The following is a 56008-nucleotide window of genomic DNA, read 5'->3' as shown; positions in this document are numbered from 1 at the left end:
GGCCTCACTGCCCTTGATTCCGTGGGCACCATACTTTCCGAACTCGCGTGTTCTGTCCGGCATTCCATCCACCTCCACCCTCAAACAAACTGGCTGACCCCAGAATACCCTAACTGACGTTAATCCACTGCCTTTTAACGCCCTTCAAGGGCGAAGTATCCAGAGCCATAGAGATGTTGAGGCCGCACCTCATTCCGAGTTATCTTTGCTACAGCACACACTCTTGATGTGAGTAGCGCCAAGTGTCGCGGAGTAGTTGCCCGCCACCGAGCGGACTCGCGGCACCCCGCGACAAGGGCACCATCATGATGAACATCCTTTTGAAAAATCCGTCCGCGACAGCGCTGCGTGCATCACACGCAAAGAGCAGGGCCTCCCGGTACTGCTGCTCGGTCGATTCGCATCTCCGAGTTGCCGAGAGGCCCTGCCTTCGCCCACGTACGCCCTAGCGGTGGGTCACGCCTTGTCCTGCCGCCGGGTTACCGGTTGCTGATCTCGTCCAGCGCGGACGGGTACTTCCAGCTGTCCGTGAAGTACCAGCCGGGCTTGAGGGTCTCCCAGTAGTCCGAGGCGTAGTCGAGCTTCACGTGGTACTTGACCGAGTAGCTGCAGTTGTTCGACACCTTGAGGTGGTCGGTGACCCCCGAGGTGGACAGCGAACCGTGGCGCGCGCACGAGGGAAGGCCGGACCACGCGATGCCCTTCATCGGCTCCACGCCGCCCCCCGCGTGCGGCTGGCTCTGGCTGCCGGCCGCCGTTGCGGCCGGGGCGAGTCCTTCAGCAGTCGCGGTCGGCGCGGTGAGCCCCGCGAGCATGAGCGCGGCGCCTACGCCGACGGCCACCTTGCTGCTTGTACGCATACCGTTCTCCTCCCTTGAGGTGCTGTGCTCGTATCACCAGGGTCATACCGGGACAGGAACGGTCTCCTGAGTACGGGTACTCATACGGGAACTCAGATGCCCGAGAGGTGATTTGGCTTCGTGTGAGTAGTTGAGGGCCATTGGCCAAATGGATGCCTCCGAAACACCCACCGCAACACCCCAGCGGATCGCGGACCCGACCACGGCATCGGTCACGGAGCACAGTTCGTGGCGGGAACCGGAACAGTTTCTAAAACTAGTGATCGTTGACTATAGAAGCGGGCTCGGCCATGCTGAGCCCATGACTGGCTTTCACCTGGCGCAGGTCAACATCGGCCGCCTCGTCGCCCCGCTCACCGAACCCGAACTCGCCGGCTTCGTCGACCAGCTACCCGTGATCAACGCACTCGCCGACCGCAGCCCCGGCTTCGTATGGCGCATGGTCGACGACGCCGGTGCGGACGCCACCGGCTTCCGGCCCGACGGCCACGACGACCTGCTCCTGATCAACTGCTCGGTCTGGGAATCGGTGGAGGCACTGCGGAACTTCACCTACCACAGCGATCACCTGCGCGTTCTCACCCAACGCCGCGCCTGGTTCCAGCGCATGACCAAGGCCTACCAGGCCCTGTGGTGGGTACCGGCCGGGCACCGTCCCAGCGTCACCGAAGCCATGCAACGCGTCGCCCACATACGCGAACACGGCCCCGGCCCCCACGCGTTCACCTTCCGCGACCCCCACCCCGCCCCGGCCTCGGCCCCCGCCCCCCATCCCGGCAGAGCGCTGAACCACGTACTCGCCGACGTGTCGCGGCCGACGGCCGACGGCCGGGGGTCCTAGCCGCCCAACGGGACGTCCTTGCCGGTCAGTTGGGCGCGGATACCCTCGTCGGTGACGGTGATTCCGCGCAGCCGCAGGTCTCCCGGGAGGTCCTTGGGGAGGCGGGCCGAGAATTCCATCTTCTGTGCCACCTTCGGCTCCTGCACCTTCCGCAGGCCTTCGATGAGCGACGGGTCGATGCCGGCGGGCTTGAGGAGTTCGGGGTGGTCGGTCAGGGTGTCCAGCGCGCCCCCCTTGAAGGGGGTGCCCGGCAGAAGTCGCTGGCCTGTGGTCTGTTCGACCGCGTGCTCGTCCATCGTGTCGACGGCGGACGTGGTCAGCTGGAGGCCGCCACCCTTGCCGGGGGTGTAGGTGAGCAGGCCCGGCACGACGAGCCGGGTGTCCTCGACGGAGAGGCGCAGGCCGTGTTCCCCGGTACGTTGCAGATGTGCGTGGGCCCGGATCTTGGCCTGCTTGCCGGCCACCGGCAGGTCGCCCTTGGCCTGCACCGTGTTGGTTCCGCTGCCGGGGGCCAACTTCACCTGGGACGCGCCGACTTCGCGGTTGAGGTCGGCGAAGTCGAGGAAGACGTCTCCGTTGACCTTGCTCAGGACCGCGCCCTTGACGGAGGTGGGGAGGTTGCCGACGATCCGGACGTCGTCGACGGAGGCCTTCACCTGGGCGATGGAGACGGGCCCGGCGGGCACGTGGGGCACGTTGACCTCCACGCGGTCGATATTGCCCATGGCGGCCTGGGCGAGGAACGGGAAGCTGTCGATGTGCACCTCGGGTGCGGCGTGCAGCTTCAGCGCCTCCTGCACCTTCTTGCCTGCCATGTTCTGTGCGTAGAGCACGGCCCAGCGGTCGCCGAGCGCGAGGAATGCGAGCGCCACGACAAGGCAGAGACCCAGTTTCACTGTCGTACGGACCCGGGAGCGGCGGGGCTTCGGGGTCGGCGTCGGGTCGCCGGGTCGGGTCTCGGCGTTGCCGCCCGGTTCCTCAGTTGCGGTGCGGCTGCCGGGGACGAGGGCCGCAGAGTCTTCGGAACGTCCGTTCTCCATCATCCCCATATGCGAACACACGACCCCCGCCACACCCAACTCCGTACAACTCCATGCGGGCGTCGACGAGTTCGTCGAGGTCCGTGACACCGTCACCAGCGGCTGTCGGGCTCGCCGCCGACCTGCCGCCGACCTGCCGCTGTGGGTCGCTCGTGAAGATTGCGTGGCGACCCGGCGGCTGGGTGGGAGCGTCCGTCGCTCGCGGTGCTTACCTGCGGGAGTACGGGAACACAGGAATACGGGAGTTCGGGAGTCCGGCCGACGGGCGCTCGATCGGAAGAAGCACTCGGAAGAAACGGGGACGAGAACATGCCCACCATCCATCTGAAGACGCTGAAGTGTGTCGCGCAGGAGGACTGGACCACCCACGACGACCCCCGACTCGACGTGAACGGCGAGAACATCCTGCTGCCGCGCATGCGCGACGGGGACAAGTACCCCATCGACGCGTACCACGTCTTCGACGGCGAGGTCACCGTCACGCTTCGCGAGGCCGACGCCCTCCCCGGCGACCGCGACGACCTCCTGGGTTCCCACACACTCTCCGAGGAGGGCAGCGGCATCCTCCACTTCACCAAGGACGAGGCCAACTACCAGCTCTCCTACACCCTGACCCGGAACTGACTGACATCTGCCATCTGACATCTGGCATCAGTCGTTCGTGACCGGCCCCGGCGGGACATCCGCCGGGGCCGTTCCATGCTTCGGGCGCCTGGGCAGCCGCGTAGGGGGCCATCTCGGCGACGCCACGAACCGCCGAATGTTACGCAAAACGTAACTCAATTCCCTTTTTGTCGTTCCATGGGTACATGCCCTGTTTTCGTAGCCGACTGGATACGTCTTTGCCCCGGTTCAGTGTGATCGTCCCCGCGTATCAGGTTCAGGCGTACCTCCACGCCTGCCTCGATTCGGTGCTCGGCCAGTCCTACGCCGACCTGGAACTCATCGCCGTCGACGATGCCTCGCCGGACGGCTGCGGCGAGATCCTCGACTCCTACGCGGCGCGTGACCCGCGTGTCACGGTCGTCCACCTCCCGCAGAACGTCGGCCTCGGCCGGGCCCGCAACGCGGGGCTCGCGCGGGCGGGCGGGGACTACGTCGTCTTCCTCGACAGCGACGACACCCTCACCCCCGGATCGCTCGCCGCCGTCGCCGACCGGATCAAGGAGACCGGCGAGCCGGACGTCCTGATCTACGACTACGCCCGCGCACACTGGGACGGCAGCCTGGTCCGCAACCAGTACGCGCAGCTGCTCGACGAGTCGGGCCCGCAGCCCTTCCCCCTCGCCGACCGCCCCTCGCTCATGCGCCTGTTGATGGTCGTATGGAACAAGGCGTACCGCCGCGAGTTCCTCGCCGACAGTGGCCTGACCTTCCCTCCCGGCTACTACGAGGACACCGCCTGGACGTACCCGGCGTTGATGAAGGCGGACTCCATCGCCACCCTCGACCAGGTCTGTGTCCACTACCGGCAGCGCCGCCAGGGCAACATCCTGTCCACGATCAGCACGAGACACTTCGACGTCTTCGACCAGTACGACCGGGTCTTCGCGTTTCTCGATCAGCACCCGGAACTCGGCGACCGCTGGCGGGCGGTGCTGTTCCGCCGGATGGTCGACCACTTCTGCACGATCTTCACCACCCGCGGCCGGCTCCCTCGCGGCAGCCGCGCGGAGTTCCTCCGCCGTGCCCGCCGCCACTACGCCCGCTACCGCACTCCGGGCGGTCCGGTGAAGCGTCCGACCCGGCTGCGGCACGGCCTCGTCCGCCTGGGCGCGCATCGCGTGTATCGCGTCATCACAGGGGTGCGCAAGGCCCTGGCACACGCCCTGCGCCGCCTCAGACGCTCGGCCCACGTGGCGCGCGGTGCGGCTCTGCAGCTCCACTACCGCGTCCAGTGCCGGCTGCCCGTGCAGGACGATCTCGCGGTCTTCTCGGCCTACTGGAACCGCGGCTACTCCTGCAGTCCCGCGGCGATCGAGTCCGCCGTGCGCGACCTCGTCCCCTCGATGCGTACGGCCTGGATCGCACGCCCCGCGTACACCCACACCGTGCCGACCGGAACCCGCCGTCTGACCCCCGGCACGTTCTCGTACTGGACGGCTCTGGCCCGCGCCAAGTACCTGGTCAACAACGTCAACTTCGACCGCAGGCTGCGTAAGCGCCCCGGTCAGGTCCTGCTGCAGACCCACCACGGCACACCGCTGAAGAAGATGGGCCTCGACCTCCAGGACCATCCGGCGGCGGGCGGCGGCATGGACTTCGCGACGCTCATGAAGAACGTCGACAAGTGGGACTACAGCCTCTCGGCGAACCGGCATTCCACCCTCATCTGGGAGCGTGTGTACCCGGCCGGGTACACCACCCTCGAGTACGGCAATCCGCGCAACGACGTCTTCGCGAGGGCGACCGAGACCGACCGCGCCCGCACCCGTGAACTGCTCGGCATCCCCGTCGGCGCGACCGTCTTCCTGTACGCCCCCACCCACCGGGACTACGAGCGCACCCAGACGCCCCGCCTGGACCTCGCCCGGCTGTCGCGCAGTCTGGGCCCGCGGTACGTCGTCCTGACCCGCGCCCACTATCTGGCGACCACGGACGAGAGCGCGACGGAACTCCACCCGCGCGTCATCGATGTGTCGGACCATCACGCGGTCGAGGAACTCTGCCTGGCCTCCGACGCGCTGATCACCGACTACTCGTCCCTGATGTTCGACTACGCGGCCCTGGACCGTCCGATCGTCCTGCTCACGGACGACCACGCGGCCTACGAGGCGGCCCGCGGCACGTACTTCGACATCCGCGCCTTCCCGCCGGGCCCGGTCGCCCAGTCCCAGGACGAACTCGTCGACATCCTCGCCACCGGCCACTGGAACGGCTCCCGCTCCACCCAGCTCCGCACCGACTTCCGCGCGCGCTTCTGTCCGTACGAGGACGGGGGTGCGACGGAGCGGGTGGTGCGGAGGGTGTTCCTGGAGGAGGGCGCGGGGGTGTCGGCACCCGAACTTCCGGACGAACAAAGGTTGCCGCAGTCCGCGCCACGGCACCGACCACGCACCTCCGTACACCACCACCAGCAGGAGTCGGCGGCTCCACTCTCCCCTTCCCAGGAGAGCTGACAGTCCCCCAGGAACCGCAGCCGCACCCACCGCCTCCGGAAAGAGCAGCCACAGCGAAATGCCCACAACCCGAACCACTGCCGTCGTCCTCGCCGGGGGCACCGGCCAGCGCGTCGGTCTCGCCCTGCCCAAGCAATTCGTGAAGATCGCCGGGCGGACCATCCTCGAGCACACGCTGAGTGTCTTCGAAGAGGCTCCGGACATCGACGACATCCTGCTTCTCATGGCACCGGGGTATGTCGACCGGGCCCAGGAGATCATCGACAAGGCCGGTTTCACCAAGGTCACCCGCGTACTCGAGGGCGGCAGCACTCGCAGCGCCACCACCGAGCGGGCCATCGAGTCCCTGACCCAGCGGCTGCCTGCGGGGCAGGACCAGAAGATCCTGGTGCACGACGCGGTACGCCCGTTGCTCTCGCAGCGCATCGTCAGTGACTGCGTGGCGGCTCTCGACACCCATCAGGCCGTCGACACCGCTATCCCGACCGCCGACACCATTATCGTGACGCGCACCCACGGCACCGACGGCGAGTACATCACCGACGTGCCGGAACGTGCCCGATTGCGCCGCGGCCAGACCCCGCAGGCCTTCCGCCTCTCCACTCTGCGGACCGCCTATCAACTGGCGTCGTGCGACCCGGCGTTCCAGGCGACCGACGACTGCACGGTCGTCCTGCGCTATCTGCCCGATGTGCCGGTCCATGTGGTTCCCGGCGACGAGCACAACATGAAGGTCACCGAGCCGGTCGACATCCACCTCGCCGACAAGCTCTTCCAACTCGCCTCGCACACCGTGGCCAGCCAGCGTGACGAGGCCGCGTACACCAAACTGCTCACCGGCAAGTCCCTGGTCGTCTTCGGCGGCTCGTACGGCATCGGAGCCGACATCGCTGATCTGGCGGGCCGATACGGTGCCCAGGTCTTCGCTCATGGGCGCTCCACCACCGGCACACATGTCGAGGACGTCGAGCAGGTCACTCGCGCCCTCGCCGACGCCCACGCTCAGGCCGGCCGGATCGACTACGTGGTGAACACCGCGGCTGTCCTGCGCGTCGGTCTCCTCACCGACTGCGAGGACTCCGTTATCCGTGAGGCCTTGGAGGTCAACTACCTCGCGCCGGTACAGATCGCGAAGGCCGCCCACCCGTATCTGGCCGAGACCGGAGGCCAGTTGCTGCTGTACACCTCTAGCAGCTACACCCGTGGCCGAGCCCAGTACAGCCTGTATTCCTCCTCCAAGTCCGCCATGGTGAACCTCTCCCAGGCGCTGGCCGACGAGTGGGCGAACGACGGTATTCGCGTCAACTGCGTGAATCCGGAGCGCACCAGGACTCCGATGCGGGTCCAGGCGTTCGGTGAGGAGCCCACGGGCTCTCTGCTCACGTCGGAGACCGTGGCCCGCTGTTCTCTCGACGTGCTGCTCTCCACACGCACCGGCCAGGTCATCGACGTCCGGCTCGATCCCGCCGGCTCGCCCTCCGTCGTCGACACGTCGGGGTCCCGCTAATGCTGCCAGCCGTCCTGCGAGGCCCGCGGCCGTGGGCCACAGGCGCCTTCCTGCTTTCGTACTGTGGCCTCGCGGTCGTCATGCCATTGGGATCGGTGCCAGCGTTCGCCGCTTTGGCGACGGTCTCCTACGTCGCCGACGCCCGGCTCTCCGCCAAGAACACCCGGCTCTTCCGCTCTCTGCGCAACAACCGGCTCGGGGTGACCCTGCGCTTCGCGCTGCGTCAAATGCTGTTGCTCGGCGTGCTTTACCAGGCGGGGATGTCCATCGTCGCGGCGGTGTATGTCTTCACGCTGTTCTATGTGCTGCAGGTGCCTCAGTCGTTCCTTCTCGGCAGGATCAGACGTGCCCGAAAGCTCCCGCTGGAGACCAGGAACATCGATCTGGCCGCGCTGCACATCCCTGATACTCCGTCATCGCTCGTGATGAGGCGGGCCTTCGAGAAGACCCTCCACCTGGATGTCTTCGCCGTCGCCGGCCTGTTGGTATCCGCACAGACCGGTGCCGCGTGGTGTGCACTGGTCGGTTGCGTCCTCACGCCGACGCTCCTGGTGGTGCACAACGCGACGGTGGTGAACGCCTGGCTCAGGGCGCGCCGAACCCCGTCGGACGAAACCATGATCGAGCACATCGACACCTGGCTGAAGGACTACCGGCCCACGGTCGCCCTGTACTTCTCCGGCATGAAGTCCTCGGAGTACCAGGTCAACATGTGGCTGGACACTCTCGCCGGTCTCGGTGAACGGCCTCTCCTGCTGCTTCGTGATCGGCACATCCACGCCGCACTCGCCCCGACCCCGATCCCGGTTCTCTGTGTCCCCAACGCCAACCTGGTGATGAACCTGGACTTCTCGACGGTACGGGTGGTGTTCTACGCCGCGAACGTCGGGCCCAACATCCACATGCTTCGGATGCCGACCGCGACACATGTCTTCATCGGCCACGGTGACAGCGACAAGCAGGCATCGGTGAACCCCTATGCGAAGGTCTACGACGAGGTCTGGACGGCGGGACGGGCCGGCCGGGACCGCTGGGCCCTCGCCAATGTCGGTGTACGCGACGAGAGCATTGTCGAAGTCGGGCGTCCACAGCTGGCCACCATCGAGCCGTCCCTCGGTCTGCGGCCCGCCGATCGGCCGCTCACTGTCCTCTATGCCCCTACGTGGGAGAGCTGGGAGCCCGGCGCAGGGATCACGTCCGTGACCGACTCCGGCGAACTGATCGTCCAGCGGCTGCTCGACTCCCCGCTCGACATCCGGATCCTCTACAAGCCGCACCCGTACACCGGGGCTCGTGATCCCGAGGCGAAAGAGGCGAGCTGGCGCATCACCGAGCTGCTGAAGCAGGCCAACGCATCGGCGCATACAGAGGTGGACGAAACCGGGATCGCCCCCCTTCAGCAAGAGGTGTCGACGGTCAATGCCGAAGTCCGGGATCCAGTCGGTCGGCGCCGGTCCAGTGCGGATGCCGCCGAGCGCTCCCGGGACGCTTTTCTCGACGACGACGATGCCGCGGCCATGTCCCTGCTCGCCTCCCGGCGCGACCGGCTCTACTGGGAGTCCAGGCCCGACCGCCAGCACGTCGTGATCGAACCCGACGGCCCGCACCTGTACTCCTGCTTCAATCAGTGCGACCTATTGATCTCGGACATCTCCAGCGTGGTCTCCGATTTCGTCGCCAGCGGAAAGCCTTACGCCATCGTGGACGGCGCGGAACTCGGCGAGGACCTTTTCCGCAAGGAATACACCGCCGCCGTCGGCGCGTACGTGCTCTCTCCCTCGGCCGAGGAGCTCGACGACGTACTGCGGATCGTCGTGGGAGACGCACCGGACCACCTGGCGCAGGACCGGCTGGAGCTCAAGAAGTACCTGCTCGGTCCGGACGAGCCGGGCCCCATGGACCGGTTCATTCGCGAGGTTCGTCGACTCGCCGGCTCTCATGAACCGCCCGCGACTCAAATCCCTGCCCCGCTGGAGAGTTCAGCCCAGGGGCTGGGCAGTGAGAAGCATTCTCCGAAGCCGAGGTGAGTTTTGACGCTCATCGACTTCACGCTGCGAAACCCCACCCTCAGACTCAAAGAAAAGGTGACCCGATGGAAAAGGTAGCTGTCATCGGACAGGGGTACGTAGGACTACCGCTGGCCATGGGTGCGGTGGACGCCGGGTTCGACGTAGTCGGAATCGACGTGGACACGAAACGCGTAAAGCAGCTGTCGAACGGCGAGTCGTTTGTCGAGGATATCCCCTCGGAGAGACTCGTCGAGGCCATCACCACCGGACGTTACTCGGCCAGCACCGACTGGCAGGATGCCGCCGGGTACGACATCTGCGTGATCACGGTTCCCACTCCGCTCGTCGAGGGCGCCCCCGACCTGGAGTACGTGATGGAGGCAGGGCGGTCGGCCGCGAAGCTGCTTCACCCAGGGGCCACGGTCATCCTGGAATCCACCACATACCCTGGGACCACGGACCAGGTACTGCGCCCGCTCCTGGAGAATGCGAGTGACCTGACCGCCGGGGTGGATTTCCATCTCGGCTACAGCCCGGAACGCATCGATCCAGGAAACCGCGTCTGGACGCTGGGGACCACACCGAAATTGGTATCCGGGATCGACGCCCCGTCCCTCGAGCGCGTCAAGGGCTTCTACGACAAGATCGTGGGCCAGACCGTGCCTGTGTCCTCTACGCGTACGGCCGAGCTGGCCAAGCTCCTGGAAAACACCTTCCGGCACGTCAATATCGCGCTGGTGAACGAGATCGCAATGGTCGCCCGCGATCTGGAGACGGACATCTGGGAAGCCGTCTCTGCGGCGGCGACCAAACCCTTTGGCTACATGCCCTTCACTCCGGGCCCCGGCGTGGGTGGGCACTGCCTGCCGATCGACCCTTCCTACCTTTCCTGGCAGGCCAAGAGGAAAGCCCGGCAGGAGATCCGCATGATTTCCGTGGCGAACGACGTAAACGAGCACATGCCCGACTACGTGGTACGGAGAATCACCAGTGGCCTGAACCGCAACTCGTTGGCGACTAAGGGCAGCAGGATCCTGATCCTCGGGCTCGCGTACAAGAAGAACACCGGGGACTCGCGTGAATCGCCCGCATTGGCGATCGCCACTTCGCTGGTCGGCATGGGCGCCAACGTACGCGCGGTCGATCCGTATATCGATCCCCTCAAGGCGCCAGACTCCGTGGAGTGCGTCGCCCTGACGGAATCGGAGGTGGCGCATGCCGACGCAGTGGTCATCGCCACCGATCACGACGAGTTCGACTTTGACCTGGTAGCCCGTAGCGGCAAATACATCTTCGACACAAGGCACCGCTGCTCAGGACCTCAGGTCGACCATCTCTAGACCTCCGACGCACCTCAACAGAAGGGAAATCCCTGTGCGTGATCCTGAGATCAGCATCATCATTCCGGTGCACAACGCGATGCCGTACCTCACCAAGTGTTTGGATTCGGTGCTTCAGCAGACCATTGGAATCCAGCACATCGAAGTCGTCGCCGTGGACGACGGATCCACCGACGACTCCGGCATCGAGCTCGATCGCTTCGCCGCGCAGCACCCTGAGGTCTTTCGTGTCGAGCACCAGCCGGCGTCCGGCGGACCCGCCGCGCCTCGGAACAGGGGCCTGGAGCTCGCCAAGGGACGCTTCGTCTTCTTCCTCGACGCGGACGACTTCCTCGGCCCTGAAGCCCTGCAGCGACTCTTGGACGCCGCCTCGAGGAACGGCTCCGATGTCGTACTGGGAAAAATGAAGGGCGCCGGAGGCAGGGGCGTCCCTGGTTCCATGTTCCGCGAGAACCAGGCCGACGCCGACCTGTTCACCTCCAGGGTCTATTGGACTCTCAGTGCCCTCAAGCTGTTCCGGCGGTCGCTGATCGAGAAGCACCAGCTGCGTTTCCCGGTCGAGCTGCCCAACGGATCGGATCAACCCTTCACCGGACTCGCGTACCTGCGGGCCAAGCGCATCTCGGTCGTGGCGGACTACGACTGCTACTACGCCGTGCGACGCGACGACGGGCAGCACGTCACTCGCTCCGGCGGGGCCATGCCCCGCGTCGCCTTCTTGGAGCAGATGTGCCGGCTCCTGAGTGACGAGGTCCCCGCCGGGCCGAAACGCGACAGCTTGCTGCTCCGCCACTTCCAGATCGACATGCCGCATGTACTGCGGCACCTCGTGCGAGAAAACGACCCGGAACAACAAGAGATTCTCTTCGCCCGCATCACAGATCTGGTGAGGGAGCACTACAGCGAGAACATCGCGGTACGTTTGCACCCGCTGCTCCAAATGCACTACCACATCGTTGCGCACGGAACTCTGCAACAGCTGTGCGACATCGTTGGATTTTCCCGTGAAAAGCAGCCCTATGAGGTGACACTCCAGAAGGATCGGGTACTCGCACTGTTCCCTCATGCTGACGACCCGGACCTCGCCGTTCCGCTGCGATGCGTAGACGTCACCGACCATCTCTCGCTCCATCACCGCCTGACCTCATACGAGTTCACGGGGTCGGAACTTCATCTGACGGGTGAATCCCGCTGGAAGGAGACCCATTCAACCGACGGACTGCGCGTCACCGTGGTCCTGCGTGAGCGCGGGTCCGCCGAAGTCGAGTACACAACGGAAGCCAAGTTCGTCGACGACAACCGCTTCGAAGCCACCGTGGATCTCCTCACGTGTGCTCAAGGCGCTCCGCTTCGCGACGGAATTTGGTACGTGTTCCTCCGGGCCGCACAAGGTGACGCCACGAAGACGGTTCGGTTCGGCAGCCGCCGGGCTCCCGGGATGAACACCAACCGCTGTCTCCACATGGCGTCCAACGGCTGCGGTGGCATCCGGGGCACGGCCGCGTACTTCACTCAGCCACATGGAAATCTGAGTCTCGACCTGGGGGAACAGAAATACTCCGCACCCAGGGTCGTGCATGTGGACAGCGCGAACTGGTCCGGCACCAATCTGATGCTGCGCGGCCGCATTCCCGCTCACCATGGATCCGGCGACCTCGCCCTTCGCGTCACAGAACATGGCGGCTCGGTACGTGAACTCGACCTGCCGCACCAACAGGGCGAGTTCACCACGGTTATTCCCATGGACAGGCTGGGCAGGGGAAGTTGGTCTCTGAAAGTCTGCGCCGACCGCTCGTCGAAGTCTGAGGAGTGGCTGGTTCCCGCAACGACGGTTCCCACAGGGATTCGATGGCAGAAGCTCTTCTCCCTGCCCGCCTACGCAAAGCCTCTCCCCGACCACGCCACTCTCACCTTTCGAGTGGATTCGGTCAGGCCGTGGATCGGTCTGCAGCGGAGAGTGTCTAAGGTGTCACAACAGTGGTTCCGCCGCCGCTGATTCCGTTCCCTTCCCCTGTCCTTTAGGAGAGGTAGGCCATGAAACTGAACCCCACTCTCGCAGTGTCCGAGATCCCGACGGGCTCCGCGGTGAATACGTCCAAGACCGATCCGGTCACGCCGTCGCAAGGTAGTCCCACGAACAAGACGTACAGCGGAAAATCCGCGCAGTCCGTCACCCTCCATATGTCTGGAGAGGAATCCAAACTCTTCAAGGAGTACCTGGCAGGGCGCCATCTCTATCTCGAGTTCGGGTGCGGCGGTTCCACTGTGGCGGCCGCCCAGGCCGGAATCCAGCGAATCGTGTCCGTAGAGAGCGATCTGGCCTGGATCAACATGCTCAGGGAGCACCCTTCCCTCGGCGGGAAGGACGTCACGTTCCATCACGCGGATGTCGGGGAGACCGGCGCTTGGGGGAAGCCGACGTCCGACAGGTACGCGTTCAGATGGCCCACCTACTCCCAGATCCCGTGGGCCGAACTCGGGGATGCCGTACCTGACGTTGTTCTGGTGGATGGGCGGTGGCGCGTGGCATGCGCACTGCAGACCATCGTGCGCTGTCCTCCGACAACGCTGCTCATGTTTCACGACTTCTGGAAGCGGGGCCATTACCACGGCGTCCTGAACTACACGGATCACGTAGCGACAGCAGGGACGCTGGCCGTGCTCCGGCCACGCCAGAACGTCGACTTCCGTGCGCTGGCAACGGATCTCGCCACGCACACTCTCGACTACCGCTGACCTTCGGCTTCCAAGCCGGGCACCTCGTCCGGCTTGGTCTTCCCGCACTGCCGGCGGGTGGGCGCGGGGGCGACGGGGCGCTGGTTGAGAGGTGTCACCGGCACCGGGGTGGTGTCGTCGAGGAAGACTCGGCGTACGACGCGTTCGGCGGCGTGGCCGTCGTCGAACTGGCAGAAGCGGTGGCGGAATTGGGCGCGGAGCGAGGTGGACTCGGGGCTGTTCCAGATGCCTTCGGTGAGCAGGTGCTCCAGGTCGTCCTGGGTGCGGGCGACGGGGCCCGGTGGCTCGTGCAGGAGGTCGAAGTAGGTGCCGCGGACGGCGCGGTAGGTTTCCCAGTCGTCCGCGTAGATCACGATCGGCCGGTCTAGGACGGCGTAGTCGAACATCGCGGAGGAGTAGTCGGTGATCAGGGCGTCGGCGGCGAGGTAGAGGGTTTCGACCTGGGGGTGGGCGCTGACGTCCTTGATCCGGCCCTCGCTCCACAACTGGCCGGACTGTGGGGCGGAGTCGTAGAAGTAGTGGCCTCGTACGAGGAGGACGGTGTCGGGGCCGAGGGTTTCGGCGAGGTGGGTGAGGTCGAGGCGGGGGACGAAGGTGCCCTCGTACTCGCGGTGTGTCGGCATGTAGAGGAGCGCGGTCACGCCCTCGGTGAGGCCCAATTCGCTTCGGGCCCGGTCCACTTCGGTGGCGCCCGCGCGGGCCAGTGCGTCGTTGCGCGGGTAGCCGGTTTCGAGGGTGGTGTGGGCCGAGGGGTAGGCGCGTTCCCATACGGCTGTGGAGTGGGTGTTGGAGGAGATGCCGTAGTCCCAGCGATCGCAGCGCTTGAGGAGTGTCTCGAAGTCCATGTGTGTGGAGGCCGGGTAGCGGCGCTGGTCCAGGCCCATGGTCTTGAGTGGGGTGCCGTGGTGTGTCTGGAGGTGGATCTGGCCTGCACGTTTGACCACGGAGTCGGCGAAGTTGACGTCGTTGACGAAGTACTTGGCGCGGGCCATGGCCGACCAGTAGGCGTGTGAGCCGACCATGACGTGCTCGGTGCCGGACGGGATCCTGTGCGCGCAGTCGGGGCGGGTCAGCCAGATGTGGCGGATGTGCGGGGCGAGTTGCGCCAGGCGTTCGGCGATCGCGGCCGGGTTGCCGGTGACGCCGCGGCTCCAGTAGGAGGAGAAGACGGCGAGGTTGTGGTCGAGGGGTCTGCGCAGTTCGGCCTGGTAGTGGGCGGACATGGCGGCCCGTTTGGCGACGCGGGCGGCGTTCGATGCCCGGCGGCGGGCGGCCCGGGTGCCGCGCACCGCTTCGTGCAGGGCGCGCATGGCCGGGTGGAGGTCGCGTTCGAGGAGCGCGTAGCGGTGGCCGCGTCCGCCGCCGGGGCGCCGGTAGCCGTTGGGGCGGCGGGTGCGGTAGTGGCGGGCGGCCTCGTGGAAGAACTCGGCCTTGTCCCGCTCGGGGAGGCGGTCGGGCTTGGTGTAGATGGTGAGGTAGTGGTCGACCATCTTTTCGAACAGGCGGTTCCGCCAGGGGTCGAGTTCCGGGTGGGTGTCGAGGTGGGTGAAGAGGTGGTCGTACTGGGCGAAGACGTCGAAGTGCTTGCGGCTGGTGGTGGCGAGGATGTTGCCGCCCTGGCGGCGTTGGCGGTACTCGACGCACACCCGGTCGGCGACGGCGATGCGTTCGGCCGTGATCAGCGCGGCGTAGGTCCAGGGGACGTCTTCGTAGTAGCCGGTGGTGAAGGTGAAGCCGTGTTGGGTGAGGAATGCGCGGCGGTAGGCCTTGTTCCAGACGACCTGGAGCAGGTCGAGGAGGCCGGGGCGGTCGGTGAGACGGAAGACGTCGGGGCCCTGTTCGGCGAGGAGGTGGGCGACGCTGTTGGGGCGTCGGCTGTCGTCCCAGTAGGTGCGGGTGTAGTCGAAGACGAGGAGGTCGGGGTCGGCGGTGGCGTCGAGGCGGGCGGCCATCGCGGCCAGGGCGCCGGGGGTGAGCGTGTCGTCGCCGTCGAGGAAGAGGACGTAGTCGCCGACGGCGTGTTCGAGGCCGGCGTTGCGGGCCCGGCCGAGGCCGACGTTCCGTTCGAGGTGTACGGGGCGGACGCGGGGGTCGGCCGACGCGTAGGTGTCGAGTATGGCGCCGCAGTCGTCGGGTGAGCGGTCGTCGACGGCGATCACCTCGAAGTCGCCGTACTCCTGAGCCACCACCGAGTCCAGGCATTCACGCAGGTACCCCTGCACGCGATAGACGGGGACCACGATGCTGAAACGCGGCATGGGCGGCGACTCCTGTCGGTTTGTTGTCGGGCGACTATATAGCGCCTTCAGTAACAAACAGACACATTAGGCCATATGGGCTTTTGGGAGTTGGTGCGTCGCATGGTGTGCCGCGGTGGCGGTGGTGGCCGTGGTGGGCCGTGGTGTGTGTCGGGTCAGTCGTCCAGGACGACCACACATGCCGTCAGGTGCCATGTCTCCGTCGGCTTCGCGGACAGGTCGATGTCCACCTCGCGGCCCGATGCGCCGCCGTCCAGGGGGATGCGGAGCCACGTGAATTCGCGGCCGTCGAGTTGTTCGCTGCGGGCCCGCTCGGTTCCGTCGACGGTGACGACCAGGGTTCGGTTGAAGGTGTTGGGGTCGCCGGTGAGGAGGTGGGCCGTGCAGGGGCCGGGCGGGAGTTTGAGGCGGAGTTTCGTGGGGGCGGCGGCGCGTACGTAGTCTCGGCGGAGGGGGTCGAGGAGGCCGGTGTCGGTGGCGTCGAGGGTGTCGCCGACCCAGCCGAACTCCGCGCCCTCGTGCCAACTGGTGTCAGGGGAAAGGCGGTTGTAGTCCTTGAAGAGCGGGGAGGTGTCGGGGCCCGCGTCGAGGGCGTGGACGCAGCGGGACGCGGGTGGCACGACGACGGTCTTGGCGAGGCTGCGCAGTGAGGAGTCGAGGGCTCGTACGGAGCCCGACGCGGGGCGGGCGTGCAGTGTGGCGAGGGTCGGGGTGTGCGGGGGCACGACGGGGAGCTTGGTGGTGGTGTCGCCGAGGGAGTCCACGTAGCAGGTCTGTGGTTCGGTGCGCCAGTCGTCGGGGGCGTCGAGGGTGACGGTCGTGCGCAGGCCGGAGCCGGTCGCGTTGACGATCTGGACCGGGAGTTCGGTGCGCTCGCCGCCGAGCAGGGCGGTGTCGGCGGGGGCGACGGTCGCCTGGATCCAGGAGCGGTGTGCGTCGCGGATCCGGCTGAGTTCGAACCAGTAGGCGACGAGGGTGTCCCGCCACTGTGCCGCCTTGTCGGCCTGCTGGGTGAACTGGCGGTCGACGTCACCGAAGCGCCGCAGGTCGATGCGGCGGCGCAGGGTGTTCCAGTCGGCCCGCATGTCGGTGACGCGGGCCGCGCCGTCGAAGTGGGTGTCGTAGATGTGCTGGATCACGGTGCTGCCGCCGGCGAGGCGGTGGGTGTACGGGACGTGGTGGAGGAAGAGGAGCAGTTCCTCGGGGCAGGTGTCCAGGGATTCGTAGGTGTCCCTGGTGGGCGGGGCGTAGAGGTGGGTGTATCCGTCGCCGGTGGCGGCGGTGCGGTCGTAGCCGATGCCCTGGCGGTCGGACTTGTGGAACTGTGTCGTGGTGGTCGGACTGGGGTCGAAGTGCCCGGTCACCGAGCCGTCCGGCGGGTGGGTGAGGTAGCCGGTGCCGAGGGGTGAGGTGTAGTCCTCGTACGTGTGCCAGGAGTTCAGGAGCAGTGCGGACACGGTCTCGACGACGTGCGGGTCGTTGCCGAAGGTCATCCGCGTCCATTCCTCGGCGAGGCTCTCGGCGGACAGCTCGGGGTTCCAGGCGAGTCGGCCGTAGCCGTGGGTGTTGGCGGCGGCGAGGTGGGAGCCGGTCCAGTTCCTGGAGTCGCCGAAGTTCATGACTCCGGCGAAGCCGAAGTGTGTGTAGGGGTGGGCGCGGCCGGTGACGACGTCGGCGACGGTGCCGTTCTCGCCCGCCTTGTGGGTGTCGAAGTCCAGGACTTCCTTCCACTGCGGGACCAGGTAGCACAGGTGTGTCGCGTGTCCGGTGTACTCCTGGGTCACCTGGAGCTCGATCATCGAGTTGGTGTCCGGGAGGGAGCCGAAGAGGGGGTGGGCGGGTTCGCGGACCTGGAAGTCGATGGGGCCGTTCTTGATCTGTACGACGGCGTTGTCGGCGAACTTGCCGTCGAGGGGGGTGAAGTCGGTGTAGCCCTGGCGGTCCCACTTCGCGTCGGTGTCGTGCACGAAGGCCCGCCACATGACGATGCCGCCGTACGGTTTCAGGGCCTTTGCGAGGAGGTTGGCGCCGTCGGCGTGGGTGCGGTCGTAGTCCAACGGGCCTGGTCTGCCTTCGGAGTTGGCCTTGACGAGGAAGCCGCCGAAGTCCTCGATCCTGCCGTGGATCTCCTTGGCCTTGGCCGCCCACCAGTCCTGTACCGCGTCGTCGAACGGGTCGGCGGTGTCGAGTCCGCCGAGGTCGATGGGGGCGGCGAAGTTCGCGGTGACGTAGAGGGTGACTCCGTAGCGGCGCAGCACGGAGGCGAGTGCGGCGAGTTTGGTGAGGAAGGGTTCGGCGAGGTAGTCGGCCGGTGTGTTGACGTTGTTGATGACCGCGCCGTTGATGCCGAGCGAGGCGAGGGTGCGCGCGTAGTCGGTGTAGCGGTCGTCGAGCCGCGGCAGTCGGTCCCAGTCGAAGAAGGAGCGTCCGGCGTAGCCGCGCTCGATGGAACCGTCCTTGTTGTCCCAGTGGTTGGCGATGCGCAGCGGCGCGGCGGGGCGTTCCGTGATGTCGAGGTGGTCCAGTGGGCGCTCGGTCTGCAGGAGCCGGAGCAGGTGGAACGCGCCGTAGAGGACTCCCCTGTCGGTGCGGGCGGCCACGAGTGTGCGCCGGGCGCCGTGGTGTGTGGCGGTTCGGATGACGTAGCCCTCGTCACCGAGTGGTTCCAGGTCGGCGGTGGGGACGAGTGCGCGGACCAGTGGGGAGGTCTTGGGGGTGCCCACGACGAGTGCGGCGCCGGGCCCTGGTGTCTCGCGTGGGGTCGTTCGGGCGCCGAGGAGGCCGGTGAGCCCGCGGGTCAACTCGTCGACGGCGGCGCGCTGTTGGGGGCCGCCGCCCTGCCACACCAGGGTGCCGAGCGCGGTTCGGTACCGCTGCGACAGGGCCGGGTCCTCGATCCTTCGGTAGCGCAGCCACAGGTCGTAGCCGTCCTCGGCGGGGAGCACTCCGGTGGCCTGTGACCGGAGGTCCCTGGCCGGGTGCGCCGAGGCCGGCGCGGAGAGTGCGAGCGGGCCTGCCGTGCTTCCCAGGGCGGCCGCGGCCAGGAGGCCGCGGCGCCGGATTCCTGAGCTCATGCTTCTCGCTTCCGCCGAGGAACGCACGTGTGCGTCCGGGCCAGGATCGGGGCCCGGCAACGGTCACACGCGTCTCGACAGGTGTCAACACACTCGCCCAGAAAGGAACATTGGGCAACGCCGCATGGCGCGCGCCGGGTCGCGGGTCGCTCGTCGCGCGTCGCGTCAGGCGGCCTCGCGGTCGCCCCTCGCGGCGGCGCCTCTCTTCTCTTCCTGCCTCTCTTCCTTCCGATCTCGACTATTCGGTTCGCCGCCGCGAACGAGACTCAGGTGCAGTCGTCGACGGTCTCCGGACTCCGGGCGGGGCGCTCCGCCCATTCGGTCCTCTATACGGTCCATGCCGAGCAAGAGCAGCCCCATGGCCGGCAGGAGCAAAAGAGCCACGATCAGCATCGGTGGCGTCCTTTCCTCGACTTCTCACTCTTCGCCTGCCCCGGTCAAGGACCCCTATGGCCCTGATGATGTGATGATTCCGTAACGCTAGGGATTGCCGCTGATATCGCTATCTGGGCGATTTCCGCGTCCTCATCGAGAAGCGGCCAAGCGGTCAGTGGGTCCGTCCCAGTTCCGCGTCCTCCAGGCGGGACTCCTCGCGTGCCTCCTCTATGTTCTCCAGCACGCGTTCGCGCGGGAGTTGGGCGCGCAGCGCCAGGAAGTAGACGAGCGCGGTGAGTGCGAGGTTGGCGGCGAAGCCCCAGCCGAGGCCGATCCAGCCGAGTCCGCCGTCGTAGTCGCCGATCCAGCTGATCACGGCGAGGCCGATCAGCCAGGGCAGCACCCAGGTCGCGCCCGCGCGCCAGTCCATCTTCGGGGCGCTGCCCTTGTCCAGGGCCTGGAGGACAGCGAGGAAGACGAAGCCGATGCAGATGGTGAGGAAGAGTTTGTAGTTGGTGTTCCAGCCCGCCCAGTACACGATCAGGTTCGCCGAGTAGAGGCCGAGGAAGGGGATGATGTCGCCGCCGGGAATCTTGTACGGGCGTTCGTGTTCGGGTATTTGGCGGCGCATGACGGCCAGGACGAGGGGGCCCGAGCCGAAGGACAGGACGGTGGCGGAGGTGATGAAGCCGACCAGTTCCTGCCAGCTCGGGAAGGGGAGGAAGACGATGAGGCCGAGGACGAAGGTGACCGCGAGGCTGACCAGGGGCGCGCCCTTGGGGGTGGTCTTGGCGAGGGCCTGCGGCGCGTTGCGGTTGCGGGCCATCGCATAGGAGATGCGGGCCGTGACGGTGGTGTAGATGAGGCCGGTGTCGGCGGGTGAGATCACGGCGTCGACGTAGAGGATGTAGGCGAGCCAGCCGAGGCCGATGGCGCTGGAGATGGCCGCCAGGGGGCCGAAGTCGTTGGCGAAGGCCAGATTGAGCCAGCCGTGCGAGTGCTGGAGGTCGCTCTCCGGGACCGCTCCGAGGAAGGCCACTTCGAGGAGTACGTAGATCAGGCCGGTCAGCAGCACGGAGCCGATGACGGCGAACGGGACATTGCGCCGCGGATTGTCGGTCTCGCCCGCGAGTTCCACGCCTTGGCGGAATCCGAGGAAGGAGAAGGTGATGCCCGCGGTGGAGATGGCCGTGAAGATGCCTTTGGCGCCGCCGGGCGCGAAGCCGCCGTATTCACTGGCTCCGATGTTGTGTCCGTGGAAGGCCGTGACGAGGAAGGCGACCACCACCAGGGCGATGGCCAGCAGTTTCCACCAGACGAGGACGTTGTTGACGCGGGCGAACCAGCGGATTCCGTAGTAGTTGAGGAGCACGAAGAACGCCATGCCGAACACCGCGACCACATAGCCGAGCGTGGTGAGGGTGTAGGCGCCGTTCGCCTCGTGGAAATCGGTGAAGTGCGCCCATTTCGTGGCGTATTGGAGGGCGCCCTCGACCTCGATGGGGGCCACCGTCGCGGCGGCGATCCAGGTGATCCAGCCCATCGTGTAGCTGGCGAAGGAGCCGAAGGAGAGGTGCGGGAAGCGCACCACTCCCCCGGACACGGGAAACATCGTGCCCAGTTCGGCGAAGCACAGGCCGATGAGCAGGATCATCACCGCTGCTATCGCCCACGAGAATATGGAGGCGGGTCCGGCTATCTTCGCCGCGTTCAACGCGCCGAAGAGCCAGCCGGACCCGATGATGGATCCCACACCCGCGAAGAGCAGGCTGATGCGACCCATGTCTCTGCGTAGCGCTGTTCGTTGCTCCGAGGATTTTCCGGAAGACTCGGTAAGCGTGGCCATCACCACATCCGTCCCTGATCCGCGGCCCACTCTTTCGAGGTCGCTCGCTTGATCTGTACTGGTCTGTACTGGGCGGCCGTCTGCCCTGCCGATCGAGATCCATGCAGCATGAATCTTGTTTTGCCAAATGATGTACGTGGCAAGGGCGTTGGCATACGTGGTGATGGCCTGCCGTCAGCCGTCCTTGGCCGTGTTCACCGGCGGCGTTTCCGTTTGCACCGGTGCGGAGCCCGGCTCCTCGCCGTTCATGACCCGCTTCGCGGTGACCCGGTCCAGTGCCCCCTCCCAGCGCGACACCGCGAACACGGCGACGCAGTTGCCGAGGAGGTTGGTGGCCACCCGCATCGAGTCCATGATCCGGTCGACGCCGAGCAGCAGCGCCACCGCGGCGGCCGGGATGACTCCGAGCGCGGAGGCCGTCGCGGACAGCGCGAGGAACGCCGAACCGGGCACGCCCGCCATGCCCTTGCTGGTCAGCATGAGCACGAGGACGACGGTGACCTGCTGGCCGAGGGTGAGGTCGACGCCGACGGCCTGGGCGATGAAGAGGGTGCCGATGGAGAGGTAGATGGAGGCGCCGTCGAGGTTGAAGGAGTACCCGGTCGGCAGGACGAGGCCGACCGCGTCGTCCCGGCAGCCCGCCGCGCGCAGCTTCTGCATCATGCGCGGCATCACGGTCTCGCTGGAGCCGGTGCCGAGCGCGAGCAGCAGTTCCTCGCGTGTGTAGCGGACGAACTTCCAGAGGCTGAGTCCGGTGACCGCCTTGAGGGCGAGGGCGAGCAGCACGAGGAAGAGGAGGGCGACGCCGTAGCAGACGGCGATCAGCTTTCCGTACGTCGACATGGCGCCGACGCCGTATTCGCCGACGAGGTGGGCAGTGGCTCCGAAGACCGCGAGCGGGGCGAGCTTCATGATGTAGCCGACGATGGTGAAGACGACGTCCTGGGCCTGCTCGATGAACGGCAGGATCTGGGGCACCTTCCGCTGCCCGAGGTGGAGCAGCGCGGCGCCCACGAGGCAGGCGAGGACGAGGACTTGGAGCAGGGAGTTCTCGGCGAAGGCGCCGACGGCGCTGTCCGGGAGGGACTCCAGGATGAACTGGGCGGTGGAGGGCAGGTGCCCGCCTCCGGTCTGTTCGTCGACGGCGCTCTTGTCGAGGGTGGCCGGGTCGACGTTCATGCCCGCGCCGGGTGCCAGGACGTTTCCGGCGAGCAGTCCGATGACGAGGGCGACGGTGGTGGCGACCTCGAACCAGATCAGCGCCTTGACGCCGATGCGGCCGAAGGCCTTCAGGTCGCCTGCCTTGGTGATGCCCGCGACGACGACGCAGAACACCAAGGGGGCGATCATCGCCTTGATGAGTCGTACGAAGCCGTCGCCGAGGGGTTGCAGGGCCGCTCCGGCGTCCGGCCACAGGCGTCCGACAAGGACGCCGAGCAGCAGGGCGATCAGGACTTGGGCGAAGAGGCTGGTGCGCAGGAGGCGGCCTGCGCGGCGTGCGAGGTTTCTGTTTCCGACTGTGTGCGCCATGGGGCACTCCTACATGGGCGGATATTCTGCATCACGGAAGATCAATTCCGCGGTGCATCACTATCGTTGACACCCATGCGTCGTGGAAGGCCCCACATCAACTCCGCATAAGATCTTGGAGATTGCTCCAGACGCGCTTCAACTGCGCTTGCGCAAGGTGATGTACGGCTCGAAGGCGTCCAGGAGCAGTTCCCGCATGCGCGGCGCGTCCATGTCCCCCGTACCCGCGAGGACTTGGATGGCGAGGCCGTCGACGAGGCCAGTGAAGCGGTCGGCCAGGGCCTGTGGGTCGACGCCTTCCGCCATGCCCTCGCGCCGGCAGGTGCGCACCAGGTCCAGGACGACGCTCCGCCAGCGGGCGTAGACACCGCGCTGCCCGTCGCGCAGGCTCGGGTCGAGGATCGCCTCGTTCCACGACTGCACCCACACCGACCACTCGTCGGCGTCCTCGGCCGTGGTCGTCAGCTGCACCTCGATGAGTCGGCGCAGCTTCTCGACCGTGCTGTCGGCGGTCTCGAACTCGGCTTCCAGGCGGGCGTGGAAGCGGTCCGCGTAGAAGACGAGCGCGGCGCGCAGGGCGTGGTCCTTGGTCGGGAAGTGGTAATGGACGGTGCCGGTGCTGGTGCCGCAGGCCTCGGCGATGTCGGCGACGCGCACCTTGTGGAAGCCGCGGCGGGCGATGAGCCGGGCGGTGGCCTCCAGGATCTGGGTGCGGCGCAGTTCGGCGTCCACGGCGTCGGCGCGCATACGGGTGCCGGGCGCGCCATTGGCACCGCCTCGTGGCGCGGGTGGCCGGCCCGCGCCGGTCCGCAGATAGCGCTGCGACACCTTGCCGACCTGCGCGATGGCGGCGATCTCGGGGTCACGCAGGCGGCGGTTGCCGCGCAGCGCCTTGGACAGGGCGGTGGGGTCCATGCCGACGCGGTCGGCGAACTCCCGCTGGCTCATGGGCGCGGCGAGCACCACCTGCCGGGCCCGCTCGGCGAGTGCGAGGGCGGGTGCGGGTGCCGGTTCGGGCGCGGGTGCCGGTGCGGATGCGGATGCGGATGCGGGCGCGGGTTCAGGTGCCGCCTCGTCCCCGTTGTCGGACGCCATGCCGGTTCAGCCTTCCGCCTGCGACGAGAGTGCCGTGATGACTTCGTCGGCCGCCCGCGCCCCCGAGGAGAGGGCGCCGTCGATGTAGCCGTTCCACACAGTAGCCGTCTCCGTTCCGGCCCAGTGCAGCGTCCCGGTGGGTGCGCGCCAGCCGTGCCGGGCGTAGCCGGTCCAGCCGCCGGGGGTCGCGTACGCCTCGTATCCGCCGCGCGCGTGCGGGTCGTCGGACCAGTTCTTCTCGGTGTAGTCGCGGGGGTGGGCGGCGCCGTCGCCGACGACGGAGGCGAGGCTCGCGAGGCCGCTCGCGCGGCGCCCCGGTGCGTCGAGGCGGCTCCAGGCGCTGAGCCGGTCGCCGTAGACGAAGCCGACGAGCACGCCGTGCGCCGCGTCCGGCGGCGAGTTGTCGAACACGACGCCGACCGGCCCGTCGTCGTAGAGGGTGGCGATGCCGGAGAGGCCCGCCGCGCGCCAGAACGGGGTGTCGTACACGGCGTGGATCTTCGCGACGCGCCCCATTGGGGTGTGCGCCAGCCAGCCCTCCCTGCTGCTCGGCAGCGTCGGGGCGAAGGTGAGGGCGCGGGTCGCGGGCGGCGGGAGCGCGACGATGGCCCGGCGTGCCTCGTACACGGTGTCGGCGGTGTGCACCCGTACGCCCTCGGTGTCGTGCTCGACGGTGCGGGCGGCGGCGCCGAGACGGACGCGGTCGCCGAGGAGGCGGGCGACCGCGCGGGCCGGGGCGGCGGCGCCGGTGACGAAGCGGCTGTCCTGCGCGCAGCCACGGGTCTCCATGAGCTGTTCCCAGCCGCCGGCCGCGGCGACGTAGAACAGCACGTGGAAGAGGGAGATCTCGTACGGTTCCGCGCACCACACGCCCTGGACGGCGAGGGCGAGTCGGCGCAGGGCGTCGGGGTCGTCGGTGCGGGCGCGGAAGTAGGACTGCGCGGTCTGCGCGTCCCATGCGGCGAAGTCGGGGGTGCGCCACGGCTCGGTGGTGTCCACGGTGCGGGCGAGGGCGTCGATGTCCTCGGTGATGTGCGTGTACGCGGTGATGCCCGGTCCCTCGGCGGGCGCGGCCCCGAGGTAGGGGACGGCGCTGCCGTCGTGCCACACCTCGATGTGCTTTCCGGTCTCCCAGGTCGGGAAGGTGGCGCAGTCGAAGCGGGTGGCGAGGGCGGCGAGGCGGGTCTGCGTGGGGCCGATCCACTGGCCTCCGTGGTCGATGCGCACACCGTCGTCCCGGGTCTCGGTGAGGACCCGGCCGCCGACCCGGTCGGACGCCTCCAGGAGGGCGAAGTCGACTCCGTGGTCGTGGAGTTGGAGGGCCGCGGCGAGGCCCGCGTAGCCGCCGCCGACGATGACGACCTCGGTCTCGACGAGGTTCGTTTCGGTCTGTTCCCACATGACGGAAGAGCATGTCGCAAGACTGATCGTCGAGTCAATCGTTGCGAGCCGTCGCTGCGTGAGCCCTTGACAGGCTTCGCCGTACGCGCATCATTGAGCCTCGCGTCAATCTTGCGATTCCCCTACCCCGGACGGGGGTTCGACCGTGCCAGACATTTCACGCAGCACCGCCGACGAGCGTGCCGGCGGCCCTCCCGCGCAGGGTCTGCGCGCCAACGCGCTCGGTATGACGACGAGCCTGATCCTGTCGGTGGCGTCGGCCGCGCCCGCGTACAGCCTGGCGGCGACGCTCGCGTTCATCGTGGCCTTCGTCGGGTTCCAGGCGCCGTCGATCGTGCTGCTGGCGTTCGTGCCGATCCTGTTCGTGTCCTTCGGGTACGCGGCGCTGAACCGGCAGGAGCCGGACTGCGGCACGATCTTCACGTGGGCGAGCCGGGTCCTCGGGCCGCGCGTCGGCTTCATGGGCGGCTGGGCCATCATCACGTCGTTCGTGCTGGTGCTCGCGAGCCTGGCGCAGGTCGCCGGGCAGTACGTCTTCATCCTGTGCGGGGCCGACGGCATCGGCGCGGACCCGTCGAGCCCCTGGGTACTCCTGGTGGGGCTCGGCTGGATCGCGCTGATGACCGCCGTCTGCTATCGCGGCATCGAGGTGGCGGCAGCCGTGCAACGGGCGCTGCTGTTCCTGGAGTTCGGCATGCTGGCCGTGTTCTCCGTGGTCGCGCTCGTCCGCGTCTACACCGGGGACGCGGGGCCGGGCGCCCGGCTTCCTCGGCTGTCGTGGCTGAACCCGTTCGAGATCCCCTCCCCCAGCGCCTTCGTCAGCGGTCTGGTGCTGATGCTGTTCATCTACTGGGGGTGGGAGACGGCGCTGACGGTGAACGAGGAGACGACCGACCGGCACCGCACGCCGGGGCGGGCCGCCGCCTGGTCGACGCTGACGCTGCTCGGGCTGTATCTGGTGGCCACCGTCGCGACGCTGGCGTTCGCCGGGATCGGCACGAGCGGTATCGGGCTCGGCAATCCCGACAACTTCGGTGATGTGTTCTCCGCCATCGGCGGCGCCGTGTTCGGCGACAGTGGCCTCGGGTCCTTCCTGTGGCATCTGCTGGTCCTGATGGTGCTGACGTCGGCCGCGGCCTCCACCGAGACGACCGTGCTGACGCTCGGCCGGACCATGCTGGCGATGGGCCGTCGGGGCGCCGCTCCGCGCGCGCTCGCGAAGGTGCATCCGCGGTACTCCATCCCGCAGTTCGGCACGATCGCGACCGGGCTCGCGGGCGCGGTCTGCTACATCGTCATGAACTTCCTGAGCGACGGTCAGGTGATCGGGGACGCGGTGTCGTCCTGCGGCTTGATGATCGCGTTCTACTACGGGCTCACCGGCCTGACGTCGGCCTGGGCGTACCGGGGCCAGTGGCGGCGCAGTGCAGGGGATCTGTGGCTTCGGGTCGTGCTGCCCGCGATCGGGGGTCTGGTCCTGCTCGCCGCCGGGGTGTGGAGCCTGCGCAACGACTGGGACCCGGCGAACAGCTACACCTCCTGGACGCTCCCCTTCGCCCCGCACTGGCACATCGGCGGCGTCTTCCTCATCGGCGTCGGCACGCTCGTCATCGGCTGGCTGCTGATGCTGGTGTACGCGCGCGTGGCCCCGGAGTTCTTCGACCGCACCGGCCCGCGGCGGGACGAGCGCACCCCGGCCGCCGCGCCGCACGAATCCGTACCGCGGTGACCGACCCTTTCCGTAGCCGGTGACCGCCCCATGACCACCCCCTCCCCCGACCGTCGACTGAGGAGCCCGTCATGCCCCTCCCCTCGCCCGACCCCTGGGAACCGACCGAAGAGCAGCAGGCGTTCGTGCGGCTCGCCCGTGACTTCGCCGCCACCGAGATCCGGCCGCGGGCCCGCGCGGTCGACGACGCCGCCACCGAGTCGCCGCTCGACCTGTGGAAGAAGGCCGCCGCGACCGGACTGACGGACTTCATGATCCCGGCCGAGTACGGCGGGGGCGGCGTCACCGGCCTGGCGACGCAGGCGCTCGTCCAGGAGGAGCTGTGCCACGGTGACATCGGCATCGGGAACCTCCTGACGTCGAACGGGTTCTTCGCGGACCCCGTCCTGGAGCTCGGCACGGACGCGCAGAAGGAGCGGTGGCTGCGCCCGCTCACCGGCTCCACCCCGCCACTGACCGCGCTCGCCGTGACGGAGCCCGACCACGGCTCGGACGCGGCGGGGATCCGCACCCGGGCGGTGCGCGAGGGCGACCACTACGTGCTCAGTGGGCAGAAGACGTGGATCTCCAACGCGCCGTACGCGAGCCGGTTCGTGGTGTTCGCGACGGTCGACCCGGCGCTGCGCGCCCGCGGTGTCACGGCGTTCGTCGTCGACCGGGACACTCCGGGGCTGACCGTGGGCCGGCCGATGCGCAAGATGGGGCAGCGGGCCATCGTGAACGCCGAGGTGTTCCTCGACCGCGTACGGGTCCCGGTCGCCGACCGGCTCGGCGAGGAGGGACTGGGGTTCTCGGGCCTCATGCGGACCTTCGACGCCTCCCGGATCCTGATCGGAGCGTCCTGTACGGGACTGTGCCGGGCGGCGCTCGACCTGGCCGTCGACTACGCCCGCGAGCGCAGGCAGTTCGGGGTGCCGATCATCGAGCACCAGTCGGTGGGCTTCCGCCTCGCCGACATGGCGACCCGCGCGGACACCGCGCACCTGGTGACGATGCGGGCGGCCCGCCTGTTCGACCAGGGCCGCAAGGTGACGACCGAGGCGGCGACGGCGAAGCTGGTCGGTTCCGAGAACGCCATGTTCACCACCTGGGCGGCCGTGCAGACGCTGGGCGGCAACGGCTACTCGCAGGAGTTCCTCGCCGAGAAGTGGATGCGGGACGCGAAGCTGGAGGAGATCGAGGAAGGCACATCCGACATCCAGCGGCTCATCATCTCGCGGGCGCTCGCGGCATCATGACGACCCTCGACGTGTTCCGCGCGCCGCGCTCCGTCGCCGTGGTCGGCGCCACCGACAACCCCGCCAAGTGGGGCCACTGGCTGGCGCGCGGCGCCCTCGCCGGGCGGCACAGGCGCCGGGTGCATCTGGTCAACGCCCGTGGCGCGACCGTGCTCGGGCAGCCGAGCCACCCCGCCCTCGACGCCCTGCCCGAGGTGCCCGACCTGGTCGCGTTCGCGGTGCCGGCGGCCGCGCTCGCCACCGGTGTCGAAGGGGCGGTCGCCCTCGGGGTGCCGGGGCTGCTCGCCATCACCTCCGGAGTCGCGGATCCCGCGGCGCTGACCAGGACCGTCAGGGCCGGTGGCGCCCGCCTGGTGGGCCCGAACTGTCTGGGCCTGTACGACGCGTCGGCCGAACTGGAGCTGGCCTGGGGCCGGTTCACGGCGGGCTCGCTCGCGGTCGTGTCGCAGAGCGGCCAGGTCGGCCTGGAGATCGCCCAGTTGGCGGCGGCGAGCGGCGTGGGTGTCTCGCGGTTCGTGTCCGTCGGCAGCCAGCTCGACGTCAGCGCGGCTGAGGTGCTCGCCGACCTGGTCGACCACGAATCCACCCGGGCCGTCGCCCTCTACCTGGAGAGCTACGGCGACGGTGACGCACTGCTGGACGCCCTCGACGCGCTGCGCGCGGCGGGCAAGCCGGTGCTGCTGCTGACCGTGGGGGCGAGTCCGGCGGCGCGGCAGGCGGCCCGTTCGCACACCGGCGCCATGACGTCCGCGCTCGACGTCGTGGACGCGGCCTGCCGTGCGGTCGGCGCCGTACGCGTCGACACACCCGCCCAACTCGCGGACACCGCACACGTGTTGCTGCGGTCGGCTCCGGTGCGTGGGCCTCGCGTGGCGATCGTGGCCGACAGCGGCGGGCAGGGCGCGGTCGCGGCGGACACCGCGGCCCGGCTCGGCCTTGACGTCGTCGAGCTGCCGTCCGCGGTGCGGCGACGGCTGGCGCGGCGGCTGCCGCCGGGGGCCGGGCGGGCGAACCCGGTCGACCTCGACGGCGCGGGCGAGCGGGACCTGTCCACGTATGCCTCGGTGCCGGAGTGCCTGGCCGACCCGTCGGTCGTCGACGCGGTCGTGCTGAGCGGGTACTTCGGCAGCTATGGGCGTGACATCCCCGCGCAGGCGGCCGCGGAGTCGGAGGCGGCGCGCGCCCTGGGCCGCCTCGCCGCGGATCGGGGGCTGCCCGTCGTGGTGCACTCGATGGCCGAACGCACTCCGGCGCTGCGGGAGTTGGAGGTGTCGGGTGTGCCGACGTTCACCGATGTCGAGCGGGCGCTGCGGGCCGTGGCCACGGCGCACCGGCTGGCCCGGCAGCCGCGCCGCCCCCGTACCCGTGTCCGGCGTGCGGCTCGGGTGGCGCCTGGTGTGCCCGTGGGTGCGGGGTACTTGGCGGCGCGCCGGCTGCTGGGCGAGGCGGGTGTGACCTTCCCGCAGGCGGTGGGCATCCCGGCAGGTACCCGGGACCCGGCGGAGGTGGCGGCCGCGCTGTCGGCCCCGGTCGTGCTCAAGGCGGACTGGCTGGAGCACAAGACGGAGCACGGCGGTGTGGCCACCGGCCTGTGGGACCCCGGCGCGCTGCGAGCCGCGTACCAGGACATGGTGGAGCGCCTGGGGCCGCACGCCTACGTCGTCGAGGAGATGGACCGGCGGCCGGACGCGGTCGAGGTCGTCGTCGCGGCCCGCCGGGACCCGTCGTTCGGCCCGCTCGTCGCGGTCGGCGCCGGGGGCGTCCGGGCCGAACTCGCCCGGGACCTGGTCCTCGAACTGGCCCCCTGCTCCCGGGCCACCGCGCACGCCATGCTGCGCGGCCTGCGGATGGCGCCCCTGCTGCGCGGCTGGCGCGGTCGCAGCCCCGTCGACGTGGAGGCCCTGGTGTCGGTCGTCGTCGCCGTGTCCGAGGTGATCGCCGGGCGGGCGGACATCGGTGAGGTCGAGCTCAACCCGGTGCGGGTCGCGGAGCGGGGCGCGCTCGCGGTGGACGCGCTGGTCGTCGCCGCCGGGGCCGTGCGGGGGCCGGGCGGCGGCGGGTCCGGCAGGCTCTAGGTGGAGACCTCCGCCGCGGTTCGGGGCGGCTGCGGCGGGGCCGCGTCCCGCGGGTAGATCATCCGGTCCGGGACGCGGTGCCGTTCGCGGCGGGCGAGGATCCAGTACAGCACACCCGGCAGTGTCAGCCCCACGATCCACGAGATGTCCGCGCCGCCCAGTGGGGCGACGAACGGGCCGGTGAACAAGTCCGTTGCCATGAACGGGAGTTGGGCGAGCAGGCCGAAGCCGTACGAGACGAGGGCCGGGGCCCGCCAGGATCCGTAGCGGCCGTCGGGGTCGTTGAGGGCGGGGATGTCGTAGCGCTCCTTCGCGACGAGGTAGTAGTCGGCGAGGTTCACCGCGCTCCATGGGGTGAAGAAGGCCAGCACGATGAGGAGGAACGTCGAGAACGTGTTGAGGAAGTCGCCGCGCCCCGCGAGCGCGAGGACGGCGCCGGCCACGATGATGGCGGCGATGTAGCCGACCCGGCCGCGCGGCGAGAGGCGGTAGGGCACCGCGCCCCCGCGCCGCATCCCGGTCACGCTCGTCACGGTCGACATGAACGCGCCGTACGTGTTGAGCACGGTGACGGTCAGCTTGCCGAGCGCGATGACGAAGTAGAGCACGGCCGCCATCAGGCCCGCCCCGCCCAGTGACACCACGTACGTCACCTCATGGCCCACGAACGCCTCCCCCGCCGCCGCCGCGGCCAGCGCCCCGAAGGCCATCGACCACTGGGCGCCGAGCGCGGTCCCCGCGAGCGTCCAGCCGAACGTGGCGCGCGCCGAGGTCGAACGCGGCAGGTAGCGCGAGTAGTCGGCGACGTACGGGCCGAAGGACAGTTGCCAGGACGCCGACAGGGACACGGCGAGGAGGAACGCGGGCAGCGCGAAGCTGTGGTCGGAGAGGACCGCGCCGATGTCGTCGTGCTGGAGGAGGCGGATGCCGAGGTAGACGAAGGCGATGCCGCACACGACTCCGGCGAGGCGGCCGAGGAAGTGGATGAGGCGGTAGCCGACGGCGGCGGCGACCGCGGTGACCGCGGTGAAGATGAGGATGCCTGCGACCGGGCCGAGGTGGGTGAGTTCGCCGACGGCCTCGCCCGCGAGGACGGTGCCGCTCGCGGTGCAGCCGATGAACATGAAGACGGCCAGGATGAGCGGCACGACGGCGCCGCGCACTCCGAACTGGGCCCGTGAGGAGATCATTTGGGGCAGGCCGAGGCGGGGGCCCTGCGCGGAGTGCAGGGCCATGACCGAGCCGCCGAGCAGGTTCCCGGCGAGCAGCCCGATGACCGCCCAAAAGGCCGTGGCGCCGAGCACCACCGCGAGGGCGCCGGTGACCACGGCGGTGATCTGGAGGTTCGCGCCGACCCACAGGGTGAACTGGCTGAAGGCGGTACCGTGCCGTTCCTCGTCCGGTACGACGTCGATGGAGCGTGACTCGACGAGCCCGCCCGGCCGCTCGCCCGCCGTCGCCTTCTCGTCCGTCGTCGCCTTCTCGTCCGTCGTCTTCGTCTTCTCGTCCGCTGTCGGCATCGCGTCACCGGCTTTCGTGTGTGCTCAGGACGGTGCCGATCGCGGCGACGAGCTGCCGCAGTTCGTCGTCGGTGGTGATGAACGGCGGGCTGATCTGCACGGTGTTGCCGCGCAGCGGTCGCGTGACGAAGCCGTGCTCGACGAGGTCGTCGGTGACCGCTTCGGCGCTGATGTCGTCGACGAGGGCGACACCACCGAGGAGGCCCGCCACACGTGTCTCGACGACGGACTCCCGCGTACCGAGGACGCGCAGCTCGTCGGCGAGTACCTGCTCCAGGTCCGCGACCCGGGGCACCAGCTTCTCCTCGTCGATGATGTCGAGGTTGCGCAGCGCGACGGCGCAGGCGGTGGCGTGCCCGGAGTAGGTGACACCGTGCCGGAAGACGGGGGTGTCGTCGGCGTCCCGGTAGAACGGCTGCCAGATGTGCGGGGCGACGAGGACGCCGCCGAGCGGTGCGTAGCCGGAGGTGACGCCCTTGGCGAAGGTGACGAGGTCGGGTGCGAGGCCATAGCGTTCGGTGGCGAACATGTGGCCCGTACGGCCGAATCCGGTGATCACCTCGTCGATGATGAGCAGGATGTCGTGCTCGCGGCAGATGCGCTGCAGGCCCTCCAGGTATCCGGGCGCGGGCACGATGACACCGCCGGTGCCCTGTACGGGTTCGGCGACGAGGGCGGCGATGTGTTCCGGGCCGATCTCCCGCACCGTGCGTTCGACGGCTTCGATGTCGTCCGTGGACACGCGGGCGGTCTCGGGGACGAGGGATTCGGTGCCGTAGCCGGTGCGGTTGAAGTCGAGGCCCGCGATGCTCGTGCCGTAGGCGTGCAGGCCGTGGTACGCGAACTCGCGGCTGAGGATCACGGTTTTGCCTGAACGGCCCTCGCGCTGCCAGTGCCTGCGGGCGAGCTTGCAGGCGACGTCGATGGCGTCGCTGCCGCCGCTGCCCAGGATGACCTTGGGGTCGTCGATGGGTGACAGGTCGGCGAGGCGTTCGCCGAGGGCGACGGCCCGGTCGTTCAGGTAGCGGCCGAAGACGTGGTACGTCTCCAGGCGGCGCATCTGGTCGTCGGCGGCGCCGGCGAGTTCGGGGTGGGCGTGGCCGACGTTGGCGTGCCAGAGGCCCGCCGTCCCGTCGAAGAGGCGGCGGCCGTCCGTGCTGTACAGGTAGCTGCCTTCGGCGCGTTCGATGGTGAGTTGGCGTCCGAGGACGGACGGGAGGTGGGCCTGCGCGCTCCACAGGGCGGGGCCGGTCAGGACGGGCGCGTTCTCCTGGGCCATGAGGGTCTCCGTAAAGGTCAAAGGTGGGGGGAGGTGTGTGTCAGTGGGTGGTGGCTCGCCGCCGGGCTCGTACGAACAGGTACGTGGCGAGGATCGCGGCGAGGCTCAGCACGCTCAGATAGAGCTGGGAGCGGGCGTCGGGGACGAGGAGCATGGAGCTCAGGACGACGACGATGCCCGCGAGGGTGGCCCAACTCAAGTACGGGTAGCACCACATGCGCAGCTTGAGCCGGTCCGGGGCCTCGCGTTCCAGCTGCCGCCGCATGCGCAGCTGCGAGCCGGCGATGATGGCGTAGACGAACAGGCCGACGGCGCCCGCCGAGTTGATGATGAAGTCGAAGATGGTGTCGGGTGCGACGTAGCTCATCGCGACGGCCACGTAGCCGACGGACGTGCACGCGAGGATGGCCTTCCAGGGGGTGCCCTTGCGGCTGCGGTCGGCGACCCAGCGAGGGGCCCAGCGGTGGCGTTGCAGGGCGAAGAGCATGCGGGAGGCCGTGTAGAGGCCGGAGTTGAGGACGGACAGCACGGAGGTGAGGACGACGACGTTGATGACGGTCGTGGCGGCGGGCACGCCCAGCTTGCCGAAGGCGGCCGCGTACGGGCTGGTCTCGACCGGGATGCGGTCCCACGGTGTCATCATCACCAACAGCGTGACGGACCCGACGTAGAAGATGATGACGCGCCACACCGTGGACGACGTCGCCTTGACGACGGACTTGACCGGGTCGGTGGACTCGGCGGCGGCGATGGTGACGATCTCGGTGCCCACGTAGGAGAAGATCACGAGGACGACGCCGTGCAGGACGGCCGAGACACCATGGGGGGCGAAGCCGTCGAGGGCGACGTTGCCCACCGACAGCGTCGCGTCCGGCCACAGGCCGAGGGCGAACAGGGTGCCCGCGACGAGGAACACGACGATGGTGACGACCTTGATGGACGCCAGCCAGAACTCGGTCTCCCCGAAGGAGCGCGTGGACACCAGGTTGGTGGCCGTCAGGAGTGTCATGAGGACGAGCGAGAACACCCACTGCGGTACGCCGGGTATCCACAGCATCAGCAGCTTCGCGCCCGCGACCGCCTCGAAGGCGACGACGCCGACCCAGAAGTACCAGTACAGCCAGCCGATGGTGTAGCCCGCCCAGGCGCCGAGCGAGGTGCGGGCGTACTCCATGAACGAGCCGAGGGTCGGCGACGCGGTCGCCATCTCGCCGAGCATCCGCATGACGAGGACGACCAGGAGGCCACCGAGCGCGTACGACAGGATGGCGGCCGGTCCCACGGTGTGGATGACGGCGCCGCTGCCGACGAAGAGGCTCGCGCCGACGATGCCGCCGAGGGCGATCATCCGTACGTGGCGCTGTCTGAGGGTGCGGGGCGCGTCGGCGGGTGGCTGCTCCTGGGCCGTCCGGTCGTCGCCCGGGTCGATCCGGTCGTTCTCGCGAGTTGTCCGCACGGTTGAGGGCCCTCCTGGGCGTCGGCGGCCGAAACAGTGCGCAACTGTAGAACAGTTCTACTGTTCGGCACCAGGGGGCGCCTGGTGGCTACGATGACGTCATGACGGCACTTGACGGGCTGGTGGCCCAGCGGACCACGACCGCGCAGCAGATCGCCGACGGCCTGTCGGAGCGGATCCTCGCCGGGGCGTTCCGGCCGGGCGAGCGGCTGCGCGAGAGCGCCATCGCGGCCGAACTGGGCATAGCCCGCAACACGGTTCGCGAGGCGGTCCGGCTCTTGGAGCACGGCGGTCTCATCCGGTTCCAGGCCAACCGCGGGGCGGTGGTGATCTCGCCGACGCCGCGGAGTGTCGACGAGCTGTACACGGCGCGCGAGCACTTGGAGGCGGCGGCCCTCGCGGCACCTCTCGGCGCGAGCCAACTCGCCGCTGTGGAAGGGGCGTACGAGCATCTGGTCGCGGTCACGGCGTCGCTGCGTCGCGCGGACATCGTGGCGGCGGACCTCGCCTTCCACGGCGCGATCGTGGCGGCGCTCGGCAACGCACGCATCGACGCGTTCTACGCGGGCCTCACGCGTGAACTGCGCTTCTACCTGATGGCGTTGTCCGCGCACGAGCGGGAGAACGAGAATCCGCGCAAGCTGCTCGGCGAGCACGAACCACTGATGGCGGCGATCCGCGCGGGCGACGCGGAGCGCGCCCAGCGGGAGGCGCGGCACCACATCGCGTCCAACTGTGCGCGGGTGCAGGAGATCTTGGCGGGCTGCGGCGGCGGGTGACCCCGTTCGCGCCGCGTTACGGACTCACGGCGTCACGGCTTCAACGACTCCCTCTCGCCACCCGTGGACTCGCGTACCTCAAGCCAGTGCGGCGCCGTGTGCACCTCGAACGGTGGTGGCTCCTCGGCGCGGACCCGGTTGACGAGGCACTTCACCGCGAGCGACGCGATGGCCGCCTTGTCGGGGACGACGGAGGTGAGCGACGGTGTGCCGTAGAGCGCTTCCTCGGAGCCGTCGACGCCGGCGAGCGCCACGTCGCCGGGGATGCTCACGTCGGCTTCGTACAGGGCTCGTCGGGCGCCGACGGCGAGCAGGTCGCTGAAGCAGAACACGGCGTCGGGGCGTTGGCCGGGCGGCAGTGCGGTAAGGGTGCGCATGGCCTGGAGGCCGCCCCGCCGGTCGAAGTCCTTGACCTGGGGCGCGAGTCCGGGATCGTAGGTCAACCCGGCGGCGTGCAGCGCCTGTTGGAAGCCTTCGAGGCGTTGGCGGCTGGTCGCGGAGCCCGCCTTGTCGACGCCGATCGCGGCGATCCGGGTGCGGCCGAGGCCCGCGAGGTGTGCGGTGGCCTCGCGGGCGGCGGCGACATTGTCGATGAGGACGTGGTCGGCGACGACACGGTCGCCTTCGTAGCTGCGCTCACCGAGCAGTACGAGGGGGAACTGGTCGGTGACGGGGGCGAGTTCGTCCGGTGTGACATGGAGCGGTGACAGGATCACTCCGTCCAGGAGTGACGCGCCGACGCCGGTCGCGAGGCGCAGTTCCTCCTTGGTGTCACCGAGGGTCTCCTCGATGAGGACGGTGAAGCCGAGCGCGGCGGCCTCGGCGCGTACGTGGTGGGCGAGTTCCGCGAAGTAGGGCGTCGCCAGGTCGGGGACGGCGAGGGCGATCAGTCCGCTGCGTCCGGTGCGCAGGCGGCGGGCCGAGGGGTTGGGCCGGTAGCCGAGCTCGCGGACGGCGCTCATGACGCGGGTCCGGGTGGCTTCGGAGACGCGCGGAGCGTCGCGTACAACGTTGGACACCGTCTTGATGGACACGCCCGCACGCTCGGCGACGTCCTTGAGCGTCACTGCTGCCACTGACCTGCTCCCCTCACGTCGTATCCCCTGATTATGCACGCAGTGGAGGCAGTTGGCATCACCGAGGTGGGTCCGATCCGATCCGCAACAGAGGGCCGACAGAGGGTTGACCGCTGCGACTTCCCCTGGTTACAACGTTGGAATCTCTCCTCCCTCCTGGAAGGTCCCCATGCCCGAGCCCCGAAGCGGCCCGCGCCCTCTCCCCGGTCGCCGGGCCGTCCTGTCCGCCGCGGCCGCCGGGGTCGGTGCCGCGCTGGCCGGTACGCTGTCCGGCTGTTCCACCGCGAGCGGCGGCACGTCGCGCGGTGTCACCCTCAGGTTCTCCTGGTGGGGAAACGACGACCGTGCGGCGCGGACCGAGAAGGCGGTGCGCCTCTTCGAGAAGGAGCACCCCGGCGTCACCGTCCGCACGTCGAACGGCGAATTCGGCGCGTATTTGCAGAAGTTGGCCACGCAGGCCGCGGGCGGCGGCATCCCGGACGTGGTGCAGCTCGACTACCGGCAGGTGTCCCAGTACGCCGGTGGTGACGCGTTGATGTCCCTGGACGAATTCATCGAGCGCGGCACCGTCGACACGTCCGGCATGGAGCACGCGTTCCTGCGCACGGGCACGTACCGGGGCGGCCAGTACGCCCTGCCGATGGGGCGCGGCATCACCGGTTTCGCGTACGACTCGGCGATCTTCAAACGGGCGGGTGTCGGCACGCCGCGCCCGGACTGGACCTGGCAGGAGTGGGCCGAGGCCAACAAGAAGGTCACCGCGCTGGGCCTGAGGTCCCCCGACGGCCGCCGCGTGCGCGGCGCCAACGACGGCGGTGGCAACGAGGACGTCTTCGAGGACTGGCTGCGTAGCCGCGGCGGCGAGCTCTACAAGAGCCAGACGGAACTGGCGTTCACCGAGGACGACCTCACCGAGTTCTGGACGTTCTACGACCGGCTGCGCAAGGCGGGCGCCGTGGCCGCGCCGCAGGACACGGTGCAGGCCACGAACACCGAGATGTCCCCGATGGGCCGCCGGCTCGCCGCGTCCGACTTCACGTGGGACGCCCCGTTCCCCGGTTACGTAGATCTGCTGGGCGATCAGGTGCACTACGCGCCCGTGCCGACGACCGACGGCAGGCAGGGCGCCTACTTCAAGCCGAGCATGCTGATCGGTATCGGCGCGCACACCCAACACCCCAAGGAGGCCGCCCAGTTGGTGGACTTCCTGCTCAACGACGTGCGGGCGGGGGACATCCTCGGGTTCTCCCGGTCCACCCCGCCCAACCGGACGATCGCGGCGCGCGTCGGCAGGACGCTGAAGGGGCCGGAGCTGGAGATCTACCGGTACGCGCAGGCGATGGAGAAGTACGGCCTCGACGCGCCGCCGACCGCCCCGCCGCCCGGTGACCTGGCGATCCAGCCCACGTTCACGCGCGTGCACCAGCGCATGATCTACGGCCGGGCCACGCCCCGGCAGGCGGCGCGCGAACTCATCGACGAGGCCAACAAGGAGCTGAGGTCATGAGCGCACTCACCACGAAGGCGCCCGCCCCGGCGTCCCGGACACCCGAGCGGCAAGACAACGGCAAGCCGCGCCGCCCGGTCCGTGAACGGCAGTGGCCCGCCTACGTGTTCCTGTCGCCGTGGATGATCGGCGCGGTCGTGCTGACCCTCGTACCGATGGCGGTGTCGCTGTACCTGTCGTTCACGGACTACAACCTGTTCGACCCGCCGAAGTGGATCGGCCTGCGCAACTACACGGACATGCTGTTCGACGACCCCCGCTACTGGCGGTCGGTGGGCACCACGATGCTGTACGTCGTGGTGGCGGTGCCGCTGAAGCTGGGGCTCGCGCTCGGCGCGGCCATGCTCCTGAAGAACCTCGGCCGGGGCCGGGCCTTCTACCGCAGCGCGTTCTACGCGCCGTCGCTGCTCGGGGCGAGCATGTCCATCGCCCTGGTGTGGCGGGCGCTGTTCAACGACGGCGGCACCGTCGCTGACGCCCTCGACAGGATCGGTATCCACGCGGGTGGCTGGGTCGGCAACGCGGATCTCGCGGTGTACGTGATCGTGCTCCTGACGGTGTGGCAGTTCGGCGCCCCGATGGTGATCTTCCTGGCGGGGTTGCAGCAGATCTCGCCGGACCTGTACGAGGCGGCGGCGCTCGACGGGGCGGGCCGGTGGCGGCAGTTCGTGTCGGTGACCGTGCCGATGCTGTCCCCGGTCGTCTTCTTCAACCTGGTCCTCGAAGTCATCAACTCCTTCCAGGTGTTCACCCCGGCCTACGCCGTCAGCGGCGGCGAAGGCGGGCCCGCCGACTCGACGCTGTTCTACACGCTGTACCTGTACGAGCGCGGCTTCACCGCCTCGCACATGGGCTACGCCTCGGCGATGGCCTGGCTGCTGCTCATCGCGATCGGCGTCATCACCCTGATCCTGTTCCGGACGTCCCGGTCCTGGGTCTTCTACGCGGACGACAACGAGGGGGCGGCGCGATGAACATCGCCGCGAAGCGGTGGCTGCCGCACACCATCGCCGCCGTGTGCCTGCTGGTGCTGCTGTACCCGCTGGCCTGGCTGCTGGCGACGTCGCTGAAACCGGCCGACGAGGTCATCGCCAGCCTGAACCTGTGGCCGAGCCACTTCGAGTGGTCCAACTACACGACGGCCCTCGACGGGGTGTCGGGCGTTCCCGTGAGCCGGCTGCTCGGCAATACGCTGCTGATCGCCGGTGGCGCCGTCGTCGGCAACGTGGTGTCGTGCTCGCTCGCCGCGTACGCCTTCGCGCGGCTGCGGTTCCGGATGCGGGGGCCGATGTTCGCCTTCATGGTGGCGACGCTGATGCTGCCGCACCACGTCGTGCTGATCCCGCAGTACATCATCTTCAACCGGCTCGGCCTGGTGGACACGTTCTGGCCGCTGATCCTGCCGAAGTTCCTGGCCACCGAGGCGTTCTTCGTGTTCCTCATCGTGCAGTTCATGCGGGGTCTGCCGCGTGAGCTGGAGGAGTCGGCGCGGATCGACGGCTGCGGCCCGTTCCGCACGTACTGGGCGATCACGCTGCCGCTGAGCCGTCCCGCGCTGATCACCACGGCGATCTTCACGTTCATCTGGACGTGGAACGACTTCTTCACGCAGATGATCTATCTGTTCGCTCCGGAGAAGTTCACGATCACGCTCGCGCTGCGCAGCTTCGTCGACCAGGGCAGCACGTCCGCGTACGGGCCGATGTTCGCCATGTCGGTGATCTCGGTGCTGCCGATCGTGCTGTTCTTCTTCGTCTTCCAGCGCTACTTGGTGCAGGGCATGGCCACGTCCGGACTGAAGGGCTGAGCCGTCATGACCACACACATGTCCCCTGCCGGGCGTCGCGAGCCCGGTGAGGTGTTCGGCGGCGGCTTCACACTCTTCGCGGACATGCTCCTCGTCGGCCTCCTGACGAGCCTCGCCTGCCTGCCGGTCGTCACGGCGCCCGCCGCGTTCTCGGCGGCGTCGGCGACGCTGCGGGGCGCGGCGCGGGACGGGAGGACGGTCAACTCGCGTGTCTACGTGGGTGAGTTGCGCGCCCGCCTGACCGGGCGCGCCCTGTTGGGCGGCCTGCTGCCGCCAGCCCTCGCCGTGCTTCTGCTGCTCGACGGCGCCCTGGTCCGCTCCGGGCTTCCGGGAGCGCGGGTCCTGGCGCCCGCCCTGCTGCTGCTCGCGCTGGGCGCGGCGGTCGTGGGGCTGCGGGCCACGGCGCTCGAAGCACCACACCAGTTGTCCGTGCGGGAGGGGCTCGTGCGTACGCTCGCCGAACCGCGCGGCAGCCTGCTGCTCGCGGGCGCCGTCGTCCTCGCCGCGCTTCTCGCGTGGGCGATGCCGATGCTCGTGCCGCTGCTCGCGGGGCCACTGGCGTTCGCCGCCACCGCCGTCGACCTGCGCCACTCCCCCGCCGACGGGGCGGCGTCCTGACAGCCGGGCTCCGCGAAATCCCCGGAATTTTCCTGAACAGCGCACCACACCACCGGAGTTCTTCTTGTCTCACACCCACCTCGACGTCGCAGGACACCCCCGGCCGCAGCTGGTCCGTGACCCCGACTGGCGGGACCTGTGCGGTCCGTGGGGGTTCGCCCACGACGACGCCGACCGCGGTCGCGCGGAGCGCTGGATGGATCCGGAGGTCACCGGGCCGTTCACCGGCGTCGTGACCGTGCCCTACCCGCCCGAGTCGGCGGCGTCCGGGCTGCGGGACACCGCGTTCCATCCGGTGCTGTGGTACCGGCGCACCGTGGACGTGGCCCGTCCCGCCGCCGGGCGGCGCCTGTTGCTGCACTTCGGCGCGGTCGACCACCGGGCGGAGGTGTGGGTCAACGGGCTCCCGGTGGGGCGGCACGAGGGCGGGCACACCGGGTTCACCTGCGACATCACCGATGCCGTCGACGGGGACGGCGAACAGCTCGTCGTCGTACGCGCCGAGGACCAGCCGCTCGACGTGACGCAGCCGCGCGGAAAGCAGGACTGGCGCCGCGACCCGCACGTCATCTGGTACCACCGCACGTCGGGCATCTGGCAGCCGGTGTGGCTGGAGGAGGTTCCCGAGCGGCACATCACGACGCTGCACTGGACCCCGGACGTCGCGAACGCCCGCGTACGCTGCCGGGTCCGGCTGAGCCGGTGGCCCGCGGCGCCCGTGCATGTGTCGGTGCGGCTCGTGCTGGGCGAGCGGGTCCTCGCCGACCAGCGGACGCTGTGCGAGGGGCAGGAGACGACGTTCGACATCGCGGTGCCCGCGCTGCGGCACGGCCAGGACCGGGACGAATTGCTGTGGACGCCGGAGCGCCCGCACCTCGTGGACGCGACGGTCGAGGTGGCGGACGCGGCGGACGGCGCCCCGGTGGACCGTGTCATGTCGTACGTCGGGCTGCGTGACATCGGCTGGGACGACGGCCTGTTCCTCCTCAACCACAAGCCGTACTTCCTTCGGCTCGCGCTGCAGCAGGGCTATTGGCCGGGATCACACCTCGCGGCGTCGGCTCAGGAGCTGCGCCGGGAGGCGGAGCTCGCCAAGGAGATCGGCCTCAACGGGCTGCGCGTCCACCAGAAGATCGAGGACCCGCGCTTCCTGTACTGGGCCGACCGGTTGGGGCTCGTGCTGTGGGAGGAGATGCCGTCCGCGTACGCGTTCGGCGCGACCACGGTCGAGCGGGTGATCGCCGAGTGGACGGAGGCGGTGTCGCGCGACCTGAGCCACCCCTCGATCGTCGCGTGGATCCCCCTCAACGAGTCCTGGTCCGTGCCGAATCCGGCGCTCGTGCCCGAGCAACGCCACTTCATGGACGCCCTCTACCACCTCACCAAGGCCCTCGACCCGTCCCGCCCCGCCGTCTCCAACGACGGCTGGGAGATCTCCGCCGCGGACATGTGGGGCGTGCACGACTACACGCAGCGGGCGGACGTGCTGCGCGAGCGGTACGGTCAACCGGCGGTGCGGCGCGGCGAGTTCACGGAGCAGTGGCCCGGTGTCCGCCGCCTCACGCTCGACGGGGTGCGCCACGAGGGGCAGCCGGTCGTGCTCAGCGAGTTCGGCGGCGCCACCTTCGAACCGGCCGAGGGCGCCGAGTGGTTCGGCTACGACACCGTGGCCACGGACAAGGAGTTCGCCGAGCGGCTGTCCTCGCTGGTGGGGGCGGCGGTGGACTCGGGGCTCGCCGGATTCTGCTACACGCAGTTCACCGACACCGAGCAGGAGGTGAACGGCCTGCTGACGGCGGGCCGCGAGCCGAAGCTGCCGGTGCCCGAACTCCGCGCGATCCTCACGCGGACCCGCGACTGATGGAGGTTCCCGCACATGTCACACCACCTGCCGCCCACACCACCACCCCGGCTGCCGCTGCCGCTGCACCGTCGTGGCTTCCTGCAAGCCGTCGGCCTGACGAGCGCCATGGCCGCGCTGCCCGCGCTCACCGGCGCCGACTCGGCGTGTGCGGCGGACGGTTCGGCCGCGCCCCCGGACGACATCGCGGCCACCTACCACCGGGTCCTGCTGATCCACACCCGCTGGTCCGAGACCCAGTGGGACGGTGCGGCGGGGCACTACACCGCGAAGGACTTCGGTTTCGCCGTCGTCCTCGGCAACGCGGTGCTGCTGACCCACGGCACGTACGACAGTGCGCGGGCCGGTGTCGACCGTGACACCCTCAAGGCGCGCACGCTGGCCACCATCCGGCACTTCGCGGCGTCGAACCGGCTGACGGGCGGCACCGAGTGGGGCCGGAAGCTGTTCTTCGACACCACCTTCCAGTCGTACTTCGTGCTCGCGGCGCGGCTCCTGTGGGACGAGCTCGACGCCACCACCCGCTCCCGCGTCGACACGATCACCCGTGAACAGGCCGCGTACACCACGTCGTTGGGCACGGGCGACGATCCGGACTCGGGCGACTGGACGCCGAACGGCCTCAAGGGCGGTCACGCCGGTGACACCAAGCTGGAGGAGATGGGCCTGTACGCGCAGACCCTCGCGCCCGCCCTCGCCTGGGCCCCTGACGATCCGCGCCGGGGCGACTGGGAGTCCGGATACGGTGTCTGGTCGCGCAACGAGGCCGGTCTGCCGCCCGCCGACCTGGCCAATCCGGCGCTCGTGGACGGGGTACGCGTCTCGCGCAACTCCGCGCGGAACCTGTACGACACGTTCATCGTCGAGAACCACGGCTCCTTCGGCCCGCACTACCAGGAGGAGTTGTGGCGCACCTCCGGCCGGAACGCGGCACACTTCCTGGCGGCCGGGCGGCCGCTCCCCGAGGTCCTGACGCGGCAGCCGAACGCGCGGCCGCTCTGGCGCACGCTCCTTGGTGTCATGAGCGATGCCGGTGAACCGCTGATGCCGATGGTCAACGACCGCGAGCACCTGTACGGCAGGGATGTCATCCCGCTCGCGTTCCTGGCGCGGGTGACGGGCGACCGGTCGGCGGCCTGGGCCGAACAGGCCCTGGCGGAGCGCCTGGAGGCGTACCAGAAGTATCCGCCCCAGTACCGCCTCGCGAAGTTCTCGGGTGAGCCGAAGTACGAGCCGGAGGCCCGCGCCGAGCTGGCCATCAGCTATCTGCTGCATGTGTGGGCGGCCGAGCGCGGTGATGAGCCGGTGCACCCGTACGCGCGTGAGGAGGTGTTCGAGCACGCCCGCGGGGTCACGGACTTCGGCGCGGGGCCCGGGCTTGTGTCCCATCAGTCGCGGGCCGCGTGGGCGGGGGCCGTCGGCAAGTCCGGTTTCGTGAAGTTCGGCTGGCAGCCGGGGCACGACGACTGGCTGTTCAGGCTGAGCGGCGCGACACCGATGTTCCTGCCGTCCACGGCGGGCGAGGTCACGGCGCGCGAGGTGCGGGTGTACGAGTCGGTGCGCGACGGCTTCGACGGCAGTGCGAGCGTACTCCAACTGGGCGGCGGCTACGCGGGGTTCGCGACGCTGCCGACGGGTTCGGTGGTCTACGCGAGCACAGGTACCGGCGCGGGCGAGGGCCATCTGGAGGTGCACAACCTCACGATGCCCGGCATGGCGGGGCTCGACGGCTCACGCGCCTACCGCTTCGAGGAGGGCGGTGTCTCGGTGCGGGCCCGGGACGAGGACGGGTCGGGTTCGGGTGCGCGCGTCGATCAGGTGGAGGTGCCGCGCACCGCCGTCCGGCACGTACGGATGCTCGGTGTGCGCCCCGACCCGACGTACGGGTACTCGCTGTACGCCCTGGAGGTACGGGACGGGGCCGATGGCCCGGATCTGGCGCGCGGCGGGGCGGCGACCGCGTCGTCCAGCGAGACCGGCAGGGGTGCCGCTCTCGCCGTCGACGGTGACCCGACGACCCGGTGGGCGGTGGCCAAGGCCGAACGGCCGCGCGCCGACAGCTGGTTGGCCGTCGACCTGGGTGCCACGCACGACGTCGATCGCGTGACGGTGCGCTGGGAGGCCGCCGCCGGGCGCGCCTACCGTGTCCAGGGTTCGACGGACGGCACACACTGGGAGGACCTCGCCACGTGGCCGGAGCCGGACGTGCGCAGCCGTGGTGGCTGGCTCGACGTCGACGGGCGGGCCGGGCTCGTGGTGCGGGGCGGCGGGCATCCGATCGCGGTGTACGGGGACACGATCGTCGCGGCGGACGGCCCGGCGGCGCCCGTCGTGGTGGAGGGTTTCGCGGAGGCGTCGGCGGGCGCGCTGCGCGCGGCGGCCACCGGGCCCTTCCCCACGGCCGCCTCCGGTGCGGTTCATGTGTCGCTCACCGATGGGCACTTGGCGGTGTTCAACCTGTCGGGCGGGCGAGTCACCACGCCGGTGTCCGTCCCGCAGGAGGGCACACGTCGTACGGCCTTCGAGGGCGACCAGACCGTCACCGACGACGGCACTGCCTACCATGCCGAACTCGACGCCGGACAGGCGGTGTTGCTCGCCCCGCGCTGCACGCTGACCCCGCTCTCCGGCGACCGCCTCCCCACCGGCCTGCGCATACGGGTCGTGGACGGCGCCACCGTCCGGCTCTCCGGCGCCGCGTGCCGGGTCCGGGTGGCGGCGCAGGGCCGTAGCGCGGTGGCCGTGGTGACGCGTGCGCGGGAGACGGCCGTGCACCTGCCCGGTGCCACCGCGTTCCCGTTGGACGATCTCGCGCTGGGCCGGAGCGTGTTCCCGACCGGTCCGCTGCCCGACGGCATGTCCGATCCGGGCGCGGCGGTCGACGGGGACCGGTCGACCTCGTGGCGGCCGGGTCCCGGTGGCCGCCTGGTCGTCGACCTCGGCGAGGACAGAGCGGTCCGCACCGTGGAGGCGCAGTGGACGGTCGGCGGCGCGCCGCCCGCCGAGGTGGAGCTCAGCGCCGACGGGCTCGCGTACCGGGGCGCCGGCCGCCTCGACGGGAAAGGCCCGGAGCGGACCCTCAAGCTCGGCTCCGCCACCGCGCGGTACGTCGCGTTCGCGGTGGTGGCGGGCGGCCGGGCCACGGACGCGCGACTGGTCCGCCTGTCCGTGCGCTGAGGCGGTCGCGCCCTCGTTCGGCACGACGGGTGGTGTGCCGTAGGTCAGTCGCTCGCGGGGGCGGGGGCCGGGGCGTCCTGCGGCGACGCCTCCGGTGCCGCCTCCGGTGCCGCCTTCGCGCGCCGCCAGGGGCCGCGGAAGAACAGCGACGCCGGCACGAACACGGCCATGCAGCACACCGACACGATGAGCCACGCGCGCCAGCCGCCGGACTCGATGACACGGGGCACCGCGACCAGCACCACCACCGCCATCGCCTTGGTCAGGAAGGTGAACACGCCCCACGCGGTGCCCTGGAGGCGCGGGTCGATGTCCTCGGCGTTCTCGGAGAAGTTCGCCATCCACGGCCCGTAGGCGCAGCCCATCACGCCGCCGATGAGGGCGCCGGTGATGGCGACGTGCAGGTGTGACACGTCGTCGCGGCCGATGAGGCTCGCCAGGTAAGCGGTGAGGACGATGCCGCCGACCGTGCCGCCGACACAGAACGGCTTGCGCAGTTGCAGGCGGTCGGAGAGCCGGCCGGAGAGGACGAGCGTGAGGATGTTCAGCGTCCAGAACGCCGCCATGATCTGGGAGGCCCGCGCCGCCGTCAGGTCGAAGCTCTCCGCGAGCATGGTCTGCCCGTACACGGTGAGTGTCACGTACAGCACCAGCCAGGACGCGATGCCGATGACGTGTGCCCAGACGGCGCGGTGTGCGAACAGGTCGCGGACGCGGGGTGGTTCGGTGTGGTCGGCGCGGCCGAGTGTCTCGCGTTCGGACTGGACGATGCGGGCGCGCAGTTCGGGTGACAGGTCGGCGATGTTGAGGGCGATCACCACGGAGAGGACGAGCGAGACGGTGCCCATGATGACGAACTGCGAGCGCCACGAGTCGTCGAACAGCGGCAGCGTGAGGCTGGCGACGGCGGCGGCGAGGAAGCTCGCGCCGACCGGGCCCCAGGTCCAGAAGCCGAAGGCCTGCGCGCGGCCCATCCGCGGCGAGAAGTCCCGCACGAGCGGCGCGGTGCCCGCCATCGCCATCCCGTCGACCACCGACAACACGGCGCGTACGGCGAGGAGTTGACCGGGTGAGTGGACGGTCGTCATCAGGAAGCAGCACAGCGCGGTGAGCATCAGCAGCGGCACGATGAGCCGCACTCGGCCGACGGTGTCGGTGAGCCGACCGCCGACCATCGACGCGATGGCGCCCGCGACGAGCGCGGTGGCGGAGACGGCGCCGTACGTGGTCAGTGACATGTCGAGGTCGTCGAGGAGCAGTGGCACGACGGGCGCGATCTGGCCCTCGTAGGAGGCGATCAGGACGGCGAGGACGGCCATCGACAGGATGCGCATCCGCTGCCGGGAGTTGGGGTAGTGGTCGAGCTCGCGCACCCGGAAGAGCCGCGGGCGCGGGCGTCCGCCGGTCACGCGCCGGCCCCGCCGCACTCGCCGGCCCGGCCGCACTCGCCGGCCCGGCTTCACTCGCCGATCCCGCCGAGTCGGACGTGCCCCTTGATGAGGTTACGGGCGATGGTGCGCTTCTGGATCTCGTCGGTGCCTTCGAAGATGCGCAGCAGGCGCAGCTCGCGGTACCAGCGTTCGATGGGGAGTTCCTTGGTGTAGCCCATGCCGCCGTGGATCTGGAGGACGCGGTCGACGACCTGGTTGGCCATGACGGCGCCGTTGAGCTTGGCGATGGAGGAGGCGTGCCGGGCGTCCATGCCCTGCTGGGCGCGCCAGGCGGCGTACAGGGTGAGCCACTTCGCGGACTCGATCTCGACCTGGGAGTCGGCGATGTGCCACTGGATGGCCTGGTAGTCGGCGATGGGGTGGCCCATGGAGTGCCGCTGGCGGGCGTAGTCGACGCCCATCTGCAGCATGCGTTCGGCGGAGCCGATGGCGCGGGCGGGGATGAGGTAGCGGCCCTGGCCGATCCACCGCATGGCGAGGTGGAAGCCCTGGCCGACCTCGCCGAGGACGTTGCGTCCTGGGACGCGTACGTGGTCGAAGACGAGGGAGGCGGGTCCCCACTGGCCCATGGTGGCGATGGGTTCGGACTTCCAGCCCATGTCTCGGTCGACGAGGAAGCAGGTGACTCCGCCGTCGGCGCCCTTGTCGGGGTCGGTGACGGCGAACACCATCACGAAGTCGGCTTCGTTGCCGCCGGTGATGAACGTCTTCTCGCCGGTGATCAGCCAGTCGTCGCCGTCGCGGACGGCGCGGCTGCGGATATTGCGGGCGTCGGAGCCGGCGCCGGGTTCGGTGATGGCGAAGCAGGAGCGGCGCTCACCCTCGATGGTCGGCAGCAGGTACTCCTGTTTCTGCTGGTCGTCGCAGGAGTAGAGGATGTTGTCGGCGCCGCCGCCGAAGCTGAAGGGGACGAAGGTGCGGCCGGTCTCCATCGCGATGATCGCGGACATGACGGCGCCGAGGTTCATCCCGCCGTACTCCTCCGGGGTGTTGACACCCCAGAAGCCCACCTTGCGGGCCTTGGCGCGGAGTTCGGCGATCTGTGCGGGGTCGACACCTGGCCGTCCCGCGCGTTCGTTGCGGAGCACGTCCTGCTCCAGCGGCATCACCTCTTTGGTGATGAACGCGCGCACGGTGTCCCGGATCTGGCGTTCCTCGGTGGACAGCGAGAAGTCGACCACGGCAGTGCCCCTCAATCCTGGAACGGGAATCTAGGAATGAGTTCAAATTGCCTGCGGCGGGGCAGTGGGTCAAGAGGTGGGAAGCGGTCGGAGGGGGCAGCAGGATGACACGCAAGGCGGTGCGGACCGCGGTCAAGGACAACGCCTGGCAGTGGAGCCGCACGGAGCAGACCCGCCGCACCCTGCTCGACGCGGCCCGCGAGGTCTTCTGCGAGCAGGGGTTCACGGACACGGCGATCGTCGCGGTGGTGCGCAGGGCCGGGTCGAGTGTCGGCAGCCTCTACCACCACTTCGGCGGCAAGACGGAGCTGTTCGTGGCGCTGTGGGAGGACTACGAGAACTCCCGCGAGCGCGAGGCGTCCGAAGCGGTGGCCGCGGCGCGGGCGGCGGGCGAGACGGATCCGCTGGAGCTGTTCCTCGTCGGCACGCGCAGCTTCCTGGAGGGGTGTTGGCGGCGCCGTGACCTGATCAAGCTGTGGATGGACGGGGACGGGCCGCCGGGCTTCGAGCGCATGCGGCGGGCGCGCGGCCTGGAGTGGATCCGGCAGAACGCGGTGCTGCTGGAAGCGGGCAGCGAGCCGGTGGACCGGCTCGTCGTCGGGGTCCTCACGTCGGTGATCGGCGAGGCGGGCCGGGAGATCGGCACGTGTGCGCGCAAGCGGGACGCCGACGCGATCTGTCACGCCACCGTCGCGCTCATCCGCAGGCTGGACCCGCTGCACATCGACCCGCTCCGTACGCACTGAACCGACTTCACGGCCTGAACGGCATGCACGGCATGCACGGCATGCACGGCATGCACGGCATGAATGTACCGACCGGGCTCAACACACTGAACGGGCTCAACGCACTGAACGGGCTCAACGCACTGAAGGGAACACACGTGGCACAGACCGAGGACGAGGCGCCCTATTTCACCCTGCGTGGTGACACGTTCGTGCCCGAGGAGCACGCGCGCGGCTGGTGGGCGCCCGGCACGGTGCACGGCCGGCTCCTGGGCGGGCTCGCGGCGCGGGCGCTGGAACGTGAACACGCCGATGAGGGGCTGCACTTCGCCCGGCTGACGGTCGACCTGTTCCGCACCGCGCCCTTCGCCCCGGTCGAGGTCACGACGGAGCGGGTGCGCGACGGGAGGCGGATCCGGGTGGCCGACGCCGTCGTGCACGGCGGGGGTAAGCAGCTGGCCAGGGCCAGCGCGGTGCTGCTGCGCACGAGCACACCACCGCCGGGACACATCCCCGCGACCGGGCCGTGGGACGCGCCACCGCCGGAGGAACTGCTCGCCGCGCACGGCCGTACGCAGTTCTTCCGCTTCGACGAGGAGCTGCGGCCGGTGCGGGAGTGGCGCGGCGATGAGCGGCGCCGGTCCTGGATGCGCGACGCCCGCCCGCTGGTCGGCGGCGAGGCCCTGTCACCGCTGGTCCGCGCCGCGCTCGCCGCCGACACCGCGAGTCCCCTCGCCCACGCGGGCGACGACGGCCTGCGCTACATCAACGCCGACTACACGCTCTCCTTGAGCCGCCTCCCGCTCAGCGACGAGATCGGCCTCGAGGCCACGGCGCACACCGCCGAGGACGGCATCGCGGTCGGCCACTGCACCCTGTACGACGCGGCGGGCCCCATCGGCTACTGCACCACGACGGCGCTCGCGAATCCGGCGCCGGAGCGGTGAACTTGCGCCGAGGTCGCGGGTCATACCCCCGGGTTCTCCGGCACCGGCAGACACTCGGCGAGCAGGTCGACGACATCGCGCCAGGCGCGCCGCGCGTGCTGTGGGTGGTAGCCGACGCCGGGGACCGTGACGTGACCGACCGGCGGGTGGTGGAAGGCGTGCAGGGCGCCGCCGTAGACGGTGAGGCGCCAGTCGACGCCCGCGGCCCGCATCTCGGCGGTGAACGCGTCCCGTTGCGCGGGCGCCATGATGGGGTCCTCCGAGCCGACCCCGGCCCACACGGGGCAGCGAATGCGCGCCGCCTCGCCCGGTCGTCCCGTGGTCAGTGCGTTGACCGTCCCGATCGCGCGCAGGTCGACGCCGTCGCGGCCGAGTTCGAGGCCGACGGCGCCCCCGGTGCCGTAGCCGACGGCGGCGATCCGGTCGGGGTCGGTCCGCGGTTCGGCGCGCAGCACGTCGAGCGCCGCGTGGCCGATGTCCCGCATCCGGTCGGGTTCGGCGAGCAGTGGCAGGCAACGGGCCCGCATCTCCTCGGGGTCGCTCAAGTAGCGCCCACCGTGAAGATCAAAGGCCAGCGCCACGTATCCCAGTTCGGCGAGGGCATCGGCCCGGCGCCGCTCGACGTCGCTGAGCCCCGTGCCCTCCGGCCCGAGCAGCACCGCGGGCCGACGACCGTCACCGGCCGGGAGCGCGAGATGCCCGCGCATCGGCAAGCCGTCGGCCGCGTACTCGACCGTGCGTGTCGTGGTCGTTGTCATGTGTCTGGACTGTAGTGATCGTTGAGCCCGGACCGGCCGGTGTTCTGCCGGCGGCAGAACACCGGCCGGGTGTCCCTCTCGCCTACAGTGCCTGCACTTCGTCGTACGAGAGTGTGTCGCCGGTCGGCCGCCGCCCGTCGCGGATGGCGCGCGCGGTGGCCACGGCCTCGCCGAGTGCTCTGCGGTAGAGCAGGGAGCCGAGGCTGACGCGGCGGACGCCGAGCACGGCCAGTTCGTCGAGGGTGGGGCCCGTGGGCGAGTAGAGGACGTTGAGAGGGAGTTCGAAGCGGGACGTCAGCGCGCGGATGCGGTCCGGGTCGGCGAGTCCCGGCACGAACAGGCCGTCGGCGCCCGCCTGTTGGTACGCGGCGAGGCGCTCCTCGGTGCCGTCGTGGCCGAGGCCGAGCCAGTGGGTGTCGGTGCGGGCGTTGACGAACAGCCCGGGGGCGGCCACCTTGACCGCCGCGATCTTCGCGGCATGGCGCTCGGTCGGGGTGAGGGTGCCGTCGGCGCGGCCGTCCTCCAGGTTGATTCCCGCGGCGCCTGCGTCGGCCAACTCGCGGGCCAGTTGCGCCACTTGGTCCGGGTCCTCGCTGAAGCCGCCTTCCATGTCGACGGTGAACAGGAGAGTGCCGCGGCCCAGTTGGCGGGCCAGGGCGAGGGTGGCGCCGGCGGTGGCACCCGCGCCGTCCGGGAGCCCCGCGGCGGCGGCCACGCCGAGGCTGGTGGTGCCGACGGCCGCGAACCCGGCGGCGGCGAGGGCGGCGGCCGAGGCGCAGTCCCAGGCGTTCGGCAGGAGCAAGGGGGTCGGCTGCCGGTGCAGGCGGGCGAAGGCGGTCGAGGGGTGTGGGGCGAGGGTGGTTCGGGGGTGTGGGGTGGGGGCGGTCCGGGAGTGTCGGGTGAGGGCGCCCGCCGCCAGGGCCATGGCGTGATCCCGTCCGGGGCAGACGCGCGGCGGCGCCCCGAAGGCCAGCGGCGGATCGCCGTCCGCCGGGCCCACCGCGGTGGCGTCCAGCAGCACCAGTTCCCCGGCGGCGACCGCCACCTCACCGACCTTGGTGTCCCGGGCGGCGACGCGGCGCAGGGCGCGGACGGGCGGGTCGTCGCGGAGGGTCGCGTGGAGCAGCGCGTCCACGGGAAGGCGGGTTTCGGCATCGGCGGCGGACCGGGCATTGCGCACGAGTGCGGCGGTGGCGTCGCAGGCCTGGACGAGGAGGCAGATGCGGGCGGCGACCAGTTCTTCGGCGTCGTGCGGCTCCGCGCCGCCGAGCGACTCCCTGCCGCCCTGCCCCTCCCCGCCCGGAGACAGCAGTCGTACGAGGAGTTCCACCGCCGCGTCCGCCCTCGCGTCCTCGCCGCCGAAGTAGGCGGCGGCGACCGCTGTGATCGATTCCGCCACGGTCCGTGGTTCGCGGTAGCCGAGCGCCTCGGCGAGGGTGCGGACGACGTCGGCCCCGGTGGCATCGGACCAGCGGCTCGCCGCGTCCCGCAGCCGCGTCGGGTCGAGGCGGGCCAGCTCGGCCTCCACCAGTGCGCGGCGCCGCGCGTGCGGCTCGCCGGAGCTGAACCGGGGGACGGTGGACCGCAGCCAGGCCATCGACGCGCCGGTCCTGCCCTCGGGGCCCGCGGGCAGCTCCGGCACCAGGTCCGGGTTGGCCAGCGCCGCGCGTACGTCGTCGTAGTCGTGGACCTCGTGCACGGTTCGGTTCATGCGGTCGACGCTAGGCGGGGAACCGTTCGGGGCCGGCCGAAGCGTGCCCGGTGTCCGCCGCCCCGCCGCGCAGCGCCGCGTCGAGCGCCCTCATCAGGTGTGCCACGCGGCTCTTTCCGTGCGGCGCGGCGGGGTACCGGCTCAGTACCTCGACGACGGCGGGCGTGGCGCGGCGCACCGCTTCGGTGTCCGCCTCCTTGGCGGCCCGGTGCGCGTCGAGCGCGGTGACGCGCTGCAGCCGGGACCGCTTCGCTCCGCCCACGAAGTCCCACGCGGCGTCGACGGCGGCTCGCGTCCGGGGGTCGTCGGGAACGGCGGCCTCGAACACGGGGAGGGCCTGTTCAGCGCTCTGCGCGGCGTACCGTGCGACGGCGCGCAGCTCGTCCATGGTCAGGTCGAAGTCCCCGGTCACCGTCGTATCCGTCACCGTCGTACGGGACACCGTCGAATGCGTCGGCGTGGTCCTGGGTGTCGTCGGCATGACGCGATCCTCTCACCCGGACCGCACGAGTCACCCGGGCCGCCCGAGTCACCCGGACCGCACGAGACCTTGGGCCCGGCCACCGTCGGGCCCTTCGCCTCTGTGCGCCGCCCACCCGCCTCGGCGACGGTAGTAGGGACGGAAGTGAAGTGACGCGTGCACCGCAGCGCGCGCGACCACCTTCCCGAGGCCGCACCGAAGACGAGAGCCCCGGCAGCGCGACAGGCTGCCCGCAGCGCCACCGGTCCGGGCCTGCCACTCGACGGAAAGGTTTCTCACCGATGGCCACGCGCGACGGACGACGGTTCCCACTGCCCCGCCGGAACCCCGACAGGCGGCACCGCAAGGACGAGCGCACCCGCAAGCAGCGCGTCGTGCGCCGCCTCGTATGGGTCGTCACGGCCGTCCTCGTCGTCTGCCTCGGCACCGCCGGCTTCGCGTACTGGCGCCTCGACCACAACGTCTCCGGCATCGACCTGTCGAAGGTGCTGACCGACGCCGACGACTCCGGCGCGATGAACATCCTCGTGATGGGCTCCGACTCCCGCTCCGGCGACAACGGGGACCTGGCCGGCGGCGACACCGGAGGCACCTCCCGCTCGGACACCACGGCCGTCGTGCACATCAACGAGGACCACACCAAGGCCGAGACGGTGTGGATTCCGCGCGACACGCTCGTGGACATTCCCACGTGCACCGACAGCGACGGAAACACCGTTCCCGCGCAGCAGGACGCCATGTTCAACTCGGCGTACAGCGAGGGCGGTCCGGAGTGCACGGTGAAGACCGTGGAACAGATGTCGGGTCTTGAGCTGAACCACTACGTGGAGCTGGACTTCTCCGGGTTCGTGCAGTTCGTCGACGACATCGGCGGTGTCACCATCACCACGACCGAGGACATCGACGACCCGGACAGCGGCTTCGACGAGCCGGCCGGCACGCACCACCTGGACGGCGACGAGGCGCTCGCGTTCGTCCGTACGCGGCACGGCGTCGGCGACGGTTCGGACCTCGACCGGATCCAGTTGGAGCAGCAGATGGCGACGGCCGTCATCGACCAGGTGAAGAGCCTGAACCTGGTCACGCACCCGAAGCAGGCGTACGACATCGCGTCGGACCTGACGAAGTCCCTGACCACGGACACCGGTCTGGACTCGATCTCCTCGCTGCTCGGCCTCGGCAAGAGCCTCACCGGCATCGGGGCGGACGACGTCACGCAGGTGACGCTGCCGACGCAGACCGCGCCGAGCGACCCGAACCGGGTGGTGCCCAAGTCCCCGGACGCGGGGCAGGTCTGGGACGCGCTCAAGAACGACAAGTCGATCCCGTCGTCCATCGTGCACGACCAGCGGGCCAACCCGGCCAACGGCTCGTCGTCCGGCTGATCAACCGAGGGGCCCCAGAAGGCGGTTACCGCGCCGTCACCCGCCGCAGCAGCCGCAGAAACTCCTCCCGCTCCCCCGTGGAAAGACCCTCCAACAGCTGATCACTCACGTCGATCACACCGGGCGCGAGACGGGCCACCAGGCGCCGACCCCCGTCCGTGATGCGTACGAGCTTGCGGCGGCGGTCGCGCTCGTCCTTCTCGATCTCCAGCAGACCGCGGCCCCGCAGCCGTTCGAGCAGCGGTGCCGCGGTCGACTTGTCGAGGTGGGCGGCGGCGCCGAGCGTGCCCTGGTCCATGTCTCCGTGCAGTTCCAGCAGGCTCAGGACGGTGAACTGCGGGCCTGTCAGGTCCTGGTGGACCTGTTCGTACCAGAGCCTGGTGTGCAGTTGGTTGAGCTGGCGGGCCAGCGGACCGAGCCCGTCGAGCGCGGCCTCCAGCGCCTCGGCGTGCGTGCTCTTCCCGGGCTTCGGACGGGACATCGACAGGACCCCTCGGTTGATTAGGACGTACACGTACTTTACCGTGAAGCGCATAGGACGTGTACGTAATAACTGTGCGTGGCGCATGCGCGACGCACAGGACAGGAGGGTGTCGGTCATGACGCAACGCGGCAGTGCGCTCAACTTCCGTGATTTCGTGCGGGAGTTGCTGGACGCGGGCGACGCGGTGGACATCCGTGAGCCGGTCAGCCCGACGCTCGAAGTCGGCGCCGTCACGCGGCGCGTCTATGAGACGCGGGGCCCCGCTCCCCTCTTCAGCAACCTGACCGAGGGTGCGCCGGGGCACCGGATACTCGGCGCACCCGCCGGTCTCACCGGACGCGCGGACGGCGCGTACGGGCGGCTCGCCGCGCACTTCGGGCTGCCCCGCGAGACGACGCCCCGCGCACTCCTGGAGAAGCTCATCTCCGCGATGCACGCCGAACCTCTCGCGCCGCGCGTCGTCGACGGCGGCCCCTGCAAGGAGAACGTCCTGCGCGGCGCGGAGGTCGACCTCACCCGCTTCCCCGTGCCGTTGCTGCACGCCGAGGACGGCGGCCGGTACTTCGGGACGTACGGCTTCCATGTCGTGCGCACACCCGACGGCCGGTGGACGAGCTGGTCGGTGAGTCGCACCATGCTGCACGGGCCGCGCACCCTGGTCGGGCCCGCGATGCCGCAGCAGCACCTCGGCATGATCCACCAGATGTGGCGGGAGCGCGGCGGGCCCACGCCCTGGGCGATGGTGCTCGGCGCCCCGCCCGCAGCGCTTGCCGCCGCGGGCATGCCACTGCCCGCCGAGGTGAATGAGGACGGGTACGTGGGCGCTCTCGCCGGCAGCCCCGTCGACGTCGTCCGTACCGAGCTGCACGATCTGTACGTACCCGCCAACTCCGAGATCGTCCTGGAGGGTTGGATCAGCCCGGACGAGACCGCCGACGAGGGGCCGATGGGCGAGTACCACGGGTACTCCTTCGCCGGGAGCAAGCGGCAGCCCGTGTTCCACGTCGAGACCGTCACCCACCGCGACGAGCCGATCCTGCCGGTGTGCGTCGCGGGACTGCCTCCGGAGGAGAACCACACCATCTGGGGCACGATGATCTCGGCGACCAGCCTGGACCTGCTGCGCTCCAGCGGCCTCCCCGTCTCCATGGCCTGGTGCTCGTACGAGGCCGCGACCTGCTGGATCGCCGTCGCCGTGGACATCGAGCGGCTGGCCGCGACGGGCATGGGCGAGCGGCAGCTCGCCGACGCCGTCGCCGAGGTGCTGTTCGGCTCGCACACCGGGTGGCTGGTGCCGAAGGTGATCCTGGTCGCCGACGACATCGACATCACCGACATCGACCAGCTGGTGTGGGCGATGGCGACGCGCTACCACCCCGGCACCGGCGAGTACGTGTACCCGCGGGCGCCGGGCATTCCGATGGTTCCCTACCTCACGCCGGATGAGGCGCGCGACGGCCGGGGCGGGAAGGCCGTCATCAGCTGCCTGCTGCCCGCCCAACTGGCCGGCTCCGCACCGGGGATCACCGCTTCGTTCCGCGACTCGTACCCCGAGGACGTACGGCGACGGGTCCTGGACAAGTGGACGGCGTACGGATTCCGCCACTGAGGACCGGGGGGCGCGGCGGCAGGGCAGGGGGCGACCGGCTCAGCGCACGACGTCGAAGACGTTCTTCTGGAGCCCGTTCGCGTACGCCTCGTGCTCGACGAGCTTCAGGCGCTGGCTGTCCTT

41 protein-coding genes (1 of these 41 running past the window's edge) are annotated in these 56008 nt (G+C 69.7%); 22 read left to right on the top strand and 19 right to left on the bottom strand.

Annotation, left to right across the window (positions count from 1 at the left end; all coding sequences use genetic code 11):
• Positions 1-479: 479 nt before the first annotated feature.
• Positions 480-860 (bottom strand): hypothetical protein, encoded by a 381-nt coding sequence (locus RBJ65_RS36030; protein WP_306319634.1) that lies wholly within the window; start codon positions 858-860, stop codon positions 480-482.
• A gap of 301 nt (positions 861-1161) precedes the next feature.
• Here RBJ65_RS36030 and RBJ65_RS36025 point away from each other — a divergent pair, with 301 nt between their 5' ends.
• The gene (locus RBJ65_RS36025) at positions 1162-1701 is read left to right on the top strand and encodes a DUF3291 domain-containing protein (protein WP_306319633.1); all 540 of its coding nucleotides are present in this window, start codon (positions 1162-1164) and stop codon (positions 1699-1701) included.
• Here RBJ65_RS36025 and RBJ65_RS36020 read toward each other — a convergent pair.
• Positions 1698-2573: a DUF2993 domain-containing protein gene (locus RBJ65_RS36020; RefSeq protein WP_306319632.1), complete on the bottom strand. Its 876-nt coding sequence runs from the start codon at positions 2571-2573 to the stop codon at positions 1698-1700. The genes RBJ65_RS36025 and RBJ65_RS36020 overlap by 4 nt on opposite strands.
• Positions 2574-3050: 477 nt before the next feature.
• Between RBJ65_RS36020 and RBJ65_RS36015 the strand changes: the two genes are divergently transcribed.
• The 7 genes from RBJ65_RS36015 to RBJ65_RS35985 all read left to right on the top strand — a co-directional run bounded on the left by RBJ65_RS36015 (position 3051) and on the right by RBJ65_RS35985 (position 13452).
• Positions 3051-3365, top strand: a complete 315-nt coding sequence (locus RBJ65_RS36015; RefSeq protein WP_306319631.1) for a hypothetical protein — start codon at positions 3051-3053, stop codon at positions 3363-3365.
• A 218-nt stretch (positions 3366-3583) separates the two neighbouring features.
• The gene (locus RBJ65_RS36010; RefSeq protein WP_306319630.1) at positions 3584-5860 is read left to right on the top strand and encodes a bifunctional glycosyltransferase family 2 protein/CDP-glycerol:glycerophosphate glycerophosphotransferase; all 2277 of its coding nucleotides are present in this window, start codon (positions 3584-3586) and stop codon (positions 5858-5860) included.
• Between the two features lie 58 nt (positions 5861-5918).
• Positions 5919-7367, top strand: coding sequence for a bifunctional cytidylyltransferase/SDR family oxidoreductase (locus tag RBJ65_RS36005; RefSeq protein ID WP_306319629.1), 1449 nt, complete (start codon positions 5919-5921; stop codon positions 7365-7367).
• Positions 7367-9394 (top strand): hypothetical protein, encoded by a 2028-nt coding sequence (locus tag RBJ65_RS36000; RefSeq protein ID WP_306319628.1) that lies wholly within the window; start codon positions 7367-7369, stop codon positions 9392-9394. Before RBJ65_RS36005 ends, RBJ65_RS36000 begins: the two co-directional genes overlap by 1 nt.
• Positions 9395-9459: 65 nt before the next feature.
• Positions 9460-10716: a nucleotide sugar dehydrogenase gene (locus RBJ65_RS35995; RefSeq protein WP_306319627.1), complete on the top strand. Its 1257-nt coding sequence runs from the start codon at positions 9460-9462 to the stop codon at positions 10714-10716.
• A gap of 34 nt (positions 10717-10750) precedes the next feature.
• Entirely contained in the window at positions 10751-12712 is a 1962-nt protein-coding gene (locus tag RBJ65_RS35990) for a glycosyltransferase family A protein (protein ID WP_306319626.1), read from the top strand.
• A 38-nt stretch (positions 12713-12750) separates the two neighbouring features.
• Entirely contained in the window at positions 12751-13452 is a 702-nt protein-coding gene (locus RBJ65_RS35985) for a class I SAM-dependent methyltransferase (RefSeq protein ID WP_306319625.1), read from the top strand.
• Here the strand turns inward: RBJ65_RS35985 and RBJ65_RS35980 are convergent.
• The 6 genes from RBJ65_RS35980 to RBJ65_RS35955 form a co-directional block, all read right to left on the bottom strand.
• Positions 13443-15710, bottom strand: coding sequence for a bifunctional glycosyltransferase family 2 protein/CDP-glycerol:glycerophosphate glycerophosphotransferase (locus tag RBJ65_RS35980; RefSeq protein ID WP_306319624.1), 2268 nt, complete (start codon positions 15708-15710; stop codon positions 13443-13445). The two genes, RBJ65_RS35985 and RBJ65_RS35980, sit on opposite strands and share 10 nt — an antisense overlap.
• A gap of 155 nt (positions 15711-15865) precedes the next feature.
• Positions 15866-18784 (bottom strand): alpha-glucuronidase family glycosyl hydrolase, encoded by a 2919-nt coding sequence (locus RBJ65_RS35975; RefSeq protein ID WP_306319623.1) that lies wholly within the window; start codon positions 18782-18784, stop codon positions 15866-15868.
• Between the two features lie 547 nt (positions 18785-19331).
• Positions 19332-20942 (bottom strand): APC family permease, encoded by a 1611-nt coding sequence (locus RBJ65_RS35970; RefSeq protein WP_306319622.1) that lies wholly within the window; start codon positions 20940-20942, stop codon positions 19332-19334.
• A gap of 237 nt (positions 20943-21179) precedes the next feature.
• Complete coding sequence (locus tag RBJ65_RS35965; protein WP_306319621.1) at positions 21180-22535, bottom strand: cation:dicarboxylate symporter family transporter; 1356 nt, start codon at positions 22533-22535, stop codon at positions 21180-21182.
• 138 nt (positions 22536-22673) lie between these two features.
• Positions 22674-23630 (bottom strand): TetR/AcrR family transcriptional regulator, encoded by a 957-nt coding sequence (locus tag RBJ65_RS35960; RefSeq protein WP_306319620.1) that lies wholly within the window; start codon positions 23628-23630, stop codon positions 22674-22676.
• 6 nt (positions 23631-23636) lie between these two features.
• Positions 23637-25031, bottom strand: coding sequence for an FAD-dependent oxidoreductase (locus RBJ65_RS35955; protein WP_306319619.1), 1395 nt, complete (start codon positions 25029-25031; stop codon positions 23637-23639).
• 145 nt (positions 25032-25176) lie between these two features.
• Between RBJ65_RS35955 and RBJ65_RS35950 the strand changes: the two genes are divergently transcribed.
• The 3 genes from RBJ65_RS35950 to RBJ65_RS35940 all read left to right on the top strand — a co-directional run bounded on the left by RBJ65_RS35950 (position 25177) and on the right by RBJ65_RS35940 (position 30073).
• Complete coding sequence (locus tag RBJ65_RS35950) at positions 25177-26760, top strand: APC family permease (protein ID WP_306319618.1); 1584 nt, start codon at positions 25177-25179, stop codon at positions 26758-26760.
• 71 nt (positions 26761-26831) lie between these two features.
• A complete protein-coding gene (locus tag RBJ65_RS35945; RefSeq protein WP_306319617.1) occupies positions 26832-27998 on the top strand; it encodes an acyl-CoA dehydrogenase family protein in 1167 nt (388 codons plus the stop codon).
• Positions 27995-30073, top strand: coding sequence for an acetate--CoA ligase family protein (locus RBJ65_RS35940; protein ID WP_306319616.1), 2079 nt, complete (start codon positions 27995-27997; stop codon positions 30071-30073). Before RBJ65_RS35945 ends, RBJ65_RS35940 begins: the two co-directional genes overlap by 4 nt.
• On the opposite strand, the gene RBJ65_RS35935 is transcribed toward RBJ65_RS35940, so the two are convergent.
• The 3 genes from RBJ65_RS35935 to RBJ65_RS35925 are packed head-to-tail and all read right to left on the bottom strand — an operon-like array spanning position 30070 to position 34328.
• Positions 30070-31593 (bottom strand): cytosine permease, encoded by a 1524-nt coding sequence (locus tag RBJ65_RS35935; protein WP_306319615.1) that lies wholly within the window; start codon positions 31591-31593, stop codon positions 30070-30072. The genes RBJ65_RS35940 and RBJ65_RS35935 overlap by 4 nt on opposite strands.
• Positions 31594-31597: 4 nt before the next feature.
• Complete coding sequence (locus RBJ65_RS35930) at positions 31598-32872, bottom strand: aspartate aminotransferase family protein (RefSeq protein ID WP_306319614.1); 1275 nt, start codon at positions 32870-32872, stop codon at positions 31598-31600.
• 40 nt (positions 32873-32912) lie between these two features.
• Positions 32913-34328, bottom strand: coding sequence for an amino acid permease (locus RBJ65_RS35925; protein ID WP_306319613.1), 1416 nt, complete (start codon positions 34326-34328; stop codon positions 32913-32915).
• A 101-nt stretch (positions 34329-34429) separates the two neighbouring features.
• Here RBJ65_RS35925 and RBJ65_RS35920 point away from each other — a divergent pair, with 101 nt between their 5' ends.
• On the top strand, positions 34430-35107 hold the full coding sequence (locus tag RBJ65_RS35920) for a GntR family transcriptional regulator (RefSeq protein WP_306319612.1): 678 nt from the start codon (positions 34430-34432) through the stop codon (positions 35105-35107).
• Between the two features lie 32 nt (positions 35108-35139).
• Here the strand turns inward: RBJ65_RS35920 and RBJ65_RS35915 are convergent, their stop codons facing one another.
• Positions 35140-36183 (bottom strand): LacI family DNA-binding transcriptional regulator, encoded by a 1044-nt coding sequence (locus RBJ65_RS35915; protein ID WP_306319611.1) that lies wholly within the window; start codon positions 36181-36183, stop codon positions 35140-35142.
• 169 nt (positions 36184-36352) lie between these two features.
• Between RBJ65_RS35915 and RBJ65_RS35910 the strand changes: the two genes are divergently transcribed.
• The 6 genes from RBJ65_RS35910 (at position 36353) to RBJ65_RS35885 (ending at position 45153) form a co-directional block, all read left to right on the top strand.
• Positions 36353-37690, top strand: coding sequence for an ABC transporter substrate-binding protein (locus RBJ65_RS35910; RefSeq protein ID WP_306319610.1), 1338 nt, complete (start codon positions 36353-36355; stop codon positions 37688-37690).
• Entirely contained in the window at positions 37687-38664 is a 978-nt protein-coding gene (locus RBJ65_RS35905; protein WP_306319609.1) for a carbohydrate ABC transporter permease, read from the top strand. Before RBJ65_RS35910 ends, RBJ65_RS35905 begins: the two co-directional genes overlap by 4 nt.
• Positions 38661-39497, top strand: a complete 837-nt coding sequence (locus tag RBJ65_RS35900; RefSeq protein WP_306319608.1) for a carbohydrate ABC transporter permease — start codon at positions 38661-38663, stop codon at positions 39495-39497. Before RBJ65_RS35905 ends, RBJ65_RS35900 begins: the two co-directional genes overlap by 4 nt.
• 6 nt (positions 39498-39503) lie before the next feature.
• Positions 39504-40115: a hypothetical protein gene (locus RBJ65_RS35895; protein ID WP_306319607.1), complete on the top strand. Its 612-nt coding sequence runs from the start codon at positions 39504-39506 to the stop codon at positions 40113-40115.
• Between the two features lie 64 nt (positions 40116-40179).
• Positions 40180-41976: a glycoside hydrolase family 2 protein gene (locus RBJ65_RS35890; RefSeq protein ID WP_306319606.1), complete on the top strand. Its 1797-nt coding sequence runs from the start codon at positions 40180-40182 to the stop codon at positions 41974-41976.
• Positions 41977-41991: 15 nt separating this feature from the next.
• A complete protein-coding gene (locus tag RBJ65_RS35885; protein ID WP_306319605.1) occupies positions 41992-45153 on the top strand; it encodes a discoidin domain-containing protein in 3162 nt (1053 codons plus the stop codon).
• Between the two features lie 44 nt (positions 45154-45197).
• Here RBJ65_RS35885 and RBJ65_RS35880 read toward each other — a convergent pair whose 3' ends face one another.
• Both RBJ65_RS35880 and RBJ65_RS35875 read right to left on the bottom strand, forming a co-directional pair.
• Positions 45198-46562, bottom strand: coding sequence for an MFS transporter (locus RBJ65_RS35880; protein ID WP_306319604.1), 1365 nt, complete (start codon positions 46560-46562; stop codon positions 45198-45200).
• A gap of 50 nt (positions 46563-46612) precedes the next feature.
• Positions 46613-47785, bottom strand: coding sequence for an acyl-CoA dehydrogenase family protein (locus tag RBJ65_RS35875; protein WP_306319603.1), 1173 nt, complete (start codon positions 47783-47785; stop codon positions 46613-46615).
• 104 nt (positions 47786-47889) lie between these two features.
• Between RBJ65_RS35875 and RBJ65_RS35870 the strand changes: the two genes are divergently transcribed.
• Together RBJ65_RS35870 and RBJ65_RS35865 are read left to right on the top strand one after the other, a co-directional pair.
• Positions 47890-48531 carry a TetR/AcrR family transcriptional regulator gene (locus RBJ65_RS35870; protein WP_306319602.1) on the top strand — a complete coding sequence of 214 codons (642 nt, stop codon included), beginning with the start codon at positions 47890-47892 and terminating at the stop codon, positions 48529-48531.
• Between the two features lie 23 nt (positions 48532-48554).
• Complete coding sequence (locus RBJ65_RS35865; protein WP_306319601.1) at positions 48555-49457, top strand: thioesterase family protein; 903 nt, start codon at positions 48555-48557, stop codon at positions 49455-49457.
• A 20-nt stretch (positions 49458-49477) separates the two neighbouring features.
• Here the strand turns inward: RBJ65_RS35865 and RBJ65_RS35860 are convergent, their stop codons facing one another.
• The 3 genes from RBJ65_RS35860 to RBJ65_RS35850 all read right to left on the bottom strand — a co-directional run bounded on the left by RBJ65_RS35860 (position 49478) and on the right by RBJ65_RS35850 (position 52407).
• Positions 49478-50215 carry a dienelactone hydrolase family protein gene (locus RBJ65_RS35860; protein ID WP_306319600.1) on the bottom strand — a complete coding sequence of 246 codons (738 nt, stop codon included), beginning with the start codon at positions 50213-50215 and terminating at the stop codon, positions 49478-49480.
• An 82-nt stretch (positions 50216-50297) separates the two neighbouring features.
• Positions 50298-51926, bottom strand: coding sequence for an isocitrate lyase/phosphoenolpyruvate mutase family protein (locus RBJ65_RS35855; RefSeq protein ID WP_306319599.1), 1629 nt, complete (start codon positions 51924-51926; stop codon positions 50298-50300).
• A gap of 10 nt (positions 51927-51936) precedes the next feature.
• On the bottom strand, positions 51937-52407 hold the full coding sequence (locus RBJ65_RS35850; RefSeq protein ID WP_306319598.1) for a putative immunity protein: 471 nt from the start codon (positions 52405-52407) through the stop codon (positions 51937-51939).
• Between the two features lie 281 nt (positions 52408-52688).
• On the opposite strand from RBJ65_RS35850, the gene RBJ65_RS35845 reads away from it, so the two are divergent.
• Positions 52689-53792: an LCP family protein gene (locus RBJ65_RS35845; RefSeq protein WP_306319597.1), complete on the top strand. Its 1104-nt coding sequence runs from the start codon at positions 52689-52691 to the stop codon at positions 53790-53792.
• A gap of 25 nt (positions 53793-53817) precedes the next feature.
• Here RBJ65_RS35845 and RBJ65_RS35840 read toward each other — a convergent pair whose 3' ends face one another.
• Positions 53818-54273, bottom strand: coding sequence for a MarR family winged helix-turn-helix transcriptional regulator (locus RBJ65_RS35840; protein WP_306319596.1), 456 nt, complete (start codon positions 54271-54273; stop codon positions 53818-53820).
• A 118-nt stretch (positions 54274-54391) separates the two neighbouring features.
• On the opposite strand from RBJ65_RS35840, the gene RBJ65_RS35835 reads away from it, so the two are divergent.
• Positions 54392-55885: a UbiD family decarboxylase gene (locus RBJ65_RS35835; protein WP_306319595.1), complete on the top strand. Its 1494-nt coding sequence runs from the start codon at positions 54392-54394 to the stop codon at positions 55883-55885.
• Positions 55886-55924: 39 nt separating this feature from the next.
• Here the strand turns inward: RBJ65_RS35835 and RBJ65_RS35830 are convergent, their stop codons facing one another.
• Positions 55925-56008: the final stretch of a dihydrofolate reductase family protein gene (locus RBJ65_RS35830; protein WP_306319594.1), read on the bottom strand. It continues 489 nt past the right edge of the window; only the last 84 of its 573 coding nucleotides appear in the window; the start codon falls outside the window, past its right edge — the gene reads right to left on this strand; its stop codon occupies positions 55925-55927.

Origin of the sequence: Streptomyces sp. KL109B (assembly GCF_030766935.1) — a bacterium.
GTDB lineage: Bacteria > Actinomycetota > Actinomycetes > Streptomycetales > Streptomycetaceae > Streptomyces.
The sequence above is the reverse complement of the archived record's forward strand: the minus strand, read 5'-3'. Positions and strand labels throughout refer to the sequence as shown.

What these genes read in the sequence shown, in the direction of transcription:
- RBJ65_RS36030 (WP_306319634.1), bottom strand. Translation starts at nt 860, where the DNA reads ATGCGTACAAGCAGCAAGGTGGCCGTCGGCGTAGGCGCCGCGCTCATG.
- RBJ65_RS36025 (WP_306319633.1), top strand. Translation starts at nt 1,162, where the DNA reads ATGACTGGCTTTCACCTGGCGCAGGTCAACATCGGCCGCCTCGTCGCC.
- RBJ65_RS36015 (WP_306319631.1), top strand. Translation starts at nt 3,051, where the DNA reads ATGCCCACCATCCATCTGAAGACGCTGAAGTGTGTCGCGCAGGAGGAC.
- RBJ65_RS36005 (WP_306319629.1), top strand. Translation starts at nt 5,919, where the DNA reads ATGCCCACAACCCGAACCACTGCCGTCGTCCTCGCCGGGGGCACCGGC.
- RBJ65_RS36000 (WP_306319628.1), top strand. Translation starts at nt 7,367, where the DNA reads ATGCTGCCAGCCGTCCTGCGAGGCCCGCGGCCGTGGGCCACAGGCGCC.
- RBJ65_RS35995 (WP_306319627.1), top strand. Translation starts at nt 9,460, where the DNA reads ATGGAAAAGGTAGCTGTCATCGGACAGGGGTACGTAGGACTACCGCTG.
- RBJ65_RS35985 (WP_306319625.1), top strand. Translation starts at nt 12,751, where the DNA reads ATGAAACTGAACCCCACTCTCGCAGTGTCCGAGATCCCGACGGGCTCC.
- RBJ65_RS35980 (WP_306319624.1), bottom strand. Translation starts at nt 15,710, where the DNA reads ATGCCGCGTTTCAGCATCGTGGTCCCCGTCTATCGCGTGCAGGGGTAC.
- RBJ65_RS35975 (WP_306319623.1), bottom strand. Translation starts at nt 18,784, where the DNA reads ATGAGCTCAGGAATCCGGCGCCGCGGCCTCCTGGCCGCGGCCGCCCTG.
- RBJ65_RS35970 (WP_306319622.1), bottom strand. Translation starts at nt 20,942, where the DNA reads ATGGGTCGCATCAGCCTGCTCTTCGCGGGTGTGGGATCCATCATCGGG.
- RBJ65_RS35965 (WP_306319621.1), bottom strand. Translation starts at nt 22,535, where the DNA reads ATGGCGCACACAGTCGGAAACAGAAACCTCGCACGCCGCGCAGGCCGC.
- RBJ65_RS35960 (WP_306319620.1), bottom strand. Translation starts at nt 23,630, where the DNA reads ATGGCGTCCGACAACGGGGACGAGGCGGCACCTGAACCCGCGCCCGCA.
- RBJ65_RS35955 (WP_306319619.1), bottom strand. Translation starts at nt 25,031, where the DNA reads ATGTGGGAACAGACCGAAACGAACCTCGTCGAGACCGAGGTCGTCATC.
- RBJ65_RS35945 (WP_306319617.1), top strand. Translation starts at nt 26,832, where the DNA reads ATGCCCCTCCCCTCGCCCGACCCCTGGGAACCGACCGAAGAGCAGCAG.
- RBJ65_RS35940 (WP_306319616.1), top strand. Translation starts at nt 27,995, where the DNA reads ATGACGACCCTCGACGTGTTCCGCGCGCCGCGCTCCGTCGCCGTGGTC.
- RBJ65_RS35935 (WP_306319615.1), bottom strand. Translation starts at nt 31,593, where the DNA reads ATGCCGACAGCGGACGAGAAGACGAAGACGACGGACGAGAAGGCGACG.
- RBJ65_RS35930 (WP_306319614.1), bottom strand. Translation starts at nt 32,872, where the DNA reads ATGGCCCAGGAGAACGCGCCCGTCCTGACCGGCCCCGCCCTGTGGAGC.
- RBJ65_RS35920 (WP_306319612.1), top strand. Translation starts at nt 34,430, where the DNA reads ATGACGGCACTTGACGGGCTGGTGGCCCAGCGGACCACGACCGCGCAG.
- RBJ65_RS35910 (WP_306319610.1), top strand. Translation starts at nt 36,353, where the DNA reads ATGCCCGAGCCCCGAAGCGGCCCGCGCCCTCTCCCCGGTCGCCGGGCC.
- RBJ65_RS35905 (WP_306319609.1), top strand. Translation starts at nt 37,687, where the DNA reads ATGAGCGCACTCACCACGAAGGCGCCCGCCCCGGCGTCCCGGACACCC.
- RBJ65_RS35900 (WP_306319608.1), top strand. Translation starts at nt 38,661, where the DNA reads ATGAACATCGCCGCGAAGCGGTGGCTGCCGCACACCATCGCCGCCGTG.
- RBJ65_RS35895 (WP_306319607.1), top strand. Translation starts at nt 39,504, where the DNA reads ATGACCACACACATGTCCCCTGCCGGGCGTCGCGAGCCCGGTGAGGTG.
- RBJ65_RS35885 (WP_306319605.1), top strand. Translation starts at nt 41,992, where the DNA reads ATGTCACACCACCTGCCGCCCACACCACCACCCCGGCTGCCGCTGCCG.
- RBJ65_RS35870 (WP_306319602.1), top strand. Translation starts at nt 47,890, where the DNA reads ATGACACGCAAGGCGGTGCGGACCGCGGTCAAGGACAACGCCTGGCAG.
- RBJ65_RS35865 (WP_306319601.1), top strand. Translation starts at nt 48,555, where the DNA reads ATGCACGGCATGCACGGCATGCACGGCATGCACGGCATGAATGTACCG.
- RBJ65_RS35860 (WP_306319600.1), bottom strand. Translation starts at nt 50,215, where the DNA reads ATGACAACGACCACGACACGCACGGTCGAGTACGCGGCCGACGGCTTG.
- RBJ65_RS35855 (WP_306319599.1), bottom strand. Translation starts at nt 51,926, where the DNA reads ATGAACCGAACCGTGCACGAGGTCCACGACTACGACGACGTACGCGCG.
- RBJ65_RS35850 (WP_306319598.1), bottom strand. Translation starts at nt 52,407, where the DNA reads ATGCCGACGACACCCAGGACCACGCCGACGCATTCGACGGTGTCCCGT.
- RBJ65_RS35845 (WP_306319597.1), top strand. Translation starts at nt 52,689, where the DNA reads ATGGCCACGCGCGACGGACGACGGTTCCCACTGCCCCGCCGGAACCCC.
- RBJ65_RS35840 (WP_306319596.1), bottom strand. Translation starts at nt 54,273, where the DNA reads ATGTCCCGTCCGAAGCCCGGGAAGAGCACGCACGCCGAGGCGCTGGAG.
- RBJ65_RS35835 (WP_306319595.1), top strand. Translation starts at nt 54,392, where the DNA reads ATGACGCAACGCGGCAGTGCGCTCAACTTCCGTGATTTCGTGCGGGAG.